52 protein-coding genes, 2 tRNA genes and 1 pseudogene are annotated in these 52,700 nt (G+C 72.2%); 25 read left to right on the top strand and 30 right to left on the bottom strand.

The annotated features are described in order from the left end of the window. Positions 1-226 precede the first annotated feature (226 nt). Positions 227-865 carry a hypothetical protein gene (locus C1J01_RS09565; RefSeq protein WP_220039808.1) on the top strand — a complete coding sequence of 213 codons (639 nt, stop codon included), beginning with the start codon at positions 227-229 and terminating at the stop codon, positions 863-865. Positions 866-951: 86 nt separating this feature from the next. Here the strand turns inward: C1J01_RS09565 and C1J01_RS09560 are convergent, their stop codons facing one another. Further along, entirely contained in the window at positions 952-1,515 is a 564-nt protein-coding gene (locus tag C1J01_RS09560; RefSeq protein ID WP_235854344.1) for a threonine synthase, read from the bottom strand. A 98-nt stretch (positions 1,516-1,613) separates the two neighbouring features. Here C1J01_RS09560 and C1J01_RS09555 point away from each other — a divergent pair, with 98 nt between their 5' ends. Beyond that, positions 1,614-3,053 (top strand): amidase, encoded by a 1,440-nt coding sequence (locus C1J01_RS09555; RefSeq protein WP_111178207.1) that lies wholly within the window; start codon positions 1,614-1,616, stop codon positions 3,051-3,053. A 51-nt stretch (positions 3,054-3,104) separates the two neighbouring features. Here the strand turns inward: C1J01_RS09555 and C1J01_RS51980 are convergent, their stop codons facing one another. From C1J01_RS51980 to deoC, 4 genes are all read right to left on the bottom strand, one after another. Further along, positions 3,105-7,913 (bottom strand): ThuA domain-containing protein, encoded by a 4,809-nt coding sequence (locus C1J01_RS51980; protein WP_235854343.1) that lies wholly within the window; start codon positions 7,911-7,913, stop codon positions 3,105-3,107. Between the two features lie 360 nt (positions 7,914-8,273). Then, positions 8,274-9,119 carry an aldehyde dehydrogenase family protein gene (locus C1J01_RS09545; RefSeq protein ID WP_111178205.1) on the bottom strand — a complete coding sequence of 282 codons (846 nt, stop codon included), beginning with the start codon at positions 9,117-9,119 and terminating at the stop codon, positions 8,274-8,276. A 179-nt stretch (positions 9,120-9,298) separates the two neighbouring features. Continuing rightward, positions 9,299-10,726, bottom strand: coding sequence for an aldehyde dehydrogenase family protein (locus C1J01_RS09540; RefSeq protein ID WP_181448664.1), 1,428 nt, complete (start codon positions 10,724-10,726; stop codon positions 9,299-9,301). Continuing rightward, a complete protein-coding gene (gene deoC / locus C1J01_RS09535) occupies positions 10,726-11,655 on the bottom strand; it encodes a deoxyribose-phosphate aldolase (RefSeq protein ID WP_111178201.1) in 930 nt (309 codons plus the stop codon). The genes C1J01_RS09540 and deoC overlap by 1 nt, the downstream gene beginning before the upstream one ends. A 199-nt stretch (positions 11,656-11,854) precedes the next feature. Here deoC and C1J01_RS49690 point away from each other — a divergent pair, with 199 nt between their 5' ends. Further along, complete coding sequence (locus C1J01_RS49690) at positions 11,855-12,001, top strand: hypothetical protein (RefSeq protein ID WP_181448663.1); 147 nt, start codon at positions 11,855-11,857, stop codon at positions 11,999-12,001. Between the two features lie 122 nt (positions 12,002-12,123). After that, entirely contained in the window at positions 12,124-14,973 is a 2,850-nt protein-coding gene (locus C1J01_RS53450) for an ATP-binding protein (protein WP_328589608.1), read from the top strand. On the opposite strand, the gene C1J01_RS09525 is transcribed toward C1J01_RS53450, so the two are convergent. From C1J01_RS09525 to C1J01_RS09500, 6 genes are all read right to left on the bottom strand, one after another. Then, the gene (locus tag C1J01_RS09525; RefSeq protein ID WP_111178197.1) at positions 14,970-15,536 is read right to left on the bottom strand and encodes a TMEM165/GDT1 family protein; all 567 of its coding nucleotides are present in this window, start codon (positions 15,534-15,536) and stop codon (positions 14,970-14,972) included. The genes C1J01_RS53450 and C1J01_RS09525 overlap by 4 nt on opposite strands. Positions 15,537-15,760: 224 nt before the next feature. Then, on the bottom strand, positions 15,761-16,798 hold the full coding sequence (locus tag C1J01_RS09520) for a UDP-N-acetylmuramate dehydrogenase (protein ID WP_111178221.1): 1,038 nt from the start codon (positions 16,796-16,798) through the stop codon (positions 15,761-15,763). Between the two features lie 11 nt (positions 16,799-16,809). Next, entirely contained in the window at positions 16,810-17,871 is a 1,062-nt protein-coding gene (locus tag C1J01_RS09515) for a hypothetical protein (RefSeq protein ID WP_146615526.1), read from the bottom strand. A gap of 34 nt (positions 17,872-17,905) precedes the next feature. Beyond that, positions 17,906-18,334, bottom strand: coding sequence for a MaoC family dehydratase (locus tag C1J01_RS09510; protein WP_111178193.1), 429 nt, complete (start codon positions 18,332-18,334; stop codon positions 17,906-17,908). A 1-nt stretch (position 18,335) separates the two neighbouring features. After that, on the bottom strand, positions 18,336-18,785 hold the full coding sequence (locus C1J01_RS09505) for a MaoC family dehydratase N-terminal domain-containing protein (protein WP_111178191.1): 450 nt from the start codon (positions 18,783-18,785) through the stop codon (positions 18,336-18,338). Between the two features lie 117 nt (positions 18,786-18,902). Then, the gene (locus C1J01_RS09500) at positions 18,903-20,120 is read right to left on the bottom strand and encodes an MFS transporter (RefSeq protein ID WP_220039807.1); all 1,218 of its coding nucleotides are present in this window, start codon (positions 20,118-20,120) and stop codon (positions 18,903-18,905) included. Between the two features lie 112 nt (positions 20,121-20,232). On the opposite strand from C1J01_RS09500, the gene C1J01_RS09495 reads away from it, so the two are divergent. Next, positions 20,233-21,135, top strand: coding sequence for a LysR family transcriptional regulator (locus C1J01_RS09495; RefSeq protein ID WP_181448662.1), 903 nt, complete (start codon positions 20,233-20,235; stop codon positions 21,133-21,135). A 93-nt stretch (positions 21,136-21,228) separates the two neighbouring features. Here C1J01_RS09495 and rpmG read toward each other — a convergent pair whose 3' ends face one another. From rpmG to C1J01_RS09455, 8 genes are all read right to left on the bottom strand, one after another. Further along, positions 21,229-21,393, bottom strand: a complete 165-nt coding sequence (gene rpmG / locus C1J01_RS09490) for a 50S ribosomal protein L33 (RefSeq protein WP_019632658.1) — start codon at positions 21,391-21,393, stop codon at positions 21,229-21,231. Between the two features lie 71 nt (positions 21,394-21,464). Next, positions 21,465-21,538 (bottom strand) — tRNA-Met (locus C1J01_RS09485). 268 nt (positions 21,539-21,806) lie between these two features. Continuing rightward, the gene (locus tag C1J01_RS53000) at positions 21,807-21,932 is read right to left on the bottom strand and encodes a tautomerase family protein (RefSeq protein ID WP_268958631.1); all 126 of its coding nucleotides are present in this window, start codon (positions 21,930-21,932) and stop codon (positions 21,807-21,809) included. 5 nt (positions 21,933-21,937) lie between these two features. Further along, entirely contained in the window at positions 21,938-23,608 is a 1,671-nt protein-coding gene (locus tag C1J01_RS09475; RefSeq protein WP_111178185.1) for a SpoIIE family protein phosphatase, read from the bottom strand. Between the two features lie 297 nt (positions 23,609-23,905). Continuing rightward, positions 23,906-23,978: transfer RNA gene (locus C1J01_RS09470), tRNA-Thr, on the bottom strand. Between the two features lie 39 nt (positions 23,979-24,017). Next, positions 24,018-24,248, bottom strand: a complete 231-nt coding sequence (locus C1J01_RS09465; RefSeq protein WP_111178183.1) for a transposase — start codon at positions 24,246-24,248, stop codon at positions 24,018-24,020. A 67-nt stretch (positions 24,249-24,315) separates the two neighbouring features. After that, positions 24,316-24,837, bottom strand: coding sequence for a C40 family peptidase (locus tag C1J01_RS09460; RefSeq protein ID WP_111178181.1), 522 nt, complete (start codon positions 24,835-24,837; stop codon positions 24,316-24,318). A gap of 43 nt (positions 24,838-24,880) precedes the next feature. Then, entirely contained in the window at positions 24,881-25,843 is a 963-nt protein-coding gene (locus C1J01_RS09455) for a GH25 family lysozyme (protein WP_181448661.1), read from the bottom strand. Positions 25,844-26,310: 467 nt separating this feature from the next. On the opposite strand from C1J01_RS09455, the gene C1J01_RS09450 reads away from it, so the two are divergent. From C1J01_RS09450 to C1J01_RS09440, 3 genes are read left to right on the top strand one after another with little or no spacing between them, the layout of a single operon-like run. Then, positions 26,311-27,255 carry an ATP-binding cassette domain-containing protein gene (locus C1J01_RS09450; protein ID WP_111178177.1) on the top strand — a complete coding sequence of 315 codons (945 nt, stop codon included), beginning with the start codon at positions 26,311-26,313 and terminating at the stop codon, positions 27,253-27,255. After that, the gene (locus C1J01_RS09445; RefSeq protein ID WP_111178175.1) at positions 27,236-27,979 is read left to right on the top strand and encodes an ABC transporter permease; all 744 of its coding nucleotides are present in this window, start codon (positions 27,236-27,238) and stop codon (positions 27,977-27,979) included. Before C1J01_RS09450 ends, C1J01_RS09445 begins: the two co-directional genes overlap by 20 nt. Positions 27,980-27,995: 16 nt before the next feature. Then, positions 27,996-28,529: an NUDIX hydrolase gene (locus C1J01_RS09440; protein ID WP_220039806.1), complete on the top strand. Its 534-nt coding sequence runs from the start codon at positions 27,996-27,998 to the stop codon at positions 28,527-28,529. Here the strand turns inward: C1J01_RS09440 and C1J01_RS09435 are convergent. The 3 genes from C1J01_RS09435 to C1J01_RS09425 all read right to left on the bottom strand — a co-directional run bounded on the left by C1J01_RS09435 (position 28,466) and on the right by C1J01_RS09425 (position 30,271). Then, entirely contained in the window at positions 28,466-29,167 is a 702-nt protein-coding gene (locus tag C1J01_RS09435; RefSeq protein ID WP_111178173.1) for a flavin reductase family protein, read from the bottom strand. The genes C1J01_RS09440 and C1J01_RS09435 overlap by 64 nt on opposite strands. Before the next feature lie 62 nt (positions 29,168-29,229). After that, on the bottom strand, positions 29,230-29,607 hold the full coding sequence (locus C1J01_RS09430) for a DUF2255 family protein (protein ID WP_111178171.1): 378 nt from the start codon (positions 29,605-29,607) through the stop codon (positions 29,230-29,232). Between the two features lie 61 nt (positions 29,608-29,668). Further along, complete coding sequence (locus C1J01_RS09425) at positions 29,669-30,271, bottom strand: NUDIX domain-containing protein (protein ID WP_181448660.1); 603 nt, start codon at positions 30,269-30,271, stop codon at positions 29,669-29,671. On the opposite strand from C1J01_RS09425, the gene C1J01_RS09420 reads away from it, so the two are divergent. Next, positions 30,270-30,731 carry a GNAT family N-acetyltransferase gene (locus tag C1J01_RS09420; protein WP_111178169.1) on the top strand — a complete coding sequence of 154 codons (462 nt, stop codon included), beginning with the start codon at positions 30,270-30,272 and terminating at the stop codon, positions 30,729-30,731. The two genes, C1J01_RS09425 and C1J01_RS09420, sit on opposite strands and share 2 nt — an antisense overlap. A 162-nt stretch (positions 30,732-30,893) precedes the next feature. Next, a complete protein-coding gene (locus tag C1J01_RS09415; protein WP_111178167.1) occupies positions 30,894-31,619 on the top strand; it encodes an SDR family NAD(P)-dependent oxidoreductase in 726 nt (241 codons plus the stop codon). A gap of 39 nt (positions 31,620-31,658) precedes the next feature. Here C1J01_RS09415 and C1J01_RS09410 read toward each other — a convergent pair whose 3' ends face one another. Genes C1J01_RS09410 through C1J01_RS49685 form a run of 3 tightly spaced genes read right to left on the bottom strand, consistent with a single transcriptional unit; the run spans position 31,659 to position 33,974 of the window. Further along, positions 31,659-32,306, bottom strand: coding sequence for a response regulator (locus C1J01_RS09410; RefSeq protein ID WP_111178165.1), 648 nt, complete (start codon positions 32,304-32,306; stop codon positions 31,659-31,661). Continuing rightward, entirely contained in the window at positions 32,303-32,914 is a 612-nt protein-coding gene (locus C1J01_RS09405) for a sensor histidine kinase (protein WP_181448659.1), read from the bottom strand. Before C1J01_RS09405 ends, C1J01_RS09410 begins: the two co-directional genes overlap by 4 nt. Beyond that, positions 32,901-33,974, bottom strand: a complete 1,074-nt coding sequence (locus tag C1J01_RS49685) for a hypothetical protein (protein ID WP_181448658.1) — start codon at positions 33,972-33,974, stop codon at positions 32,901-32,903. The genes C1J01_RS09405 and C1J01_RS49685 overlap by 14 nt, the downstream gene beginning before the upstream one ends. On the opposite strand from C1J01_RS49685, the gene C1J01_RS49680 reads away from it, so the two are divergent. After that, entirely contained in the window at positions 33,973-34,530 is a 558-nt protein-coding gene (locus C1J01_RS49680; protein WP_181448657.1) for a hypothetical protein, read from the top strand. The genes C1J01_RS49685 and C1J01_RS49680 overlap by 2 nt on opposite strands. 80 nt (positions 34,531-34,610) lie before the next feature. Then, complete coding sequence (locus C1J01_RS09390; RefSeq protein WP_111178157.1) at positions 34,611-35,252, top strand: class I SAM-dependent methyltransferase; 642 nt, start codon at positions 34,611-34,613, stop codon at positions 35,250-35,252. Between the two features lie 95 nt (positions 35,253-35,347). On the opposite strand, the gene C1J01_RS49675 is transcribed toward C1J01_RS09390, so the two are convergent. Continuing rightward, a complete protein-coding gene (locus tag C1J01_RS49675; RefSeq protein ID WP_181448656.1) occupies positions 35,348-35,824 on the bottom strand; it encodes a hypothetical protein in 477 nt (158 codons plus the stop codon). 140 nt (positions 35,825-35,964) lie between these two features. Further along, positions 35,965-36,327, bottom strand: coding sequence for an ArsR/SmtB family transcription factor (locus C1J01_RS09380; RefSeq protein ID WP_111178153.1), 363 nt, complete (start codon positions 36,325-36,327; stop codon positions 35,965-35,967). A gap of 346 nt (positions 36,328-36,673) precedes the next feature. On the opposite strand from C1J01_RS09380, the gene C1J01_RS09375 reads away from it, so the two are divergent. Genes C1J01_RS09375 through C1J01_RS09340 form a run of 8 tightly spaced genes read left to right on the top strand, consistent with a single transcriptional unit; the run spans position 36,674 to position 45,582 of the window. After that, positions 36,674-38,014: a sugar transferase gene (locus C1J01_RS09375; protein ID WP_146615524.1), complete on the top strand. Its 1,341-nt coding sequence runs from the start codon at positions 36,674-36,676 to the stop codon at positions 38,012-38,014. Between the two features lie 2 nt (positions 38,015-38,016). Beyond that, positions 38,017-39,333, top strand: coding sequence for an O-antigen ligase family protein (locus C1J01_RS09370; protein ID WP_111178149.1), 1,317 nt, complete (start codon positions 38,017-38,019; stop codon positions 39,331-39,333). Continuing rightward, positions 39,330-40,844 carry a lipid II flippase MurJ gene (locus tag C1J01_RS09365; protein WP_111178147.1) on the top strand — a complete coding sequence of 505 codons (1,515 nt, stop codon included), beginning with the start codon at positions 39,330-39,332 and terminating at the stop codon, positions 40,842-40,844. Before C1J01_RS09370 ends, C1J01_RS09365 begins: the two co-directional genes overlap by 4 nt. Beyond that, on the top strand, positions 40,841-41,569 hold the full coding sequence (locus C1J01_RS09360) for a polysaccharide deacetylase family protein (RefSeq protein WP_111178145.1): 729 nt from the start codon (positions 40,841-40,843) through the stop codon (positions 41,567-41,569). The genes C1J01_RS09365 and C1J01_RS09360 overlap by 4 nt, the downstream gene beginning before the upstream one ends. Next, positions 41,548-42,666, top strand: a complete 1,119-nt coding sequence (locus C1J01_RS09355) for a glycosyltransferase (protein WP_220039805.1) — start codon at positions 41,548-41,550, stop codon at positions 42,664-42,666. Before C1J01_RS09360 ends, C1J01_RS09355 begins: the two co-directional genes overlap by 22 nt. Continuing rightward, positions 42,663-43,217 (top strand): YveK family protein, encoded by a 555-nt coding sequence (locus tag C1J01_RS09350; RefSeq protein WP_111178143.1) that lies wholly within the window; start codon positions 42,663-42,665, stop codon positions 43,215-43,217. Before C1J01_RS09355 ends, C1J01_RS09350 begins: the two co-directional genes overlap by 4 nt. Beyond that, complete coding sequence (locus C1J01_RS09345) at positions 43,214-44,344, top strand: GNAT family N-acetyltransferase (protein ID WP_111178141.1); 1,131 nt, start codon at positions 43,214-43,216, stop codon at positions 44,342-44,344. Before C1J01_RS09350 ends, C1J01_RS09345 begins: the two co-directional genes overlap by 4 nt. Further along, positions 44,335-45,582: a glycosyltransferase gene (locus C1J01_RS09340; protein ID WP_111178139.1), complete on the top strand. Its 1,248-nt coding sequence runs from the start codon at positions 44,335-44,337 to the stop codon at positions 45,580-45,582. The genes C1J01_RS09345 and C1J01_RS09340 overlap by 10 nt, the downstream gene beginning before the upstream one ends. A 251-nt stretch (positions 45,583-45,833) precedes the next feature. Here C1J01_RS09340 and C1J01_RS53680 read toward each other — a convergent pair. Further along, positions 45,834-45,911, bottom strand: a pseudogene (locus C1J01_RS53680) (hypothetical protein); the annotation flags it as partial. A gap of 807 nt (positions 45,912-46,718) precedes the next feature. Between C1J01_RS53680 and C1J01_RS09330 the strand changes: the two are divergent. From C1J01_RS09330 to C1J01_RS09310, 5 genes are all read left to right on the top strand, one after another. Beyond that, positions 46,719-47,774 carry an ATP-grasp domain-containing protein gene (locus C1J01_RS09330; protein WP_111178137.1) on the top strand — a complete coding sequence of 352 codons (1,056 nt, stop codon included), beginning with the start codon at positions 46,719-46,721 and terminating at the stop codon, positions 47,772-47,774. Positions 47,775-47,810: 36 nt separating this feature from the next. After that, the gene (locus tag C1J01_RS09325) at positions 47,811-48,986 is read left to right on the top strand and encodes an NAD(P)-binding domain-containing protein (protein WP_328589609.1); all 1,176 of its coding nucleotides are present in this window, start codon (positions 47,811-47,813) and stop codon (positions 48,984-48,986) included. 86 nt (positions 48,987-49,072) lie between these two features. Next, positions 49,073-50,212, top strand: coding sequence for a GEVED domain-containing protein (locus C1J01_RS09320; RefSeq protein ID WP_146615522.1), 1,140 nt, complete (start codon positions 49,073-49,075; stop codon positions 50,210-50,212). A gap of 111 nt (positions 50,213-50,323) precedes the next feature. After that, positions 50,324-50,785, top strand: a complete 462-nt coding sequence (locus C1J01_RS09315; protein ID WP_220039809.1) for a helix-turn-helix transcriptional regulator — start codon at positions 50,324-50,326, stop codon at positions 50,783-50,785. Beyond that, positions 50,782-51,192, top strand: coding sequence for a VOC family protein (locus C1J01_RS09310; RefSeq protein WP_111178131.1), 411 nt, complete (start codon positions 50,782-50,784; stop codon positions 51,190-51,192). The genes C1J01_RS09315 and C1J01_RS09310 overlap by 4 nt, the downstream gene beginning before the upstream one ends. Here C1J01_RS09310 and C1J01_RS09305 read toward each other — a convergent pair. Continuing rightward, complete coding sequence (locus C1J01_RS09305; protein WP_111178129.1) at positions 51,176-51,658, bottom strand: hypothetical protein; 483 nt, start codon at positions 51,656-51,658, stop codon at positions 51,176-51,178. The genes C1J01_RS09310 and C1J01_RS09305 overlap by 17 nt on opposite strands. A gap of 5 nt (positions 51,659-51,663) precedes the next feature. Continuing rightward, complete coding sequence (locus C1J01_RS09300) at positions 51,664-52,566, bottom strand: TIGR03619 family F420-dependent LLM class oxidoreductase (protein WP_111178127.1); 903 nt, start codon at positions 52,564-52,566, stop codon at positions 51,664-51,666. Between the last annotated feature and the right edge of the window lie 134 nt (positions 52,567-52,700).

Raw genomic sequence — 52,700 nt, 5'->3', positions numbered from 1 at the left:
ATCACTCTCCAACCCTTCGCCGACCTTCATGCGTGGCCGGCCGGTCAGGCCACGTCCGCCCGGCGATCCCTCAACTCCGAAATCGTCTACCGCTTGGCGACCGAGCGCGAGTCCGCCGAGACAGACGGCGCATCGCCCTGACGGCGATTCGTCTCTCCCTGCCCTGCTTCGCAGCAGTTCGAATTCCTCACCGGCCTGAAGGCCGGAGCATCCTTTGGAGACACAGGTGAACGTGCCGGCGGAGGCCGCCCGCGACAACGCCGCGTGGTGCGACCTGATGTGCCGCGCCCACGGCAGGCCGGGCACGTTCACCGGCCGGGCGTGGACCAACCCGGTCAGGACGCCGCCCTTCTATCCCGACGCCGTCACGCTCTCCCCCGAGGCGACGGCCGCCGACGTGCTCGGCCGCATCGACGCCGGCGCGGGGGCGACGGTCAAGGACAGCTTCGCCGTACTCGACCTTCCGGGCTTCGACGTGCTGTTCGAGGCCCAGTGGATCCACCGCGCGGCTCCGGAGCCGGCGGGCGCCCCGTGGGAGGTCGTCCGCGACCCCGCCACGCTGGCGGAATGGGAGCAGGCGTGCTTCGGCGGCGAGACGACGGGCCTCTTCCCGCCCGCTCTCCTCACGGAGGCGACGATCGTGTACGGCCGGTCCGGCGGCGCGGTCCTCACGGCGACCGGCCCGGCCGTCGGGGTGTCCAACGTGTTCGGCGCCGACCTCGACGCGACATGGGCGGACGCGCTCGCGACGGCCGCCGCTCTCTTCCCCGGCCGCCCCCTGGTCGGCTACGAGACCGACCCGGAGCCCGCCCTCCACCACGGCTTCACCCCCATCGGCCCCCTCCGCGTCTGGCTCCACCCATGAAGCCGGGCACGTCCAGGGGTGAAGGGGGTGGGTCCCGGCCGCCCGCGCCCAGCGCTTAAGGACAGAGGGTTCCGTGCGCGGGCCGGTCAGGGCAGTAGGTCGTCCAGGGTCGGGTTCCGCACGATGGGGTAGTGCCGCTCGCCGACCCCGGCGTCCTTGAAGCCGGTGGACGTCGCCACGCAGACCACGGGCCCGTCGAAGTCGCGCCGCAGCTTCCGGTACGCCGCCAGCCCCTCCGTCCCCGACAGCTCCTGCCACAACCCCTCGCCGCCGCTGTCGCGCACGGCCACCACGCCCCGGTGCCCGCCGACGGGCCCGGCGATGCCGTACGCGTCGCTGTGCCCGAGCTCGACGATCGCGGCGGGCGCGCCGGTGGCCACCGCCCGCGCGTGCGGCCCGCCGGCCGCCGTCTCGCAGGAGAACATCCGCAGCGTACGCCCGGCGACCCCGAGCAGCCGCAGCTCCACGAACCCCTTCCAGACCCCGTACAGCAGCTCGGCATAGCCGGTCGGCGCGAACACCGCCGCCGGCACCTCCCCGAGCTGCAGGAACAGCTCGTACGCGATCGTCTTGTAGCCCTCCGGGCCGAACGGATGCCCGGTGTGCGTCACGGTCTGGTTGCTGACCGGGTGGTAGCCGAGCCGGTCCACGACCTCCCGCAGCAGCGGCCACCGCTGCTCGACCGGCGGAGGGCGAGCGAGGGTCCGGTCACATGGACGGACCCTACCTGAGGCTGCACACTCAAGGCATGGTGTGGACAGGCAGGCCCGCCGTCGAGATCGCGACGGCCGTCCGGCGTGGGGAGGTCACCGCCACGACCGTCGTCGAGGAGCACCTCCATGCCATAGCCGAGCGCGATCCCCGGATCGGGGCGTTCCGGCGGGTGCGGGAGCAGGCCGTGGACGAGGCGCGCGCGCTGCGGAAGAGGCGTGACCTGGCCGAGCTGCCGCTGGCCGGGGTGCCGGTGGCGGTCAAGGACAACCTGGAGGTCGCCGGCGAGGCCACCCGGGCCGGCTCCGCCGCGACGTCCGACGCGCCCGCTGCGGAGGACCACCCGGCCGTGGCCCGGCTGCGCGCCGCGGGCGCCGTGATCGTCGGGCTGACGAACCTGCCCGAGCTGGCCCTCGTCGCGTTCGGCGACAGCCCGTACGGCGTCGTCCGCAACCCGTGGGATCTGTCGCGCACGGCCGGCGGCTCGTCGTCCGGCAGCGCCGCGGCCGTCGCGGCGGGCATGGTGCCGCTCGCGCTCGGCAACGACGGCATGGGCTCGTTGCGGATCCCGGCGGCCTGCTGCGGCGTGCTGGCCGTCAAGCCGGGCCCCGGGCTGGTGCCGCCCCCGGTCGACGACTGGGACCGGCTGGCCGAGAACGGCCCCTTCGCCACCACCGTGCCCGACCTGGCGCTCGCGCTGTCGGTGCTGGCCGGCGACCCTTCGCTGGCGGAGGCGTGGCGCGGCGGCCGGCGGGTGGAGCCGCCGAAGCCGATGTTGCGCTCGGTCTGGGCGGACGAGGACCACGTGTGGGAGCCGCAGCCGCCACCGGACGCGCCGGAGCCGTTCGACCTGCGGCTGGCCTACGCCCCGCAACCGCTGCCCGTGGGGCTGCCGATGGACCGGGAGTTCCAGGCCGCGGTGCGCGCGGCGGCGGAGACGTTGCGGGTGGCCGGGCACACGATCGTCGAGCACGACCGCCGCCTGCCCTTCTGGCTCGGACCGGCCACGGTCGCGACCTGGCTGGGCCGCGCCGCCGCCTCCGTCGGCGACGACCGGGCCGGCCTCGAACGCCGTACCCGGGCGCTCGCCCGCGCCGGACGGGTGCTCGGCGCGCTGCGGTTCGACGGCGTACGCGGCCGGCAGCGGTGGAGCGGCTACGGCGCCGACCAGTGGTTCGGCAGGGCCGACGTGCTGATCACGCCGGCCCTGGCCGCCGTGCCGCCGAGGGCCGACCGCTGGGGCGAGCGCGGTTTCCTGCGCAACGCCCTGACCAACGTCGGGTACGCCTCCGCGACCGGCGCGTGGAACATGTGCGGCTGGCCCGCGATGACCGTCCCGCTGGCCACCCACTCGACCGGGATGCCGATCGGCGTGCAGCTCGTCGCCCCGCCGGGCGGCGAGCCCCAGCTGCTCGGCCTGGCCGCCCAGCTCCAGGCCGTGCATCCGCCGACCAGACCGCCGGGGTTCTCCTTCTGACGACCGTCGGGGCCCGCGGCCTGATCGGCGATCAGGCCGCGGGCCCTTCGGTCACTCCTCGGTCAGCCTCGCGGTGTCCGTGAAGGGTCGTCCGCCGTTGGCGGCGAGCCCTTCGGCGGACGCCTCGCCGCCCAGGAGGACGATCAAGGCATCGGCGTCGCGGACCAGCACGGCGCGCTGGGCCTCGTCGGTCACCCGAGCGGCCGCCTCCCGGAACTTGCCCAGGTGGTGGAGCGCCTGCTCGGGATGGTCCTTCAGGTCGCTCGTGCGGGCCGACTTCAGGAAGTTGCCCAGCTGGGCTCCCAGCGGCCCGCCGACCTCGAACCTGTCGAGCAGCGTGGTGAGGTCGCCGAACGACGTGGTCACCGTCAGCGTCACCGCCTGCTCCGTCACGTTGCCGGCCTTGTCGGTGGCGGTCACGGTGATCTGGTGGGCGCCGAGCGCGAGAGCGGACAGGTCGAGCGGCTCACCGAGCTTCAGCTCCTCGCCGTCCAGCGTGGCCGCCACCGTGTCGATGCCGGAGCCGTCGTCGGCGCCTTCGGCGGTCACCGTGATCTGGGCGCTGTCGCCGTACTTCGCGTCGTCGGTCAGCCCGCCGACGGTCAGCTCGGGCTCGGTGGCGTCCAGCTTCAGCGTGACGTCCTCGGCCTCCTCCTGGTTGCCCGCCTTGTCGGTGGACCGGAAGGACACCTGGTGCGTCCCGTCGTTGTCGACCGTGAACGGCTCGGTGTAGGCGGCCCAGTCACCGTCGTCCACCTTGTACTCGGTCTTCGCGACTCCGGAGCCCTCGTCGGCGGCCGTCAGGGTGACGGTCACCGGCGCGGTGTACCAGCCGGTCGGCTGCTCGCCGGGGTCGAGCGCGGCCGTCGTCACCGGGGCCTTGTCGTCCTCCGGGGTGAGCTCCTTGATACGGATGTTGCGGAACGCCACCTCGTCACCGGCGCCGTGGTTCTGGATGCCCACGTACCCCTGCTGGAGAGAGCGCGCCGGGTCGGTGTTGGTGAAATCGTTGATCTTCACACCGTTGAGGAAGATCTGCAGACGCTCGCCCTCCACCCGGATCTCGTAGGTGTTCCACTGGCCCGGCGGGTTGAGCGCGGCGTCGCGGGCCGCCAGATCGGCGGACTTGAAGCCGTAGACCGAACCGGTGGTCCTGTCCGGGGCGTCGGTCGCGTCGATCTGGATCTCATAGCCGTTGTTCACCGCGGACCACGGGTCGTCCGAGGCGGGGAAGCCGACGAAGACGCCGGAGTTGTCGTCGCCGGCCATCTTCCAGTCCAGCTTGAGGGAGTAGGAGCCGTACTCCTTCGCCTTGTACCAGAACAGGCCCATGCCGCCCTGCGAGGTGAGGGTGCCGTCGGCGTTGCTGAAGCTGCCCGGCCCGGCCTGCTCCCAGCCCTCCGTGTCGCCGTTGTAGATCGGGGTGTAGCCGACCTCGGGACGACAGTCGGCATCGACCGCGCCCATGGCGTAGTTGATGCCGCCGAGCAGGTGCTGACGGAAGTCCGGCTCGGAGAAGGACTGCTGCGTGTGCCCGCCGCCGGTGTAGAACGACCGGCCGCCCTCGTACTCCTTGCACCAGGCGATCGGGTGGTCGTCGCCCATGCGGCCGCCGGAGTAGGAGGACTCGTCCAGCGTGGCCAGCACGTGGGCGGTGGAACGGGCGTTGGTCCGGTAGTCGTACCACTCGTCCGTACGGTTCCACAGCGGGCCGAGGTGGGCGGTGGACGAGTGCGCCCGGTCCTCCACATGGATCGTCGCCGGCTGGATCGCCGGGTGGGAGGCGAACCACGCCCCGACCAGCTCGCCGTAGAACGGCCAGTCGTACTCGGTGTCCGCCGCCGCGTGCACGCCGACGAAGCCGCCGCCCGCCTTGATGTAGCTCTCGAAGGCGGCCTGCTGGGCGTCGTTGAGCACGTCACCCGTCGTGCTGAGGAAGACCACCGCCTTGTACTTCGCGAGGTTGTCGCTGGTGAACGCGGCGGGGTCCTCGGTCGCGGTGACGTCGAAGCCGAGGTCCTTGATCGCCTGGATGCCGGCCGGGATCGAGTCGTGCCGGAAGCCGGCCGTACGCGAGAAGACCAGGACGTCGCCTTCGCCCGTGCCGGGCTGGGTCGGCATCTTCCACTTCTGGGCCGCGCCGCCGTCACAGGTCCTGATGACCAGCTGGGCGGCGTCGGAGCCGTCGAGGCACTTGCCCGACTGCGGGTTCTTCAGGGTGCCGTCCGCCTCGATGGTCCAGTTCTGGGCGCCCACGCCGGCGCAGTCCCAGATCTGCACCCGGGTGCCGTCGGCGGTGCCGCCGTCGGAGACGTCGAGGCACTTGCCGAGCGCCCGGATCGTGGAGCCGCTGACGGTCCACACCTGCGCCCCGGTGCCGTTACAGGTGTAGAGCTGCACCTTGGTGCCGTTGGCCGAGTTGGCGCCGGCCACGTCCAGGCACAGGCCGCCGGGGCCGGTGATCGGGCCGATGATCGGCCCGTCGCCGCCCGGAGGCTCGGCCAGGAGGGTGAAGTCGTCCACGTCGAACAGCGCGCCGGAGCCGCCGGTGAAGACCAGGAAGAGCTCCGTCGTGCCCGCCGGCGCCTGCGACAGCGGCGCGGAGACGTCGACGAAGGTCTCCCAGCCGCCGGTCACCGGGACGCTCACCCTGCCGAGCAGGGTGCCGGTCGCCGAGCCCGCGCGCACCTCGAGGGTGCCGCCGACGCCTCCGGAGGAGACCCGGGCGGTGAACCCCTTGGCGCCGCTCAGCTCGTACGGCTTGAACGAGATCCACTCGCCGTTGTGGATGTCGCCGACCGTCCTGCCGCCGTGGGCGGGGGCCTTGTCGATCCTGGACACGCCCGACATCGCGGTGTAGTGCTCGGCCTGCCGGTGCCGCGGCTGCAGGACGTGCTGGGTACGGCTGGTCAGCCCGCCCTTGTCGGTGTACTCGGCGTCGAAGATCGCGAAGATGTTCGCGGCGTCGTCGTGCTCACCGTCGACGGGGATGGTCAGCTCGCCCGAGCAGCCGTTCTCCGAGCTGATCTGGTGACCGTGGCCGTCGTGGCCGAGCACGTAGGTCACCGTGACCTTCGAGCAGTCGATCTCCGTCTCCTCGGGGTCCGTCACCTTGACGGTGAAGGGCACGGTGTCGCCCCACTGGAACAACGCGCCTTCGACCGGCGTCTCCAGGGTCACCGTGGGCGCGGTGTTGCCCACCGTGATCTGCACGCTCGCGCTGCCGGTGTTGCCCGCCGGGTCGCTCACCGTGAGCGTGGCGGTGTACGTGCCGTCCTCGGTGTAGGTCTTGACCGGGTCGGCGTCGGTGGAGGTGGTGTCGTCGCCGAAGTCCCAGGCGTACGTGAGCGCCGCGCCCTCCGGGTCGGCCGAGCCCTCCGAGGAGAAGGTGACGGTCAGCGGGGTCTTGCCCGAGGTCTTGTCGGCCTTGGCCACCGCGACCGGCGAGCGGTCACGGCCCTTGATGTACTCGATCCGGTAGACCGCGGAGTTCTCGTCGCCGCCGAAGTAGCCGGAGCCGTAGTCGAGCACGTACAGCGCGCCGTCGGGGCCGATCGCCATGTCCATCACCTGGGTGCCGGTCCAGGGGAAGTCGGCGATGGCGCCGGGCGTGCCATCGGCGTTCACGTCGATCGCCTTGATCCACTGGCGGCCGAACTCGCCGGCGAAGAAGTGGCCGTCCAGGTCCTCGGGCAGCTTGACGGCCGAGTCGAGGTCGGCGTCGTAGTGGTAGACGGGCCCGCCCATCGGGGATTCGGAGCCGCCGCCGAACTCCGGCGGGGAGCCGGCGTCACCCCCGTACTTGATCCACGCCGGCTGCGCGGGGGGCAGCTTGGGCAGGCCGGTGTTGCGGAAGGAGTTGTTGGCCGGGCCGCCCGCGGCGCAGTCGTACTTCTGACCGGCGGGCCCCGAGGGGAACGTGTACTCGTTGTAGGTCTCGGCGAGCGTGTTGGTGCCCGTGCAGTACGGCCAGCCGTAGTTGCCGGGACCGGTCACGCGGTTGAACTCCACCTGGCCGCTCGGCCCCCGGTTGGGATTCGAGCTGCCCGCGTCGGGGCCGTAGTCGCCGACGTACACGATGCCGGTCACCTTGTCGACGCTCATGCGGTAGGGGTTGCGGAAGCCCATCGCGTAGATCTCGGGCCGGGTGTTCTCGGTCCCCGGCGGGAACAGGTTGCCTTCTGGGACGTCGTACGTCCCGTCGGGATTGACCTTGATCCGCAAGATCTTGCCGCGCAGGTCGTTGGTGTTGCCGGAGCTGCGCTGGGCGTCGTAGGCCGGGTTCCGGTCGGTCCGCTCGTCGATCGGCGAGTAGCCCGAGGAGTCGAACGGGTTGGTGTCGTCGCCGGTCGACAGGTAGAGGTTGCCGTCGGCGTCGAAGTCGATGTCGCCGCCGACGTGGCAGCACATGCCGCGGTCGGCCGGCACGTCGAGCACCTTCACTTCGCTGGACATGTCCAGCGTCCAGTCCGGCTTGACGGTGAACCGGGACAGCCGGTTCACCCCCTGCCAGGCGGAGAAGTCCGTGCCCGTGGCGGGGGCGTCGCCCGCCGGGGTGTTCAGCCGGGGCGCGTAGTAGAGGTAGATGAACCGGTTGGTGGCGAAGCCGGGGTCGGCCGCCACGCCCTGGAGCCCCTCCTCGTCGTGCGTGTAGACGTTCAGGGCGCCGACCACGCTGGTGTCGCCGGTCGCGTCCGTGCGCCGCAGGGTTCCGTCACGCGAGGTGTGCAGCACCGACAGGTCGGGCAGCACGGCCATCGTCAGGGGCTCGCCCATCTCGTCGACGCCCTTGGCCAGTTCGACGCGCTGGTAGTCCGCGGGGTCGATGGCCGCCGGGTGCGCCTGGGCGGGAGCGGCCATGGGGAGCACGGTCAGCCCCGCGAGGGGCAGCAGTAAGGCGCAGATCCGCGCCGTCCATCGTGAGGCGCGAGCGGTTCGCCGCCTGGGGGGCATGGGCGGGCATCCTTTCACTGGCGAGGGTACGGCCCGGGATCAGCGGAGCTGAAGCGAACCGGCAGGAAGGTCCAGTCGCCTCACAGTTCCTCCACATATGCCGTTATTGCCCCGAAGGTAAGCCGCTTTCAGTGATCTGTGAAGACCTTCTTCTAGGATTCGTGATGACTTTCGCCAATAATCGGCGAAAGGGAGCCGGTCAGGGCCCAAGCGCGTGTGGCCGTCCAGCCTCGGGGGCTGGACGGCCACACGTCACTCGAGCAGGGCTCAGACGCCGATCGGGTGCCAGACGGTCTTGGTCTCCAGGAACCGGGTCATCCGGCCGATGCCGGGATCGGCACTCCAGTCCTCCTCGACCGGCCGCGCCACCCGCTTGAGGTTCTCGGCCGCCGCCTGCTCGCACGAGAGCGCCAGGTCAGGGTCGGCCACCCCGGTGAGGTCGAGCCCGTTGACGTCCATGTGCGCGGACAACCACGGGGCCAGCTCGGCCTGCCGTCCGGTGAGGATGTTGACCACGCCGCCGGGCAGGTCGGACGTGGCCAGGACCTCGGCCAGCGTGATCGCCGGCAGCGGCGCCGGCTCGGAGGCCACCACGACGCACGTGTTGCCGGTGACGATCACCGGCGCGACCACCGACACCAGGCCGAGCAGCGGATCGGCGGGCGCGACGATCGCCACCACGCCGGTCGGCTCGGGCGTCGACAGGTTGAAGTACGGCCCGGCGACGGGGTTGGCCGCCCCGTGCAGCGCGGCGATCTTGTCGGACCACCCGGCGTACCAGACCAGCCGGTCGATGGCGGCGTCCACCCGCTCCAGCGCGGCCCGCTTGCCGCCGCCGAGCTCGTCGGCGAACTGCGCGCGCCGCCCCTCCAGCATCTCGGCGACGCGGTAGAGGATCTGCCCCCGGTTGTACGGGGTCGCGCCCGACCAGCCGGCGAACGCCTTGCGCGCGGCCACCACCGCGTCGCGGGCGTCCTTGCGCGAGGCCAGCGAGGCGTTGGCGAGGAAGTCTCCCTTGGCCGAGGTCACGGGGTAGGACCTCCCACTCTCCGAGCGCGGGAACGCCCCTCCGATGTACAGCTTGTAGGTCTTTCTGACGGACAACCTACTCATCGCCCCGCCCCCTCCATGTGGACTCCTGCGACGTCTCGACGGGCACGAAGACCTGACCGCACCGGCTCACGCCGCAGCGGTGGGCGTACCAGCCGACCCTGACGGGACGGCCGGCCCTGGCGAAGGCGTGCCCCCTGGTGGCCTGGGCGCGCCGCCCGGCGCGCCGGCTCCGGCGATGATCACACATCAAGGTACGCCTCCAGCCCGTGCAGCCCGCCCTCGCGGCCGAAGCCGGACTCCTTGTAACCGCCGAACGGCGAGGCGGGGTCGAACTTGTTGAACGTGTTGGCCCACACGACGCCGGCCCGCAGCCGCTCGGCCATCCACAGGATGCGCGAGCCCTTCTCGGTCCACACGCCGGCCGACAGCCCGTACGGCGTGTTGTTGGCCTTCTCCACGGCCTCGGCCGGGGTGCGGAAGGTCAGCACCGACAACACCGGCCCGAAGACCTCCTCGCGGGCGATGGTGTGGGACTGCGCGACCCCGGTGAACAACGTCGGCGGGAACCAGAAGCCCCTCTCGGGCAGCTCGCACGCGGGCGACCACCGCTCGGCGCCCTCCGACTCGCCCAGCTCGCTGAGCCGGCGGATCTTGGCCAGCTGCTCGGCCGAGTTGACCGCGCCGACGTCGGTGTTCTTGTCGAGCGGGTCGCCGACCCGCAGCGTGGCGACGCGCCGCTTGAGCGCGGCGAGCAGCTCGTCCTGGATCGACTCCTGCACCAGCAGCCGCGATCCCGCGCAGCAGACGTGGCCCTGGTTGAAGAAGATGCCGTTGACGATGCCCTCGACGGCCTGGTCGATCGCCGCGTCCTCGAACACGATGTTGGCGGCCTTGCCGCCCAGCTCCAGGGTGAGCTTCTTGCCGGTGCCGGCGACCGTTCGGGCGATGATCCGGCCGACCTCGGTCGAGCCGGTGAAGGCCACCTTGTCGACGTCGGGGTGGGCCACCACGGCCGCGCCCGTCTCGCCGGCGCCGGTGACGATGTTGACCACGCCGGGCGGCAGCTCGGCCTGGCGGCAGATGTCGGCGAAGAGCAGCGCGGTCAGCGGCGTCGTCTCGGCCGGCTTGAGGACCACGGTGTTGCCGCAGGCCAGCGCCGGGGCGACCTTCCAGGCCAGCATGAGCAGCGGGAAGTTCCACGGGATCACCTGCCCGGCGACCCCCAGCGGCTTCATGCCGAACCCGGCGTACTCCAGCTTGTCGGCCCAGCCCGCGTAGTAGAAGAAGTGGGCCGCCACCTGCGGCAGGTCGAAGTCGCGCGACTCGCGGATCGGCTTGCCGTTGTCGAGCGACTCCAGCACGGCGAGCTCCCGCGCCCGCTCCTGGATGATGCGGGCGATGCGGAACAGGTATTTCGCGCGCTCGCTGCCGGGCAGCGCGCTCCAGACGCCGAACGCCTTGCGCGCCGCCTGGACGGCCCGGTCGACGTCGTCGGAGGTGGCCGTGGCCACCTCCGCCAGCGTCTCCTCGGTGGCCGGATTGACCGTCTTGAACGGCTTGCCCGACCCCTCGACGAACTCGCCGTTGACGAACAGCCCGTACGACGACCGCAGGTCGACGACGTCACGTGATTCCGGCGCGGGGGCGTACTCGAAGATCGCCATCATCAGTCCAGGGTGAAGTAGTCGGGGCCGGCGTAGCGTCCGGTGGCCAGCTTCTCGCGCTGCATCAGCAGGTCGTTGAGCAGCGAGGACGCGCCCAGCCTGAACCACTCGGGGGTGAGCCAGTCGTCGCCGGCCGTCTCGTTGACCAGCACGAGGTTCTTGATCGCGTCTTTGGTCGTGCGGATGCCGCCCGCGGGCTTGACGCCGACCTGCCGCCCGGTCGTCGAGCGGAAGTCGCGCACCGCCTCCAGCATGATCAGCGTCACCGGCGGCGTGGCGGCGGGGGACACCTTGCCGGTGGAGGTCTTGATGAAGTCGGCCCCGGCCAGCATCGCCAGCCAGGACGCGCGACGCACGTTGTCGTAGGTGGCGAGCTCGCCGGTCTCGAGGATCACCTTCAGGTGGGCGTCGCCGCAGGCAGCCTTCACCGCGGTGATCTCGTCGTACACCTTCTTGTAGCGGCCGGACAGGAACGCGCCGCGGTCGATCACCATGTCGATCTCGTGGGCGCCGTCGGCGACGGCCCGCTCGGTCTCGGCGACCTTGACGTCGAGCGTGGAGCGGCCGCTGGGAAACGCGGTCGCCACCGAGGCGATCTTGATGGGGGTGCCGGCGAGCGCCTCGGCCGCGACCGCGACGAGGTCGGGGTAGACGCAGACGGCGGCCACCGAGGGCGCGCCGCCGCCGGGGCGGACGGCCTTGGCGCATATCGCGCGCACCTTGCCGGCCGTGTCGGCCCCTTCGAGGGTGGTCAGGTCGACCATGGAGATGGCCAGGTCGATGGCCTGGGCCTTGGCCGTGGTCTTGATCGAACGGGTGCCGAGCATCGCCGCCCGCTGGTCGGCGCCGACCCGGTCAACCCCGGGAAGGCCGTGCAGGAAGGCCCGCAACGCCGCGTCGGACGAAGCGACGTCGGCGAGCGAGGTAGTCACAGTTGACACCTAGACAGCATCGCCGACCAGGGCCGCCACCTCCAAACCGGATCTCCCTAGGGCACCGGCCCCCGTGGTCCTAGGTATGCGGTACGCCCGTGAGCACCGGAGATAAGGCATCCACCCGATGCGGGAGAGGGGGTCTTAGCCCGAACCTTAAAGATGTCAGGAAATAGTGCGAATCGGCAGGAGAACCTCCGTGAATCCCGAGATCGAGTACGAACTCATGAAGTCCACCGCGAGCGAGCTGCGCCGCGCGGCCGCCGAGCACCGGCGGGTACGCGACGCGGAACGGCGCAACAAGGCAGAGCGCCGTTCGCTGTTCGGCAAGCGCCGTACCTCATGACCGCCCCACGAGAGCCCGGCCATCTCCTCGCCCATGGCCGGGCCTCCGCGCCCCCTTGACCGGATGACAGATGCCGCAAAAGGTGTCGAAAGTTGTTGATGGGACGTGAAATGCTGAATGACATGCGAGGACGTTCTGTCAGTCCCGTCTTCGTGGGGCGGGAAGAGGAGCTCGCCACTCTGGCCGAGTGCTTCGAGGAGGCCAGGAAAGGGGCGATGACGGCCGTCCTGCTGGGGGGCGAGGCCGGGGTGGGCAAGACCAGGCTCGTCCAGCGCTTCGCCGAGCAGTGCACGGCACTCGGCGCCCACGTGCTGTTCGGCGGCTGCGTGGAGCTGTCCACCGAGGGCCTGGCGTACGCCCCCTTCACCGCCGCGCTGCGCCAGCTCGTCCGCGAGCAGGGCCCGGCCGGGGTCACGAAGCTGCTGCCCGACGGCGCCGAGCGCGACCTCGCCCGGCTGCTGCCCGAGTTCGGCGAGCCGGGCGGCAACGGCGAGACCGACCGCGCCCGGCTGTTCGAGCAGTTCCTCACCCTCCTCGAACGCCTCTCCGAGAGCCGTCCCGTGATCCTCGTCATCGAGGACATCCACTGGGCCGACCGCTCCAGCCGCGACCTCATCGCGTTCCTCAGCCGCAACCTGTACATCCCGCAGGCCCTGATCGTCATGACGTACCGCTCCGACGACCTGCACCGCCAGCACCCGCTGCGGCCGGTGCTGGCCGAGCTGGGCCGGGTCCCGGGCGTGCACCGCCTCGACCTGCCGCGCCTGTCGCGCGACGAGGTCGGCCAGCAGATGACCGCGATCCTCGGCAGCACCCCCGAGTACGCCAAGGTCCAGAAGGTCTACGAGCGCAGCGAGGGCATCCCGCTGTTCGTGGAGGCGATGCTGGAGAGCGGCGACGTGTGCACGTTCCCCGACTCCATGAACGACCTCATCCTCGGCTCCGTCGAGCGCCTGCCCGAGGAGACCCAGCGAGTGCTGCGCGTCGCCGCCGCGGGCGGCATCCGGGTAGGCCACGCGCTGCTGGCCGCCGTGAGCGGCCTGTCCGACGTCGAGCTGGAGACCGCGCTGCGCCCGGCCATCGCCGGCAACGTGCTGCAGATCGCCGACAGCCGCGCGTACGTCTTCCGCCACTCCCTCATCCGCGAGGCCGTCCACGACGAGCTGCTGCCCGGCGAGCACCAGCGCCTGCATCGCAGGTTCGCCGAGGAGATCTCGAAGGACCGCGCGCTCGTCCCGCCCGGCCGAGCCGCGGTCGAGCTGGCCCACCACTGGTTCGGCGCCCGCGACGACCGCTGGGCGCTGATCTCGGCCTGGGAGGCGGCGCGGGAGTCGTTCAGGTCGTTCGCCTACACCGAGGCCATCCCGCTGCTCGAACGCGTCCTCATGCTGTGGGACCGGGTCGAGGGCGCCGCCGAGCTCATCGGGGCCGACCACACCGCCGTCCTGGAACGCGCCGCCGAGGCCGCCAACGCCGGCGGCGACGTGGACAAGGGCACGAAGTTCGTCAAAGCGGCCCTGGCGGAGCTGGACGAGACCCGCGAGCCGGAGCGGGTGGCCCAGCTCATCGTGCGCCGCACGCCGTTCACCGACTCCAAGGGCAAGCCGGGCGTCATCGAGGACCTCCGCCACGCGCTGCGCCTCGTCTCCGGCTCCAGCCGCGACCGCGCCGAGGTCCTCACGCCGCTGAGCCGCCACCTGATGCTGCGCGGCGAGATCGACGAGGCGAACGAGCTCATCGCCGAGGGCCTGAGCCTGGTCAGGAAGTACGGCGACCGCTGCCTCGAGGCCGACCTGCTGCTGAACATGGGTCTCGGCCACTCGCTCAACGGCGACATGGAGTCGACCATCCGGGTCAACGAGCAGGCCCTGCGCATCGGCCGGGAGGCCGACTCCGGCCGCGTGATCCTGCGCGCCATCGGCAACAACATCGACGCCCTGCTCGACATGGGCCGCAACGACGAGGCCCTGCGCATGTCGGAGGACGGCTGGCGGGTCGCCAAGAAGTACGGCCGCAAGCGCGCCAGCGGCCTGTTCATCAAGAACAACTGGGCCGAGTCACTGGAGGCGCTCGGCCGCTGGGACGAGGCGATCGAGATCGTCGAGGGCGCGCTCAGTCACGGTCCCGTGCTGCGCACCCGGCACTCGCTGCTGCGCGTGCGCGCCGACATCGCCATGGCCAGGGGCGAGCACACGCTCGTCGAGGGCATCCTGTCGGAGATCGGCGTCTTCAAGGGCCGCCGCGAGGAGTACATCCAGGACGTCATCAGCAACGCCCGGATGCGCATCAGCTGGTTCCTGAGCCGGGGGGAGCGCGGCGCCGCGCTGGAGGAGGCCGAGCGGGTGCTCGCGCATCCCCGTCAGTCGAGCAAGGCGGTGCTGAGCTGGCGGCTGCTCGCTCTGCTGCGCACCGTCTGCGACGCCGCCGAGGAGATCGAGCCGCAGCGTACGGCGGCCCTGCGCGAACACGCCGCGGGGGTGGCCACCGAGCTGTCGGTCATCGGGCCGGTCGTGGAGGCGTACCGGCTGTCGTACAGCGGCGACTTCGACGCCGCGGCGGCGGCCTGGGAGCGGCTCCAGCGCCCGCACAACGCCGCCATGTCCCTGCACCGGGCCGCCGTGGCCGCCGCGCACGGCGGCGACCGGGAGGGGGCGGCTGCCCGGCTGAAGAAGGCGCTGCCGCTGGCGCAGGCGCTGCGCGCGACCCCGCTGATCGAGCGGATCGAGACGCTCCTGCGGCGGGTGGGCGCCGGCCCGGCGGCGCCGGACCAGTCCGAGCTGCTGACGCCGCGCGAGCGCGAGGTGCTGCGCCTGGTGGCCCAGGGCCGCACCAATCGGGACATCGCCGCCGAGCTGTTCATCTCCGCGAAGACGGTGAGCGTGCACGTGTCCAACATCCTGGCCAAGCTCGGCGTCACCACCCGCGGCGAAGCCGCCGCGGCCGGTCACCGCCTGTCGCTGCTGTCCCGCTAGACGAGCGCCTGCGCCAGCAGGACGACGCCGAAGACCGCGAACGCGGCGGCGGCGCCGTACCGGACGGCCTTCTCCGGCAGGTGGCGGCCCATCAGCCGGCCGACCAGGATGGCGAGCGCGTCGGCCGCCACCATGCCGACCGTGGAGCCGATCCAGGTGCCCACCCAGCCGTACTGCGTGGCCAGCGTGACCGTGGCCAGCATGGTCTTGTCGCCGAGCTCGCTGAGGAAGAACGCCACGGTGACCGCGATGAGCACGTTCCTGGTGGCCCGCTGGGCCTTGCGTGACTCCTCCTCGGTCAGCTCGTCGCCGCGCAACGTCCACAGCGCGAACCCGAGGAAGGCGAGCCCCGCCACCACCTCGATGGCGGTCGTCGGCAGCGCGTCCCCGATCAGGCCGCCCACGGCGACGCTCAGCAGGTGCACGACGGTCGTGGCGATCGTGATGCCCAGGAGCACCGGGCCGATCTTGAAACGGGTGGCGAACGTCATCGCCATCAACTGGCTCTTGTCGCCGAGCTCGGCCAGGAAAATGGCGCCGAGGCTGATCCAGAACGCTTCCAAGGGTCCCCTTCCGCGCGACCGAGCCGGAAGCGAGACCCGGGGAGTTTTCGGGCACGGCTTCGGCCCGGCAGCATCGTGACTTCATGACTGCCAGGCCGAAGGTCTCGTCCGCCCGGATGAGGCCCGCGTGACCGGGCGCGCGAACGCGCCAGTGTGTCGATCACACGATTGGGACTACTCCCCTTCGGAAATTCTCAGACACCCTAACAGGAGCGGCGGCGCGCTTATTCCCCGAGGGAGCAGCAGACCAGCACCGGCTCGTTGACCAGCGTCACCCCGAACTTCTCGCGCACCCCGTCGCGCACCTCCCTGGCCAGCGCCAGCAGGTCGCCGGTGGTGCCGCTCCCGTCGGGGTTGGTGAGCGCGAGCGTGTGCTTGGTGGAGATGCGGACGGGCCCGCGTTCGTAGCCCTTCGGGTAGCCGGCCTGCTCGATCAGCCACGCGGCGGGCACCTTGACCATGTCGCCGGGCATCTCCCAGCGCGGATGCCCCGGAGCGCGCCCCGCCAGCTCCGCCGCCTCCCCCTCCGACAGGATCGGGTTGGTGAAGAACGAGCCCGCGCTGCGGCTGTCGGGGTCGGCCGGGTCGAGCACCATGCCCTTGCCGCGGCGCAGCTCCAGCACCGTCTCACGCGCCGCCGCGAGCGGCACCCGGCCGCCGACCTCGGTCTCCAGCCGCCCGGCCAGCTCGGCGTAGGCCACCGGCCCGGACAGCTCGCCGACCTCCAGCGCGTACGTGACCGCCAGCACGACGTAACGCGCCGGGTCGCGCTTGAAGACGCTGTCGCGGTAGGAGAAGCCGCACTGCCGGGCCTCCAGGTCGACGACCTGCCGCGTGAGCCGGTCGTAGGCGCGTACGCACCGGATGGTCTGGGAGACCTCCTGGCCGTACGCCCCGACGTTCTGGATGGGGGTCGAGCCCACCAGGCCGGGCACGCCGGACAGGCATTCGAGGCCCGACCAGCCCTCGCCGACCGCGCGGACCACGAGCGCGTCCCAGTCCTCGCCCGCCTCGGCGGTGACGACCACCTGCTCGCCGTCGCGCGAGACCGACACCCCGTGCGTGACCACCCTGATGACCAGACCGTCGAAGCCCTCGTCGGCCACCACGACGTTGCTGCCGCCGCCGAGCACCAGCGTCGGCACGCCGTTCCTGTCGGCCTCGGCGACCAGCGACACGAGCTCCTCCGCCGTCGCTGCCTCGGCGAACTCGCGGGCGGGCCCTCCCAGGCGCAGCGTGGTGTACGGCGCGATCATCTCCATGAGCATCTAGCTTAGGAGGCGCGCAGCATGCGCAACACCTCGCCGTAGTTACGCCGGGCCTCCCGGTCACGGTAGTCGGGCGCGACGGCGTGCGGCTCCAGCGCGACCACCGGCAGCGGCTCCTCGGGCACCACCAGCTCACCCGGCAGCGCCAGCGACAGCTCCAGGTCGGCGTTGTCCGCATAGCGGGCCTCCGCCGGCAGCGCGCCGAACGCCTGCGCCCTGCGCACCGCCATGAGCTCCCCGGTCAGCGCCCGCACCCGGCCCGGCCCGGCCGGCCGCGGCTCGCCCTCCCCCGGGTCCACGCCCTTCCAGCCGGCCGCCACCGCGCCGTGCGCGACCGCCGCGATCAGCGGGGTCAGCGCGTCGCCGCGCAGCAGGACGTACGTCTCCATCAGCACGTGCACCTCGGACTCGTCCAGCTGCAGCAGCTTCATCCGGCTCTCGCCCCACGTCGCGGTGCCCCCGCGCCAGTGCGGCGTCTCGGCGACGTGCCAGGCGGTGACGCGGTCCGGGTACCGCTCGGCCAGCTCGCGCAGCACGTCGCCGGCGCCGTCCACGTTGCCGAGGTCGAGCGCGAGCACGCGGGCGCGCGTGTGGTCCATCACGGACAACACGCTCTTCATGACGTCGTCGGGCCAGCCGTCGACCAGCAGGCCCACCGTGGCGGTGACGTCCTGGGTCTCCATGCGCTGCCGCTCGACGTTGACGCCGAGGGTGTCGAGGCGGTTGGTGGCCAGCGTGCCGTCCCAGGTGCGCTGGGCGTGCAGCATGCCCTCGCCGTACTGCTCGGGGTCGCCGTGCTGCTCGGGGTCGCCGGAGAAGCCGAGCTCGGCGGCCGGGTTGAGCCGGGCGTGCTCCCCCGCCGCCTTGGCGCCGGCCGTGCCGACGCCGGTCGCCGCGCCGGGCCGCCGCGGCCGGGCGGGGGCCGTCGCGCCGCCCGCCGTGTCACGCCCGGTGCCGACCGCACCGGCGATCTGCTCGGCCCGCGCCGGGCGCAGGTGTCCCGGACCCCGGGCGTCGGTCACGGCGGAGACGGGGATCGATCGAACCGTGGGCCAGACATCACTCATAGTTGAACCCGCTACCCGGCGAACGCCCGCCCTATCAGGTGAGCTGCACCACCGCGCGCGCCTTCGACAACACCCGTACGTCGCCCGACTTCGCGGTGAGCGCGATCACCACCCGCTTGTCCTCGAGCTTCTCCTCCACCACGCCGCTGACCGTGATCACGGCCCCCGTGTCGTCGTCGGGCACCACCACCATCGACGAGAACCGCACCCCGAAGTCGACCACCGCGCCCGGATCGCCCACCCAGTCGGTGACGAACCGCCCGGCCTGCGCCATCGTGTACATCCCGTGCGCGATCACGTCCGGCAACCCGACCATCCTGGCGAAACGCTCGTTCCAGTGGATCTGGTTGAAGTCGCCGGACGCGCCCGCGTACATCACGAGATCCAGCCGGCGCACGTTGTAGTCGGCGGCCGGCAGCTCCTGACCGACCTCGACCTCGTCGTACCTCACCGCGGCGGTCATCTCAGGCGGCCCCTCCGCGCTCGACGATCGTGTTGTACGTCACACAGACCGGCTCGCCCTCGACCGTCGTCACGTCGCTCCTGATCGTCAGCAGCTCGTTCTGCCCGGCCGTGCGGATGTCGGTGATCGTGGAGGTCATGACCAGCTCGTCGCCGGCGCGGATGGGGCGGACGTACTCGAAGCGCTGCTCGCCGTGGACGACCATGGCGAAGTTCACCCCGAGGCCGGGGTCCACCAGCGCCTCGCCGCCGCTCTGCAGGCTGAACACGATGGGGAACGTGGGCGGCGCGATCACGTCGGGGTGACCGGCGGCGCGGGCGGCCTCCTTGTCGCGGTAGACCGGGTTGTTGTCGCCGATCGCCGCCGCGAACTCCCTGATCTTCACCCGGCTGACCTCGTAGGGGGCGGTGGGCCCGTACGATTTGCCGACGAAGTCACGGTTCAAGGCCATCTGCTCCCTCGCATCTCTCCCGAGCACTACCGTCGGCGAACGCTAACGGAACAACGTTCGGCCGGCCGGGTTGATGGCCTTGATTTTGCCCACAGCCAGGGCTTTCACGCCCGGGAGTCAGGCGGTGGCGGGATTGCGGCGGAGCATCGCGGCGGTCGCCGCCACGACCACCAGGACGAACGCCGCCAGGCCGATCAGCGAGGCGTCCAGGGACGCGCCGAGCCCGGTCGCGACGCCCATGCCGAGGACGGGCAGCGCGAGGCCGACGTACCCGGCCAAAAAGATCCCCGCGATGGCCTCGCCGCGGGCGTCGGCGGGAGCGAGCACCGCGGCGGTGCCCAGGGCGCCCTTGAGCAGGATCCCGGAGCCGCTGCCGGCGACCAGGCCGCCGACGAGGAAACCGGGCTGGGAGGCCGCCAGCACGCCGGCCGCCAGCACGACGACGCCCACCGCGGTCGTCCCGAAGCCGACGGCGAGCTGACGCTGCAACGTCAACCGCCCGAGCCCCATCTGCGCGACGGCGGCGCCGCCGAACACCAGGAACGCGGCCAGCCCGGCCACGACGGGCGACGGCTGGCCGATGGCGGCCAGGAAGCTCGGCGCCAGCGAGGTGAACAGGCCGAGGATGGCGAACAGCCCGAAACTCGCGCCCGCGACCGCGAAATAGGGCAGCCGGGCATGGGACGGCACGACCACCCGCTGCGGACGGTACGCCCGCTCCCCGCGCGCCCGGACCGTCTCCGGCACCAGCCACAACCCCACGAGCGCGAGGAGGAGCAGCACCAGGAACACCACGAACGGCACGGTCAGCTTGGCGTCGGCGTACTGCACCAGCACGCCCGCGAGCAGCGGGCCGAGACCGATGCCGCCCAGGTTGGCAGCGGTGGCGACCAGCGTCGGGCGGTTGTGCGAGCTGCCCGGCCGGGTGACGGCGTTCAGCTCGGCGAGGTACGCCGTCGCCGTCGCGGTGGCCATGCCGACGCTCAGCCCGCTCACCACCCGGGCCACGATGAGACCGGGCAGGTCCGGCCAGGCCAGGAAGAGCACGGCCGAAACGGTCTGCAACAGGATGGCGGGCAGCAGGATGCGCCGCCGCCCTCGCCAGTCCGACACATGCCCGGCCAGGAAAATGCTGATCACGACGCCGACGGAGTAGGCCGCGAAGGCGACCGTCACCATCATCGTGGAGAAATGATCACGTTCCCGATAGAGGCTCCACATCGGCGTCGGCGCCGCGGAGAAGGCCATCTCGACGGCGAAGACGTAGGCGACGATCCAGAACCCGATGCCGTGGCGCGAGCTCGACGCCCGCACCCCAGCGTTGCGCGTGGCCACGCTAACTCCTTGAAATCATCAACTATGTACTACGCAACTATGCAGGATCGCATACCATCGCCGCCAACACTTGATTATGTTGACAACCATCTCCAACAGAGATGGAGTGGTGATGGAGCTGCGTCATCTGGAGGTCTTCCTGGCGATCGCCGAGGAGGGCACTCTCACGGCCGCCGGCGAGCGGCTGCACCTGGTGCAGTCAGGGGTGTCCAGCACGCTGCGCGCCCTGGAGAGCGAGCTCGGCGCGCCGCTGTTCACCCGAACGGCGCGCCGGGCCGTGCTCACCGACGCGGGGCTCGCGCTGCTGCCGGAGGCCAGGGCCACTCTCGCCGCGGCCGACCGTGCCCGGCAGGCGGTGGCCGAGACGCTGGCCGAGATCCGCGGGCCGCTCGTGGTCGGCACCATGACGCCGCTGCGGGTGATCGACCTGCCCCGGCTGCTCGCCCGCTTCCAGGCCGCCTATCCGCAGGTCACCGTGAGCATACGGGCGTTCCCCAACGGATCTGCCGGCCTGATCCGGGCGCTGACGGACGGCATGCTCGACGTGGCGTTCGTCTCGGTCACCACGCCGCCGCCGGCCGGGGTGGAGCTGCGCGACCTCGCCCGCCTCCCGATGCGGCTGATCCTGCCGCCGGGTCACCCGTACGCCTACGCGCCGGACGTCTCGCTGGCCGAGCTGAGTGAGGACCGGTGGATCGAGTCGCCGCCCGGCTTCGGCAACCGGGCGATCACGGACGAGGCGTTCGCGCGGGCGTCGCTCCAGCGCTCGATCACGCTGGAGACCGCCGACGTGACGATGATGCCCGCGTACGTGCGGGCCGGGCTCGGGGTGGCGCTGGTGCCGGGGTTCGTGCCCCTCGACGGGGTCCGCGTGCAGCGTCTGCGCGACGAGGAGTTGTGCTGGACGATGTCACTGGCCACGGCCACGGCCCGCTCGGGAAGACGCGTCGTCCGCGCGTTCTGCGAGGCCGTCGCGAACGAGATGCGCCTCGTCACCCAGCAGGACCACCCCTGACACTCGGGGGCAGACACGACGAACCGGCGCCCTGTCACAGGACGCCGGTTGGTGCGCTATGGAGGATAAGGGGAAGAGGCCCTGCCCGGAGACCTAGCGGGTCTCGCGGTGCGCGCGGTGGCAGCGGCAGTTGGGGCAGTACTTCTTCAGCTCAAGCCGATCCGGGTCGTTACGCCGGTTCTTCCGCGTGATGTAGTTGCGGTGCTTGCACTCCTGGCAGGCCAGCGTGATCTTCGGCCTAACGTCGGTGGCAGCCACTTGGGAGTGCCTTTCTACGTTCGGGACATGGACACGCCCGTACCCAGGTCGGTGGACCTGGGCTGGGGCAGTAGCGGAGGCCGGACTTGAACCGGCGACACAACGATTATGAGCCGTTTGCTCTGCCAGACTGAGCTACTCCGCCTTTGGGCCGGTAACGACCCGGCCTCGTAGAGGATACCCGAAGCGGTGAGCACATTAGTAACTCGCCCGATCGGGTGGGGTGCTCCCAGTATGCCTCAGGAACCCCCGTCACTCGAAATCAATAAGCGGCGAACCCCCGCCCACCGCATCGAGGGTGATCAGCGTAGCAGCGCCCGCCACCCCCCGCGAACCCGCCCACAGCGGACCAGGAACCGCACCGCCGCTCCCGCGAGCGTCCCTGACGGAAGGGCGGAACCATGGAACCCGTACTAGTGCTCTCCCGCCGCGAGGGCCTTGGCCCGCTCCGTGGTGACGGGTGTGCCCGCGATCCCCCAGTCGCCGCTGCGCACTTCTTCGACGACGACCCAGGTGATCGAGCGCGGAAACGCGCGCACTCTGCTCAGTCACCGGACATGCGTACGGCGATCATGGCGATGTCGTCCTTGTGCGGCCTGAGAACCTGAGCCAACAGCTGATCGCAGAACTCGTTCAGCGGCGCGTGCGCCAGCGCCGCGGCGTGCCGGCGAAGTCGCATCAGCCCTTCGTCCAGGTGCTCGCCAGGGACCTCGATCAGGCCGTCGGTGTAAAGGAGCAGGGTGCTGTACGGCGGCAGCGCCGCCACGGCACTGGTGCGCCGCTCGTCCACGGGCAAGCCCAGGACGGGTCCGACGGCGGCCTCCAGGTAGCGGCCGCGACCCCCGGTGCTGATCAGCAGCGGGGGTGGATGTCCGGCTACCGAGTAGCGGAGCCGCCAGCGGTCGCCGACGTTCTCCAACCTGGCCAGAATGCAGGTCGTGAACGTGTCATCGCGGAAGGCTTCCAGGACCCTGTCGAGACGGCGCAGCAGGTGACCAGGAGGCTCACGGCGATCCATGGCCAGCCCTCTCAGAATGTTGCGCGTCTGGCTCATGGTGACCGCGGCCGCCAGGTCGTGCCCGGCGACGTCGCCGATGGTCAGTATGGTCGCACCACCGGGCAGCCGGAACGAGTCGTACCAGTCGCCGCCGATCTCGGCGTCCGTGACGCTCGGCCAGTAGCGTGCGCAGATCTCGACGCCGGGCAGGTCGGGCAGATCCGGGAGGAGACTGTGCTGGAGGGCGACGGCGATCCGCTGCGTTCGCTGGAACCGCACGGCGTTGCTGAGGTGTGGGTGAGCGTGGTCGAGTATCCGGCCCAGCAGGTCGATCTCGGCCACGTCGATCGGCCGATGTGAGCCGCTGGCTCCGGCGGCCACAACCGCCGCCACGGTGCCGTCGACGAGCACCGGCACCAGGGCGATGCTGTTGCACCTGGCATGTTCGAACCAGCCCTCCGTACCCGGCGGCATCATCTCGGGAGGCGGTGCTCCCGAAGGGAACGTGCGGTGGACCGGGCGGCGGCTTCGGACCGCCTCGACGAGGCCGCTGTGCTCACCGAAGCGTTCGGTACGCAACGGCGCGGGCGGAAGCCCGTCGCGACTGACGCAGGCGACCCGTTCAGCGAGGAACGAGCCGGGCTGCTGATCCGCGTCCTCGGTGATCAGATATATGCCGCATCCGTCTGACACGTTGGCCACGATCACCTGCGACAGCAGGCCCAGCACCTCTCTCAGATCCCCGATGTCCGCCGTCGCCGCGGCGACCTTGTCCAGCAGCCGCCTGTTCTGCTCCTGTTGCCACTCCTGCTCGATGTCGACGCAGGTGCCGACCCACTCGACCAGCCTGCCCTCCTCGAACACGGGGACGGCACGCCCTCGGACATGCCGGTAGGTGCCATCCGCCCGCCTCAGCCGGAACACCTGGTTCCATCGGGTCCGGCGGTGCACGGTCGACGACCATCGCCGTCGGACGGCTGCCCGGTCGTGCGGGTGCACCGCTCGCAGCCATCCCTCGCCGCGCGTCTCCTCCCAGGTCAACCCCGTCATCCGTTGCCAGCCGGGCATCTCCTCGATGATCGCGCCGTCGGGTTCGGCGGCCCAGACCGCCTGCAGCTCGATCTCCGCCAGGCTCTGGTAGCGCCGGCGGAACTTACGAGCCGCGTAGATCTCGACGCCCGTCTGTCCACGCATCGTCTGGTCGTCGTTGTCGCTCACCTGGCGCCCCTCCTGACCGAGCCGTTACATGGAGTGCCAGCACCTCTGGCAGAGGCATGGCCCGTGCGCATGTTCGTTCACGAATACCCACTAACGGATCGCACCAGGGAAACCCACGCAAAAGAGTCCTGAATGATTCGGTCACGGAAGACGGTGTCAGCGATCCAGGTCAAACCGGACGCGCGATGGGTGCCGGAACGGCCATGCAGGATGCCTGTCATCGCACTGGCGTACCGAAACGAGAAACGCCCGGCTCCGAGATTTCTCGGACCGGGCGTTTTTCCTGTTCGGACTGGGAGCCCCCAAACGGAATCGAACCGTTGACCTTCTCCTTACCATGGAGACGCTCTGCCGACTGAGCTATAGGGGCCTGTCCGGCGCTGCGGACAGGTGTAACCATACACGGCACTCAGCGATGATGCGAACTCGTTCGGGCCTGCGCCGGCTCGCCGATCGCGCGCCGGGCGGGGAAGTCGATGACTTCGCAGAGATCGGCCAGGTCGACGTGCCTGGCCACCTCGGCCACGGATGTGCAGTCGGCGACCACCCGGCCGTTTCTGCGCACCCGCAGCACCTGCCGACCCGCCCGCACGGCGCCCACCACCTCGTAACCGTCGAGGCCGACCCATCGTCTTTCCACAGCGGCACAGATTAGCCGCCGGGTCTCTCATTTTTCGCCACGCCACAGGCGTTACCGCCATACCGACTCAGTACCGGTAGAACCCGGCGAAGTCCTTCTTGTGCGCGATGTCGTCCACGCGCACGACGGCGCCGGTCTCGGGGGCGTTCATCATCTTGCCGTCGCCGAGGTAGAGGCCCACGTGGTGGGTCCTGATCTTCCGCTTGGTGATCTTTCCGAAGAACACCAGGTCACCGGGGCGGGCGGCGGAGACCTTACGTAGCCTGCGCACCTGGTCGTCGGTGTTGCCGGGGCCGAGGACGTCCTCGCCGCGGGCCAGGGCGTAGACCCAGCGCACGAACCCCGAGCAGTCGAGCCCGGTCGTCCTCGCGGCCGGGCAGGGCTTGATGCTGCCCTGGTAGCCGACGCAGGTGCCCTTGGAGGGGCCCGGGGACGCCGCGTGGCCGCCGCCCCACGAGTAGACGATGCCGCGCTGCTCCAGCTCGTACGCGATCCGGACCGTGGGCGGCGGCAGGGGCAGGCCCAGCGGGGCGGAGGCCGTGGCGGCCAGCACGAGGAGAGCCACCGCCACGGCTGGCGGCCGTTTCATCCCACACCCCCCGAAAAAACATGGGCTTGGGATTTATCCTGCCTTATCGGGACTTGAGAGTGAGTTTCACCGAACCGACTGTGACATTCATCCCGACCGTGCCCTTGCTCTTGCTCGGCTTGGTGGTGAACTCGAACGTCACCTGCTTCCCGCGCGGCAGCTCCGCGACCCGGCACAACACCGCCGTGCCGCTGAACTTGCAGGCGGGCGCCTTGACCACGCGCTGGCCGCCGAACGCCCGCCCCGAGACCTTGATGTCCTTGACGGGGTGCGGGCCGGTGTTGGCGACCGTGACCCGGTAGCGCGTACGGCTCTTCGCCGCGCCGGACACCCGCACCTCGGCCGGCGGGTTGACCAGCGACTTGAGCTTGGACTCCGTGCCGTTGAAAACGTTCTGCCCGCCGGCGAGCGTGCCCTTCTCGGCCGACTGCCAGAACGTGTGGCGCTTCCAGCTCTTCGGCAGGTCCCCCGGCTCGCTGCCCCAGCGGGCCAGCCAGAGCGGGTTGGCGGCGAACGCCTTGGAGTTGCCCGTGCAGGTCTGCCACCAGCTCGTGGTGGTGTAGATGATCGCGTGCCGGCCGGTCGCCTCGCGGTACCTCGTGGTGAAGTCCTTCAGCCAGGTGACCATGTCCTTGACGGAGAGCCCGTAGCAGCTGTTCTTGCCGTTCTGGCTCTGGTACGGGTTGTCCTCGACGTCGAGCACGCCCGGCAGGGTCTGGCCGTCGCTGACCCAGGTGCCGCCGTTCTGGAGGAAGAAGTCGGCCTGGGCGGTGCCGTCGGATTCGTGCGGCTGCGCGAAGTGGTACGCCCCCCGGACGAGCCCGGCCGCCGCGGCGCCGCCGAACTGGGCCTCGAAACGCGGATTGCGGTAGTCGGTCCCCTCGGTGGCGTGCACGAACGCGAACTTGCCGCCCCCGGCGGCGACAGTGGCCCAGTCGATGTCACCGGTCCAGTTGCTCACGTCCACACCGGGGACTCCGTCGGCCGCCTGGGCGACACCCGTCATCCCCACCGTGGCGATTACCGCAATCGATAACAGACGTTTCACGCCGAGGATCATTGCGGAGCCGCACACAATTCCGCAAGTCGCGAAATATCAACCGCTTTTGTCGTATCGACCCGATAGACCGCCCCCAACCCAGCGGCCGGGCCGCCGCGACGACCATGGGCCGCAGCGGCGCCAGCCACCGCGCCCTTCAGCACGCCGGCCGGCGCCAGCTTGAGGTCGTCCTTGCCGACGACGGGGTGGCAGGCGTTGCGCAGAAATCTTGCGGAAATGCAAGAACCCGCACCTCAGAGGCCGGAAAAAACCTCCCGGAGGCCCACGTCGCCGACGGCGTTTCCGCAGGTCAGAGCGGTTCGTAAACGTGACATTCACGTTTGCCAAACGGGTTTTCCCTGCTCAAACTGGTGCTGATCCTCGATTGCGCCCCCGACCAGGGGTTTCTTCGCCATGCCCGGAGGAGTTCGACCATGATCCACACCCGGGGCCTCACCCGAGTCTTCGCGATGAAAAGAAAGGAGAAAGTGGAAGCCGTACGCGGAATCGACCTCGACGTCGAGGCCGGTCAGCTCGTCGCCTTCCTCGGCCCGAACGGCGCGGGCAAGTCCACCACGCTCCGCATGCTCACCACCCTCCTGCCCCCCACCTCCGGCACCGCCACCGTGGCCGGCCACGACGTCGCCAAGGACCCCGCGAGGGTGCGCTCCCGCATCGGGTACGTCGGCCAGCGCAACAGCGCCGGCGAGGAGTACCGCATCCGCGACGAGCTCGTCACCCAGGGCCGCTGCTACGGCCTGCGCCCCCGCGAGGCCGCCACCCGCGCCGACGAGCTGCTCGACCTGCTCGACCTGACGCCGCTGGCCAAGCGGCTGCCCGGCACCCTGTCGGGCGGGCAGCGCCGCCGCGTCGACATCGCGCTCGGCCTCATCCACCGCCCCGACCTGCTCTTCCTGGACGAGCCCTCCACCGGCCTCGACCCGACGAGCCGCGCGGAGATCTGGCAGCACATCCTGCGGCTGCGGGAGACGTACGGGACCACGTTGTTCCTCACCACCCACTACCTGGAGGAGGCCGACCACATGGCCGAACGGGTGGTGATCATCGACGGCGGGCGCATCATCGCCGACGGCACGGCCGAGCAGCTCAAGAACGACCTGGCCGGTGACCGCATCGTCATCACCGCCGGCACCGAGCAGGACGCCGAGAAGGCCGCCCGCATCGGCGGCGGGACGGCCGAGGGCACCACCGTGACGCTCCGGGTCGACCGGGCGACCGCCGCGCTGCCCGACCACCTGCGCGCCCTCGACGCGGCCGGCGTCAAGGTCGCCACCGCCGAGACCATCCGGCCCACCCTCGACGACGTGTTCCTCAGCCTGACCGGGAGAAGCCTCACCGATGACGACATTCCTGCGTGACACCACCATCGTCTTCTCCCGCGAGGTCAGGCCCAGCCTGCGCAACCCCGTCGGGCTGCTGTTCGAGATGGGGCAGCCGCTGCTGTTCCTGTTCCTGTTCGGGGCGCTGCTCGGCGGGGCGGTCGGGTCGTCGTGGCAGTGGTTCGTGCCCGGGATCCTCGTGATGATGTGCCTGACCGGGCCCATGGGCGCGGGGTACACGCTGCTGGTCGAGCTGCTCGGCGGCACGCTGGAGCGCATGCTGGTGACGCCGCTGAACCGTACGGCGATGCTGGTGGGCAAGAGCATGAAGGCGACGGTCATGCTGCTCGTCGAAGCGGTGCTGATCATCGCCCTGGCGCTGCCGCTCGGCTTCGAGCTGCACGCGGCCGGGGTGCTGGCCGGGCTGGCCCAGCTCGCGGTGTTCGCGGTGGGCCTGGGCTCGTTGTCGTTCGTGCTGGCCATCAAGTCGGCGCCGAACGGCACCCTGTTCTACATGGTGAGCCAGTCGCTGCTCTTCCCGCTGCTCCTGCTGTCGGGGGTGCTGCTGCCGCTGGAGACGGCCCCCGGGTGGCTGCGCGCCCTGGGGCAGCTCAACCCGGTGACGTACATCGTGGACGCCCAGCGGGCGCTGTTCGCCGGCGACCTCGCCGACCCCTCGGTCCTGTACGGCACCATCTCGGTCTGCGCCATCGCCGCGGTCGGCCTCCACCTCGGCAACCGCGCGATGCGGAAGGGCGTCTGACCGGCAGGATGAGTCCATGACTCAGCTCGTCGCGACCCACACCGTGCCGTGGATCCCGGTGGCCCACCGCCTGGACCTGATCCTCTCCGAGACCCTCCCGCCCGTGGACCGGACGACGTCGGCGTTCGCGTTCGTGGCCGACGAACAGGGCCGGACGCTCATGACCTGCGTGGACCGCGAGGGCCGCGGCTGGGACGTCCCCGGCGGCCACCTGGAGCCCGGCGAGAGCGCCGCCGACGCCGCGGCCCGGGAGCTGTACGAGGAGACGGGTCTGCGCGTGCCCGTCTCCTCGTTGTCGGCCTTCGCCTGGCAGCGGATCGAGCTGCTGGAGCCGGCGCCCGACGGATACCGGTATCCGGAGCTGGCGTACATGGTGATGTTCCGCGGGAGCGTGGCGGGGCCGGGGGCGCCGACGCGGCCGCCGGCCGGATCGGAGAGCACCCGGGCCGGCTGGCTGACCACGGCGGAGATCGGGCGCCTGTGCGCTCAGAGCACCTGGCTGCCCCTGGTGGAGATCTCGCGGGCGCGGTCCACGTCGTCGCTGCGGTAGAGGTGCTCGGGGATCGTGGCCAGGGTCGACGGGCGCACCCGGGGGCCGAGACCGTACAACTGCTGGAAGCTCATGATCAGCGGGCGCCAGGCGTCGGGGTCGATGTGGTCGTCCGTGCCGGTCATGCGGATCTCCTCGTGCACCCAGACGCGCTGCACCCGCACCTCGAACGCCACCACCCCGCCCTCGTCCACGGGGTGGTGGCGTTCGAGCACGGCCTCCATGGCCACCGGGCACTCGGCCACCCGCGGCGGCGCCACCGTCTCCGACTCGACCGCGGTCAGCCCCGCGCGTCCGAACTTGTCCCGGACGAACCGGTAGCCGCGCTCGTGCTTGCGCTCGGGAACGGGGTCCGCCCCCGTGGTGAGCGCCAGCCGGTCCACGGCGTCGGCCAGGGCGTCGGACGGCAGGTTCAGGACGCACTCACCGGTCCTGAGCAGGTTCTGGGCCGTCTTCGACCGGACCCCCAGCCCCAGCACGGCCCGCCACCCCAGCCAGAAGGCCGACGACATGGGGGCCAGGTTGGGCGTCCCGTCCTCGTTGCGGGAGGAGATCAGGACGACGGGGGTGCCGAAATAGAGGATGTTCGGCTCGAGAGAGGTGTGCGCGCGGGCAAGCGGAGGTGTGTCAATGCTCATGGCCGTCCACTCTCGCCGCAGGCAGGGCCGCGTGCTGGCGGCCTTCGGACCTCTCATCGACCTCAGCGCGGCAGGAGCTTGAGCGTCGTCGCGCGCACGCCGGGCGACACGATGGTCTCGACGTAGTTCTGGCCGTAGCGGTGATACTTGCTGCGGTAGGCGGCGTCGATCTGCTCGTTGAGGCCGGGGTCGTCCTCCGCCACGAAGGTGACGTCCCGGTCGACGCCGCCCGCCTGGATGCTGCCCTGGCCGCTGGCCTTGGCGGCGCGGTACCACCGGCCGTCGTCGCCCTTGTAGGAGCGCACGTAGAGGTCGTCGTCGTGGCGGACGACCCAGATCGGGACCGGCCGCAGCCGCGTGCCGTCGCCGCCCAGCGGCGCGACCTCCAGCTCGTCCGCCGTCGCGATCCTGTTGATCTCGTCGCTCGTCCAGGTGGTCATCGGTCCGTCCCCCTCGTGGTCAATGGCCTGGTCCCTTGATCTTGACCGTTGGGGGACGCGCTCAGGCGGCAGGCTCGCCGCTCAGCGCGGCCATCACTTTCCGCGCGAACCTGTGCATATGCCGATCGAGGCCCTCGATCGGCTCGTCGAGGACGTCGGGCAACGACACCCACCTGACCGAGGAGAACTCGTCCCGGTCGTAGGAGGTGAGCGTCTCGACGTCCAGGACGTACCAGAGGGACACGTCCGTGTGCGAGCGCGGGCCGCGGGTCGGCGTCACGGTGACGAAGAACGGGCGGTCCCCCGCCACGGCGGACGGCACGGCGGGGACGTGCAGCTCCTCCCGGCATTCGCGGACGACCGTCTCCCACGGGGACTCCCCCGGCTCGACGTGGCCGCCGCTCGGCAGCCAGAGCCCGGCCTTGCGGTGCGCGACGAGCAGCACCTCCTGGCGCGGGCTGAGCGCGACGAAGTAGCTCACCAGGTGCGGGTCGGGGACGTCGGGCTCGTGCGTGCGGTGGAGGGGCGCGCCGCCGGCCGCCCACGCCGCCGCCCGGACGGCGTGCGCGGATTCCTGCTCGTCCCAGGGGACGATCTCGTTGATCAGCCGTACGAGGTGGTCCCGCTCGGCGTCCGGGACGCCGGCCCCTATGGTGTGCTCCATGACCGCAAGTCTGACGCTCGCCCCCGTCACCCGGGCCAACATCGACCGCGCCATCGCCGTACGGGTCCGGCCCGACCAGGAGCGGTTCGTCTCGCCTGTGGTGAAGTCGCTGGCCGAGGCGTACGTGCACCCCGAGGCGTGGCCGCGCCTCATCCTCGACGGCGACACCCCCGTGGGTTTCCTCATGGCGTTCGTCGACATCGACTGGGACGGCAAGGGCGCCGACTTCCGTTCCGGCCTGTGGCGGCTGAACGTGACGCCCGAGGCCCAGGGGCGCGGCGTCGGCCGGTTCGCCGTCGAGTCCGTGGCCGCCGAGCTGCGCAGGCGGGGGGCGGCGCGGATGTACGTCACCTGGGAGCCCGGCGACGACGGCCCCGAGGGCTTCTACCGCAAGCTCGGCTTCCATCTCACGGGCGAGATCAGCGGAGGCCAGACGGTCGGGGTGCTCGACCTGACGTGAGGCGGGTCTCAGGCGGCGGTCTCGATCAGGAGCATCTCGCCCTGTCGTCATCCGCCGACGCCGGGTGGAACGCCGTAGGCCGCTCGTGTGTTGCAAGGGTTCATGACGGCCGGTGCGTGACCTGCGCGCCCACCCCCTGACCGCGAAGTGAGAGGAACACCAGTGAGCAGTGTGATCATCATCGGGGGCACTTCGGGAATCGGCTTGGAGCTGGCGAAGGAGTACGCCGCCAGAGGCCGGTCCGTGGTGGTGACCGGTCGCGAGCAATCCAGAGCCGAGAAGGCCGCGGCCGAGGTGGACGCCGTCGCGCGCGGGGGCGCCGACGGGAACGTTCCGCGGGCCCGTGGTCTCGCCGTCGACCTGAGCCGCCCGCAGGAGGTCGCCGCCGCCCTGGACGGCGTCGGCACGGTCGACCGGCTCGCGCTCGTCGCCATCGAGCGCGACCTCAACTCCATCAAGGACTACGACGTGGAGCGGGCGATCCGGCTCACCACGCTCAAGCTGGTGGGCTACCACGCGGTGGTGAGCGCGCTGCTGCCGCGGTTCACGGCGGAGAGCTCGGTTCTGGTGTTCGGCGGGGTGGCCAAGGACCTGCCGTACGCGGGGTCCACGACGGTGTCGACGATCAACGCGGGCGTCGTGGGCATGACGCGGACGCTCTCCGTCGAGCTGGCCCCCGTCCGGGTCAACTCCCTGCACCCGGGGATCGTCGGCGACTCGCCGTTCTGGCGGGACAAGACCGAGCAGTTGGCGCAGGTCCGCAGCCGCTCGCTGACCGACCGGCTGCCCACCACGGCCGAGGTCGTGGACGCCTCCGTCTTCCTGCTGGAGAACCGCGCGGTCAACGGCGTCGACCTCCGGCTCGACGGCGGCACGCGCGAGAAGTGAGCCACGGGCCCGTCACCACACCCCGGTGACGGGCCCCCTTCAGGGCCGGTCCTGCGGCGGGCGGCCGAAGCCGTGGGCGCGGGCCCGGGCGACGGCCTCGCCGCGGTCGGCGGCGTGCAGCTTGCCGAGGATCGTCGAGACGCTGTTGCGCACGGTCTTCGGGGCGATCGACAACCTGCGGGCGATGGCCTGGTTGCCGAGACCGGCGCCCACCAGGTCGAGGATCTCCAGCTCCCGCGGGCTCAGCTCCGGGAACGGCCGCGCCGAGACCGCCCGCGGCCCCGCCGCGAACGACCGCAGCACCCGCTGGGCGATCTCCGGCCCGAAGACGGCCTCGCCCAGCACGGCGCGTACGACGTCGGCCCGGCCCGCGCCCTTGAGCAGGTAGCCGGTCGCGCCGGCGCGGATGGCGGCGAAGACGGAGTCGTCGTCGGCGTGCATGGTCAGCACGAGCACGGCCGGCCCGCCCCGCTCGGTGATCCGCCGGGTCGCCTCGACGCCGCTCGTGCCGGGCATCGTCAGGTCCATCAGCACCACGTCGGGCCGCAGCTCGGCGGCGGCCCTGATCGCGGACTCGCCGTCGGCGGCGGTGCCGGCGACCTCGATCCCGACCACCCCGCTCAACGCCGTGAGCAGGCCGTCGAGGAAGATCGGATGGTCGTCCACGAGGAGCACCCGCACGGTCATCGGCTCGCCTCCGGCAACGGCAGCACGGCGACGACCCGGGTGCCGCCGCCTTCGAGGTCCGCCACGGTGACGTGTCCGCCCAGCTCGTCGGCGCGTTCCCGCATGGAGGCCAGGCCCACGCCGTCGCGGTGGGGCGAGGCGAGGCCGGTGCCGTCGTCGGCGACCTCGACCCGTAATCGGCCCGCGTCCAGGGCCAGGGTCACGGTGCAGGAGCCGGCGCGGGCGTGCCGGGCGACGTTGGTCATCGCCTCGGTGACGATCCGGTAGGCGGCCACCTCGACGGCCGCGCTGTCGACGGCGAGGTCGCCCGGGCAGTCGACCCGTACGCGCAGCCCGGCCGCGCGCAGCGCAGCGGCGTGCTCCTCGACCACGCCCGCCAGCCCGAGGTCGTCCAGCGACGGCGGGCGCAGCCCGTGCACGACCTGACGCACGTCGGCGACGGACTGGCCGATCAGCGACTTGACCTTCGCCACGAGCCCGGACGACTCGGCGCCGGGCATGCGGTCGGCCAGCACGTCCACCTGGAGGCTGGCGGCGGCCAGCAGCGGCCCGAGGCCGTCGTGCAGGTCGCGCCGGATCCGCAGCCGCTCCTCCTCACGCGCCCGCACGATGCGCTCGCGGGATTCGCGCAGGTCCTCGGCGAGCCGGGCGGCGCGTACCGCGACGGCGATCTGGCCGGCCAGGTCGGCGAGCAGCTCCTGCTCCCCGGGGTCGAAGCGAGCCTGTCCGGAGCGCCGGCCGACCAGCAGCGTCCCCTCCTGCCGCCCATGGCTGACCAGCGGGAACGCCGCCATGCCGGCCGGCGCCCGGACGTCCGCGCCGAGCACGACCCGCGCCTGCGGCAGGCGCCGAGTAGACGATCGCGCGGTCCAGCACCGCGGCGATGTCGAACAGGTCGGCCCGCAGCACCGCCACCCCGGTCGCGACCGGCAGCGCGGCCACCCCCACGGCCTCCAGCGCCGCCCCGGCCCAGTCGGGCGTCCAGGCGTCCGTCGCCAGCCCCGCCACGGTGGTGACCAGGAAGACCACGGCGGCCAGCGCCAGCCAGGCCAGGCGCTCGCGATCGGGCCCCGCGGCGCGGCGCCACCGCACGACGATGGACGCCATGCCGACCATGGTGAGCCCGAGCAGGAGGAAGAGCGTCCCCGAGGTGACGGCCGGCGCGATCGTCTCCAGCCCCGGGACGCCCAGCGGGTTGCCGGCGCGATCGTCCTCGCTGTTCCGGCCCGGGGTGACGACGACGGAGGCGATCAGCACCGCCACCGCCGCCGTGGTGGCGTGCGCCGCCCACCGCCAGCGCGGCGTCGGCAGCCGCCCGTCCGGATAGAGCAGCAGCGGGTACGTCGTGGCGCACACCCAGGCGAGGGCGAACAGCGCGTTCTGCGCCAGTACGAGCAGCGGCCCGGCGGGGGAGCCCGTGGCCACGGAGTGCTGGGCGAGGCCGTCCGTGACGGCGGCGCCGTACTGCAGGACGCCCACGGCGAGAAAGAGCCGGCCGACCCGGTTGTCCGGGCGATGCCACACGATCAGCGCGCCGACCAGCGGAAAGGCGAGGAAGCCGGCGAACCACACGCGCCCCGCGGCCGAGCAGGACCGCTCCGCCCTCGGGGTCGCGTCCGGGGCGGCGCTCGCCCTGTTCGTCGTGATGTTCGGCACCTGGGCGCCCATGTCCCCGGACGTCGGCGCCGCCGACGCCGCCGCCGTGCGCGCCTGGGTGTCCGAGTCGGCGGCGACGCTGCGGCTGAACGCCTTCGCCGGCGTGCTCGCCCTGGTCGCGCTGATCGTGCTGACCGGCGCGCTGAGCCGGCTGGCCGGTGCGTCCGCGCTGCGCGAGGCGGTCCTGCTCGGCGGCGGGCTGCTCGTCGCGATCAACGCCGTCGTCACCAGGCACACGCTGCTCTGGGTGCTCTCCGACGTGACGGCGCTGGACGACGCGGTGGTGAGCACCTGGTACTCCCTGTCCTGGCTCGGCCAGATGCTCGGCGAGTTGTCGGTGGCCGCCCAGTCGGTGCTGATGGGGGCGTTCTCGATCGCGGCGCTGCGCGCGAAGGTGATCGGCCGCTGGCTCGGCTGGCTCGGCATCGTGCTCGCCGCGACGGGCCTGGTCAGCGTGGGCGGGCTGCTCGCGCCGTCGCCGTTCTTCGACACTGCCTGGCCCGCCGGCCTGTACGGGTGGACGCTCTGGCTGCCGGTCGCGGGCGTCGCCCTCGGCCTGCGCCGCTGACCACCGTTCGGCCTCGCCGGTCGCGGGTACGGTGATGGAATACGCACTCCGTGGTTCCGACCAGTGATCTGGTGATAGCGATGCCCACGACCACCACCCGCGTCAACCACCCGATCTTCGCCGGCGTGTGGCCCTGGCTCAGCCGCGCCCTGGGACGCGGCGGCATGGACGAGCACCGCAAGGCGCTCCTCAGCGGCCTGACCGGGAACGTCGTCGAGATCGGAGCCGGCCACGGCGTCATGTTCGCCTTCTATCCGCCCACGGTCACCCGGGTGCTGGCGGTCGAGCCGGAGCCGCACCTGCGCCGGCGCGCCGCCGAGGCCGCGGCGCGGGCGCCGGTGCCGATCGAGGTCGTCGACGCCGTGGCGGACCACCTGCCGGCCACCGACGAGAGCATGGACGCGGCGGTGTTCGCACTGGTGCTGTGCTCGGTGCCCGACCCGGCCGCGGCGCTGGCCGAGGCGCGGCGCGTGCTCAAGCCGGGCGGCGAACTGCGCTTCCTGGAGCACGGCCGCGCCGACTCCCCGGGGATGGTCCGCGTCCAGCAGGTGATGGACGCCACCTTCTGGCCGCGCCTGGCGGGCGGCTGCCACACCGGCCGCGACACGGTGGCCGCGGTGGAGAGGGCGGGCTTCAGCATGCGTTCGCTGGAGCGCTACCTGTTCCCGTTCGGCCGTACCCCGTTCTCCTTCCACATGCGCGGCATCGCCACCCGCCCCTGACCCGCGCGCACAAGCGGAGCGGGCGCCCCCGTCAAGAGGCGCCCGCCCGGTTCTCCCCCGCTTCCGGTCTCCCTCACTGAGGCCGGAAGGTGTGATCAGTTGTAGTAGTGGTAGCCGCCCCAGCCGTAGTGGTTGCTCCAGCCGTAGCCGCCCTTGAAGCGGATGTCCTCGACGCTCTGCGGGAAGATGATCGGGCTGCCCTTGTCGAAGAAGCCCTTCGTGGAGTAGCGGTCGTAGTGGTACCACTTGCCGTGCCGCTTGTAGTACACGTCGAAGTAGGTGAACCCGCGGTCACGGCGGTCACGGTCCCACAGCTTGAAGTCGAGCCAGTAGTGGCCGCCCTTACGGCCCCACTGGTAGGCGATGCGGCCGTCGCGGCCGCCGACGTTGAAGTACCTCCAGCCGCCCGAGAAGGACTGGGCGGAGGCGGCGACAGGGGCGCTCGCCGTGGTGGCCGCCGTGGTGGCCGCCGTGGTGGCCGTCGTGGCGGAGGCGGCCGGAGCCGCGAATATCCCCGTGGCCAGAGCACCGGCGAGGGCGGTGCCGACGAGCAGCTTGCGAACGTTTCGCACAGTTTCCTCCATTGAGAGGGCGCTCTCGGGACGAGAACGCCGGGTTCCCCGTACCGGACTCGTGTTCCGGACACCGCTCACGTTAGGGAGGACAGGCGATCAGTTCTGTGGCCAAATACGCAGAACCCGCCGAACGTGCATTACTCCACAGAAGAGACAGTGGACGGGCAGAGCGCGACGGCGTGGCCCGTGGCCCTGAGCAGGTGTTCCGCGGAGGAGAGCAGATCCATGAGCTCGGGCCGGGTGAGCGAGTAGAACGACTGCCGGCCCTCGGCGCGGTAGTCGACCAGGCCGCAGTCACGCAGGCAGGCCAGGTGCTTGGAGACCGTCGACTGGGCGAGCCCGAGCTCCCCGGTCAGGTCCACCACCCGCGCCTCGCCCCTGGCCAGTCGTTGCACGATGCGCAGCCGCGTCTCGTCGGCCAGCGAGTGGAAGAGCGCCGCCGCCGGCGACAGACCGGCCGCGATGCCGGCGGTGACGCAACGCCCTGAATCAATCGCCATGTGGCGATGGTATCCCGTCGCGGGCGCAGGAGCTTTGGGGGCAGCGCGGACTCTCCGTGCCAATTCGTCGGCCAAACCTCATGATGGCATTCACATCGCCAACGGCCATTCAATGAAATCTTGCGTGACCATCCGGGCAACCGGGCCTTCATGTTCTCGATTTCCCCCGGGAGCGCTACTACGATCAAGGTTTCGCTAGGCCATTGTTCGCGTATTACCTAGGAAAACCCTGCTCCACGCCTATATAACGGCAAGTTGCCCAAAAGGCGACTATCGGCTTTTTCGGTGGATTAGGCCAGCCGATCATCCGCTGATCTGGTCAAGACTAGATATTTCCGGAGAAGTAGTGGCTGTTCGTGTTGGGGGCGACCGCCAGGTCAGGCGGCAGGTGGTGCACCGCAGACCCCGGGTGGCTGTCCAGTCGCTCGGCGCGGTCGGCATCGACCTGATCTGCATGGCGTTCACCGCGGCCGTCGCCGGGCAGCAGGCGGCGCGCATCGGGCTCGCGGCCGTCCTCGTCGTGGCCTTCGGCTGCGCCGGCCACGTCTACACTCCGCGGCTCCTGCCCTCGTGCCTCGATCGCGGTCTCTGGCTCACCGGAGCCGCGGCGGCCGCCGCGTTCGCGGCGTTCTGGCCGGCGACGCCCACCGTGGTGGGGCTGAGCGCGGCGCTCTTCACCGTCTGCGCCCTGTGCCTGCGCAGCGTCCTGTACTTCCTGGTACGCCGGGCCCGCATGAACGGCAGGTCGGTCCCCGCCGTGGTGATCGGCGCCGGCCCGCACGCGCACCGCCTGGCCGCCACCCTGCTCGCCCACCCCGAGTACGGCCTGCTCCCCCTGGGCTTCCTGGACGAGGCCGCCGGGGACCGGCCCCTGCTGCCCGTCCTCGGCGGGCCCGCCGACACCGGCGCCGTCATCCAGGCCCACGGCGTGCAGGCGGTGGTCGTCACCGGGCAGGGGCACCCGTCGGCCGCGCGGACGGCGCGGGCCCTCGGCTGCCAGGTGTTCCTCGCCCCCGAGCCGGGCGAGCCGGTCGCCGACTTCGTCAGCCTGCGCGAGCACGTGCGCGGCTTCCCGCTGGTCCGCATGCGCGCCGCGGCCCAGCACCGCCTGGCCTGGCCGCTGAAGCGGGCGATCGACGTCGCGATGGCCCTGACCGGGCTGATCATCAGCGCGCCGATCCTCGCCGTCTGCGCGGTGCTGGTCCGCTGGGAGACCGGCCCCGGCCTGCTGTTCAAGCAGCGGCGGGTGGGATACCTCGGCGAGCCGATCGAGCTGATCAAGCTCCGGACGCTGAAGCCCGTGGACGCGCACGAGTCGGAGACCCTGTGGAGCATCGCCCACGACGCCCGCCTGGGGCCGGTCGGCCGGATGCTGCGCCGCACGTCGTTCGACGAGCTTCCCCAGCTGTGGAACGTTCTCAAGGGCGACATGAGCATCGTCGGCCCCCGGCCGGAGCGCCCGTACTTCGTGGAGGAGTTCTCCCGGACGGTCCCCGGCTACGAGCTGCGGCACCGGATGCCGGTGGGGATCACCGGGTGGGCCCAGATCCACGGACTGCGCGGGGACACCTCGATCGAGGACCGCGCCCGCTTCGACAACCACTACATCGACGGGTGGAGCCTCCGTACCGACATCAAGATCATCTTGCTGACGGTGTGGACGATGCTCCGGCCGGGCGGGAGCTAGTCATGGGGGCTCTACGTGGGCGGCCCAGTCTGGCGGCCGCCGTCACGGTGCTGCTCGCCTGCCTCCCGGCGGGCGGGACGGACGCGCCCGCGGGCGTGGACGTCACGGCGTCCGACGTGGCCTCGGTCCTGCTGGTCGCGATCGCGGCCGGCGTGCTGTTCGCGACCGGCCGGGTGACCTCGCCCCGCCTCGGGACGGGCTTCCTGGCGGGCCGGGGGCCGCTGCCGGCGCGGGCCCTCGTGCTCGCGCCCGTCGCGGCGGCGGCCGCGCTCGCGCTGCTGGCCTCGCCCGACACGCTGGTCAGCCTGCCGGGGTTCGTGCGCTTCCTCCAGGTGTTCGTGCTGGTCCCGCTGGCCGTCCTGGTGACCGTACGGGACCGGGCCGACGTCGTGATCGTCGGCGGAGCGCTCGTCGGGGCGGCGGCGCTGCAGGGAGTGATCGGCTGCGTCCAGGTGCTCACCGGCACCGGCGCGGCCTACGGAGGCGAGCGGATACGCGCCGTCGGCACCTTCGGCGCCCCCGACGTCATGGCCATGGCGACCGTGGTCAGCTACGGGCTCGTCATCCTGCTGGGCGCCGGCCTGACCGTGCGCGGCAGGGGCCGGGTCCTCGCGCTGGCGGGCGCGGCCCTCCTCTGCGTCCCGCTCGCGCTCTCGCTCAGCCGCGGCTGCTGGATCGCCGTGCTGGGCGCGGCCCTGGTGGTGGTCTTCCTGCGCAGCGGGGTGCTCGCCGCCCGGGTCATGCTCGTCGGGGCGGCGGCCGCGGTGCTCGCCTTCGCGACCGGCACCGGGTCCGACCTGCTGGACCGGCGGCTGGCCTCGATCGCCACCGCCGTCACCGACCCCGACCAGTCCGTGAGCGACCGCTACAGTCTCTGGCACGCCGCCACCGGCATGTGGGCCGAGCACCCGGTGACCGGGGTCGGCCCGCGCAGGTTCGGCGAGCTGCGCGACACCTACGCCCCGATCGAGCTGTCGTCCGGCAGCGACACCGACGACCCCGTGCACGGCTACCAGCGCCGGCCGCTGCTGTCGCCGCACAACATGTACCTGCTGACCCTCAGCGAGCAGGGGCTGGCCGGGCTGGCCGCGTTCGTGGCGTTCCTGGGGTGCCTGACCTGGTGGGCCCTGCGCGGCGGCGCGCTCGTCGCGGCCGGGCTGCTGACCTGGCAGACCATCAGCTTCGCCTACGGCGACATCGGCGGCCCCTCCACGACGGTCACGTCCGTCGCGCTCGGGCTGGCCCTGGCGCTCGTCGCCGGCCGCCGCGAGCCGGCCGCGCCGGTCGAGGCGGCCACACCGGTGGGGGCGGCGCGATGACGACCGCCACGTCGGCCACCACGTCGGCCACGGTGAAGGCGGTCAGCGTCACCGCCGTGCTGACCGGGCTCGGCTCGCTGCTCGGGTTCGTCCGCGACCTGCTGCTCGGCATGCTGTTCGGGGCGGACGCCGGCACCGACGCCTTCCTCGTCGCCTGGACGATCCCGGAGACGGCCGCGCCCCTCCTCATCGAGGGCGCGATGGCGTTCGTGCTGGTGCCGCTGTTCAGCCGGTGGATCGAGCTGGGGCACGACGTCCGCGAGCTGGTCTCCGCGACGCTGCCGTACCTGTGCCTGGGGCTCGTGGCGCTGAGCCTGCTGACCGCCGCCGCGGCGCCGTGGCTGGTGGGCGTGCTGGCGCCGGGCATCCCGCGGCCGGAGATGGCCGTCGACTGCATGCGGGTGGCCTCGGTGACGATCCTGACGTTCGGGCTGGCCGGGTACCTCAGCGCGGCGCTGCGCTCCCACCAGTCGTTCACCGCGCCGGCCGCGATCTACGTCGCGTACAACGTGGGGATCGTCGCCTGCGTGGTCGCCCTGCGGGAGCAGGGCGCGTACGCCGCCGCGGTCGGGGTGGCCGCGGGCGGCCTCGGCATGGTCCTCGTCCAGGCGCCGGCCTTCCTGCGGCGCTTCGGGAGGCCGCGCCGGACCGCGCGGCGCGTGCCGCTGCCGGTGCTGGCGTTCCTGCCGGTCGCGGTCTTCACGCTGGCCCGCCAGTGTCAGGTCTTCGTCGAACGCTTCGTCGGCTCGTCGCTACCCGAAGGCTCGATCTCGCACCTCAACTACGCCCAGAAGATCGCCCAGGTGCCGATGGTGTTGTCGCTGATCGTGGCCACGGTGAGCTTCCCGCAGCTGGCCCGGGCCATCAGCGCCGGTGACGACCGGCGGGCGCGCCGCCGGATGGCGCGGGACCTGGTGGCCGCCTCGGCGATCGTGCTCCCGGCCGCCGCGGCCCTGATCGTCTGCGCTCCCGACCTCGTCGCCGTCCTGCTGCAGTACGGCGCCTTCACCGCGGCCGACACCGAGGCCACCGCGCACATCATGCGCGTGTACGCGCTGGGCCTGCTCGGCCAGGCCGTCGTCGGCGCCGTGAGCCGGGCGTACTTCTGCCGGACCGGCTCGTACTGGTACCCGACGGCCGCGATGGCCGCCGGCCTGGCCGTGACGGTCCTGCTGGCCCGCCCCTCGTGGGGCACCACGGGGATCGCCGCCGCCAACGCGGCCGGGATCACGCTCACCGCCGTCCTGCTGGTCGCCGGGCTGCGGCGGCGGGTCATCACGCTGCCGCCGCGCGCGGTGGCCGGGCCGATCGGCGGCCTGCTGCCGGCCGCCACCGCCGCCGCCGGGGCCGGCTGGGCGGTGCGGGCACTGACCGCGGACCTGCCCGAGCTGGTCCGCCTCGCCGTGACCGGCGCCGCCATCGCCGCCGTCTTCTGCGCCGTCGCGGTCGCGACGCGGGCCGTGACGGCGCTCACCGACGACACCCCGACCAGGATGCGAGGCCGCGCATGACCGCCATGCCGTACGTGCTCATGTACCACTCCGTGGAGAAATGCGACAGCGACCCGCTGCAGATCACCGTCTCCCCCGCCCGCTTCGCCGAGCAGCTGCGCCGGCTGGCCGAGCGCGGGCTGACCGGCGTGTCGATGCGCGAGCTGCTGCGCGCCCGGGCGGCGGGGAACGCGCGCGGCCTGGTCGGGCTCACCTTCGACGACGGGTACGCCGACTTCGCCGGCGAGGTCGTGCCCGTCCTGCTCCGGCACCGGTTCACCGCGACGGTCTTCGTGGTCTCCGGCCTGCTCGGCGAGCACAACGCCTGGGACGCCGGCGCCCCGCGCAAGCCGCTCATGGACGCCGAGGGCCTGCGCTGGGCCGCCATGCAGGGCATGGAGGTCGGCTCCCACTCGGCCGGCCACCGCTCGCTGACCACGCTGAGCGACGCCGACCTGGAGCACGAGGTGGCCGGCAGCAAGACGGCGCTGGAGGAGGTCCTCGGCCAGGAGGTCGGCGGGTTCTGCTACCCGTACGGGCACGTCGCCGAGCGCGAGGTGCGGGCCGTGCGCCGGGCGGGCTACTCCTACGCCTGCGCGATCTGGAAGTCGCCGGTCACCGGCACGCACGCGCTGCCGCGCACGTACGTCGGCGAGCGCGACGGCGCGCTGCGGCTGTGGGCCAAGCAGGCGCGGCACCGGCTGCGGTGGGCACGGTGGGCCCGGTGGGCGCGGTGGGCCCGGTGAAGGTCCTGCACGTCATCACCGGGCTGGCGGCGGGCGGCGCGGAGCAGCAGTTGCGCTCGCTGCTGCCGCACCTGCGGGCCAGCTGCGAGGTCGCGGTGCTCACCGGCCGCGGCGCGGTGGCGGAGGCCATCGAACGCGCCGGCGTGCCCGTCCACCACGTCGGCATGCGCGGCAACCGGGACCTGCGCGCCGTCGGCCGGCTGGCCCGGCTCATGCGCGGCCGCCGCTACGACGTCGTGCACACCCATCTCTACCGCGCCTGCGTGTACGGCAGGCTGGCCGCGCGGCTGGCGGACGTCCCGGCGATCGTGGCCACCGAGCACTCCATCGGCCACCGGCACATCGAGGGCCGCCGCCTCACCCACCCGATCAGGGCGCTCTACCTGGCCAGCGAGCGGCTCGGGCACCGCACGGTCGCCGTCTCGCCCTCGGTGATGGAGCGGCTGGCGGCGTGGGGGGTCCCGCGCCGGCGCGTGGTCGTCATCCCGAACGGACTCGACGGCGCGGCGTACCGCTTCGACGCCGGGCTGCGCCGCCGTACCCGGGAGCGGCTGGGCCTGGCGGACGACGCATTCGTGGTCGGCGGGGTCGGCCGCCTGGAGCCGGTCAAGCGCTTCGACCGGCTGATCGCGGCGATGCCGTCGCCCGGCCGCGCCACCCTGCTCCTGGTCGGCTCCGGCTCGTGCGAGGCACGACTGCGGGAGCAGGCCCGCGCGCTGGGGGTGGAGCAGCGGGTGATCTTCGCGGGCGAGTCGCTCGACGTGCGGGCCATGTTGTCGGCGATGGACGTGCTGGTCGCGCCCTCGGCGGAGGAGACGTTCGGGCTCGCCGTGGTGGAGGCGCTCGCCAGCGGCCTGCCGGTCCTGTACGACGCCTGCCCGGCCATCGACGACCTGCCGCCCGGCTCGGCCCCGGGGGCGCGGCGCGTCCCGCCGCACCGGCTGGCCGCGGAGCTGTCCGCGCTGGCCGCGAGCCCGCCCGCCCGGCTGGCCCCGCCCGACGCCGTCCGCTTCTACGACGTCCGCCGCCAGGCGGAGCAACTGGAGTCGCTCTATCTGCGCCTGCTGGGCGCCTCACCCACGGAGAAGGAACGATGACGTTGACCCGGATCACCGGCCTGCTCTCGCGATGGTGGCTCGTGCTGTCCCTGACGGCGGGGGCGCTGGGCGGCCTGGCGTACGCACTGGCCAGGGACGCCGTGTACGCCGCGGACGCCTACGTCGTGGTGTCGGGGGTCGACCCGGTGCAGGCGGCCCACTTCGCCACCGCGTACGCCAGGATCGCCGGCCACCCCGGCCTGCTCACCACCGACCGGGCCGAGCAGGACGCCCTCAGTGTGGCGGCCTCGCCCGACGCCCCGCTGGTGCGGCTCACGTCCGAGGCGCCCACGGGCGCGGAGGCGGCCGAGCGCGCCAACCGCGCCGCCGCCGCGCTGATCAGGTACGCCGGCACCCACGCCACCGACACCCGCGTCCGGCTCGTGTCCTTCGCCGAGGCGCTGGCCCCCACTCGTCCCTCCGCGCCGGTGCCGGTGGTCAGCATGGCCGCCGGAGGTTGCGCGGCCGCGCTGGTGGTCGGTCTGGTCCGGCTGGCCGGGCCGTTCGCCCGGCGTGAGCCCGCGGCGGTGCTGAGGGGAGCGCACGCGTGACCGGCACCACCTCTCGGACCTCGGCGGCACGGCTGGCGGTGCAGGTCATCACCAAGGGCGAGGACCTGGCCGCGTTGTCGGCGGAATGGGCCGACCTGTACGCCCGCAGCTCGGCCGCCACACCGTTCCAGTCGTACGGCTGGTTGTGCTCCTGGTGGCGGGTCTACGGCGTCTCCGGCCGGCTGCGCGTGTTCCTGGCCCGCCGGGACGGCCGCTTGGTCGCGGCGGCGCCGTTCCGGCTGGAGCACCGGATGGGCTGCCGGGTGCTCACCCCCGTCGGCGGGGAGCAGTCCGACTTCACCGACATCGTGGTGGACGACGCCGAGGACGACGCGAGCCTGCTGGAGCTGCGCGCCGGCCTGCTGGCCCAGCCCGGCTGGGACGTCATCGACGTGCCCGAGGCGCGGCCCGGCGCGGCGATCCGCCGCCTGGCCGGTCTCTGGGACGGCCGGTCCTGGACGCTGCCCGCCTCCACCTGCCTCCAGCTGCCCGGCCGCCCGGTCGACCAGGTGCTCGCCGGGCTGAAGGCGAGCCGGGCCCGCCGGCTGCGCTCGGCGCTGCGCAAGCTCGACACCCTCGACCTGTCGGTGACGCCCGTCGGGGCCGACCGGGCCGAGCACACGATGGCCGAGCTGCTGCGCCTGCACACCCTGCAGTGGGAGAGCCGGCCCATCAACGCCCACCACACGCACCCGCGCTTCCGCGAGCACCTCACCCGGGCCGCCCAGTCGATGGTGGCGGACGGCCACGCGGCCCTGGCCGAGTTCCGGGTCGGCGGGCGGCTGCTGGCCTGCGACTTCACGGTGATCGGCAAGGACTTCGTGGGCGGCTACCTGTACGGCGTCCACCCCGACCTGCGGGCCGAGGCCGACGTCCTGATGATGCTGCTGCGGCAGAACCTGGCGATGGCCCACCGGCTCGGCAGGCCGGTGCTCAGCCTGCTGCGCGGCGACGAGCCGTACAAGGCGAAGTGGGAGTGCGAAGCCGTCGCCAACCAGCGGGTGCTGCTGGGCCGCGGTGTGCGCGCCGCCGCCTACGCGGCCACCGCCGGGATGCGCGTGGCCGGTCGTGACCTGGTGAAGCGGCGCTGCCCGCGCCTGGCGCAGCAGGTCGCGTCATGGCGATGACACCGAGGGTCCTGCACGTCACGCAGCCGGTGGACGGCGGGGTCGGCGCGTACGTCGCCACGGCCGTCGCCGACCAGGCCCGGCGCGGCTGGCGGGTGGCGGTCGCCTGCCCGCGCACCGGCCCGCTGGCCCGCGAGCTGGCCGCGCTCGGCGTGCCCCGGCTGGACTGGACGGCCCGGCGCGCGCCCGGGATCGGCGACGCCGCGCAGGCCGCGCGGTTGTGGCAGATCGTCCGCCTCTTCCGCCCGGACGTCGTGCACCTGCACTCGTCCAAGGCCGGGCTGGCCGGCCGGCTGGCGATCAGGGGCCGGGTGCCGACGCTGTTCCAGCCGCACGGCTGGTCATGGCTGGCGGTGCGCGGCGCCGCCGCCCGCGCGGCCCTCGGCTGGGAACGGCTGGCCGCCCGCTGGACCGACACGATCATCTGCGTCGGCGCGGACGAGGCCGGCCTGGCCCGGCGCCACGGCGTGCGCGGCGACCTCGTCGTGGTCCGCAACGGCGTGGACCTGCGCCGCTTCCGTCCCGCCGGCGAGCGGGAGCGGGCGGCGGCCCGCGCCCGCCACGGCATCGCCGGGGAGACGCCGCTGGCCGTCTGCGTCGGCCGGGTCACCCGCCAGAAGGGCCAGGACCTGCTGCTGTCGGCGTGGGAGCGGGTCGCCGCCCGCAACGGGCTCGCCCGGCTGGCGGTGGTCGGCGACGGCCCGCTGCTCGGCGCGCTGCGCTCACGCGCCGTACCCCGGGTTCACTTCGCCGGCCCCTCCTCCGACGTCGCCTCCTGGTACGCCGCCGCCGACGTGGTGGTGCTGCCGTCGCGCTGGGAGGGGCTGCCGCTCACCGCGCTGGAGGCGCTGGCGTCGGGCAGGTCGCTGGTCGCCTCCGCGGTGCCCGGGTTGTCCGAGCTGGTGACCGGCGGCGTCGGCGCGGCCGTCTCCCCGGGGGACGGCGCGGCGCTGGCCGAGGCGCTGTTGTTGCGGCTGGAGCAGCCCGAGCTGGCCGCCGCCGAAGGCGTGGCCGCCGCGTCGCTGGCCGCCGGGTTCGACGTGTCGGAGGCGCTGGACTCGCTCTCGGGGCACACGCTGGACGTGGCCACCGGATCGGTCGCGGGCGTGGGCGCCACGGTCGGCTCGGGCGACGGCTCCGGTGACGGCTCGGGCGACGGCTCGACCCACAGCCGCCGGCGGAACTCCTCCGCCGAGCGCGGGTTCGACCGGCACTGCCAGACGCCATGGGGACAGTAGTCGGTGATCGAGTGATAAGCCACGTTGTGACGCTCGATCCAGTCGAGCATGTCGCGGACGAACTCGGGACGGTCGCCGTAGCGGAACAGGCCCCACTCCGGGAAGGAGATGGGCTTGCCCCGCTCGGCGGCGAACTCGGCCTGCGCCCGCAGCCCGTACGGCTGGTTGACGTAGTCGGCGAAGTCGTCGCCCGGGCCCTGGTCGTAGGTGTCCATGCCGATGATGTCGACCACGTCGTCGCCCGGGTAGCACTGCGTCCACGGGATGGCGTCGTGCCCGCGGCTGGGCGCGAAGTCGAACCGGAACTGCTGGCCGGGCGTGGCGCGCATGGCCGCCACGATGCGCCGCCAGTACTCCCGCCACGCCGGCGGGTTCGGCGCGCACCTGCTGGAGTACGTGGTGCCGTTCATCTCCCAGCCGAGCACGATGATCGTGTCGGCCCCGCCGCCGGCGACGAGCCTGCGGCCCAGCTCGGCGAAGAGATGGTCGCGGACGCCGCTCGCCCCCCACGCGAGCTCCCGCGACACCGCGTAGTCGGGCATCCCCACCTCGTTGGGGGCGACCATCGGCACGTTCAGCGCCAGGACGCGGCCCGGCGCGGCGCTCTTCCAGCGCAGCCAGGGCTCGAGGACGAACGCGGGGCCCTGGATGGACTCCCAGCGCTCGCCGGGCAGGTACGTGCGCCCCACCGTCACCTCGCGGCTCAGCCACGACTCGAACCCGGGCAGGTCGCGCGTCCCGCGCTCGTCGGAGGCGAGGAAGACACCCACCGCCGGCCCGGATCCGGCGTCCCGCGCACGGCCCTCCTCCTCGTCGAAGCCGAGCCATTCACCGAAACCGAGCCATGCCGCCGCCACCGCCGCCGTGACGGCGGCAATGGCAATGTGCAGGACAATCCTCGCCCTCGCCACCGCACACCCCCTATCGCTGCGTTTTCCTCATTGCCTACACCGGGTGCGACGGCTGCCGGGATATCCGACTCGCGAATTGCCCGATCCATAGAATTCCGCGAAGGAGCAGAACGTAAAACCATGCTCGATTGCACCGTCCCGGCGCTCGTAGTGCGGCTGGACTCCAATATGTTTCACCACGGGACGCTCGGCGCCATTCGCTCGCTCGGCAGGGCGGGAGTGGAAGTGCACGGGCTGCTCCCCCGGGGCGACGAACCGGCCGCCCGTTCGCGACATCTGGCCCGCGTGCACACCTGGCCGCACGGCCTGGACGTCGTCGGCGCGCTGCGGGAGGTGGCCGTCCGCATCGGGCGGCGGGCGGTGCTGCTGGCGCTGGACGACGCGTGCGCCATCGCCGTCGCCGAGCACGCCGCCGAGCTGCGGCCGTACTACCTGCTGCCCGAACAGGAGCCGGGGCTGCCGCGGACGCTGGCGGACAAGCGGCTGCTGGCCGAGCTCTGCGCCGGGCTGGGGATAGCCCAGCCGGAGACCCGGCTCATCACCGGCGAGCACGACGCCATGGCCGCCGTCTCCGCCTTCGGGCTGCCCCTGGTCGCCAAGTGGGCGCAGCCGTGGCTGCTGCCGCCCGGCCTCGGGCTGCGCAACACCACGCTCGTCGGGCACCCGCGCCAGGTGGTGCGCCTGCTGCGCCACGTGCGCGGTCGCGACCTGCTCTTCCAGCGGTACGTGCCGGGCGGGCCCGACTGCGACTGGTTCTTCCACGGCTACTTCGACGAGCACGCGCAGAGCCTGTACGACGGCGCCGGGCGCAAGGAACGCGCCTATCCGAAGGGCGCGGGGCTCACGACGTACGGGCGCTGGCTCGCCAACCCGGACGTCGAGCGCGCGGCCCACGAGCTGGCCGCCAAGGTCGGCTACCGCGGCGTGCTCGACATCGACTTCCGCCACGACGCCGCCGCGGACGTCTACTACCTGCTCGACTGCAACCCGCGGCTCGGCGCCCAGTTCCGGCTGTTCGCCGACGCCGGCGGCCTCGACCTGGTGCGGGTCGCGCACCTGCACCTGACCGGCCGCTGGACGGCGCGCGGGCCGGCGGCGCACGGCCGGACGTACGCGGTGGAGAACTACGACCTGTTCACCGCGGGCCCGAAGGCCCTGCGGGCGCTGGTCACGGCCGACGAACTGGCCTGGCTGGCGGCCGACGATCCCCGCCCGTTCGCGGCCATGGCCGGGCAGACGACAAAGCGCGTCGTGGCCCGGCTCATCCGATCCCGGAAATAGCACTGTGGAGGAGAATTGCGTACCCCGATCATCGACGTGGCGATTGTGGGCGCGGGCCCGTACGGGCTCTCCGTGGCCGCACACGCATTGCACGCCCAGCTGGACACACGCGTATTCGGCACGCCCATGCGGGCGTGGGAAAAACACATGCCCAGGGGAATGCTGCTGAAATCCGAGCCGGACGCGTCACATCTCGCCGACCCGGAACGCCGGCACGGGCTCGACGCCTTCCAGCCCTGCTCCTACGGCGAGCCGGTGCCGGTGGAGAGGTTCGTCGACTACGGCCGGTGGTTCCAGGAGCGGGCGGTCGGAGCGGCCCTGGAGACCTCGGACGTGACGGCCGTCGGCGTCGAGGGCGGGTCGTTCGCGCTCACCCTGGCGCAGGGCCGGCAGGTGCTCGCCAGGACGGTCGTCATGGCCGTGGGCTTCCTGCCGTTCGCGCACCGCCCCGATCCCCTGGTGGGGCTGCCGCCGGAGGCGGTCTCGCACAGCTCCGACCACCACGACCTCGGCAGGTTCGCGGGGCGGGACGTGACCGTGCTGGGCTCGGGACAGTCCGCGCTGGAGACCGCGACGCTCCTGGCGGAGGCGGGGGCGAGCGTCCGGGTCGTCGCCCGGTCGAGGGCGCTGGCGTGGAACGACGTGCCGGTCGCACAGCCGTCCACGGTGTCCCGCCTGCTCGCGCCCCGCTCCGGGCTCGGGCGCGGGTGGCGTTCGCTGGCCTGGGCTCGGGTGCCGGGCGCGTTCCGGTATCTGCCGGAGCGGGCGCGGGGGCACGTCGTGCGCACCGCGCTCGGGCCGGCGGGGTCGTGGTGGCTGCGCGGGCGGTTCGACGGCGCCGTGCCTGTGATCCTGGGGGCGCGCCTGGCGGCCGCCGAGCACGGCGACGGGGTCCGGCTGCACCTTCACGACCGGTCGGGGACGACCACCACGCTGGACACCGAGCACGTGATCGCGGCGACCGGCTACCGGGTGGACGTGGCCAGGCTCCGCGTGCTCGACGACGGCCTGCGGCGCGCGGTGGCGGCGACGAGCCCGACGCCGCGGCTCAGCCCCGTCTTCGAGACGCCCGTCGCCGGGCTCCATCTGGTCGGGCTGGCGGCGGCGGCCACGTTCGGGCCGGCCATGCGGTTCGTCTACGGCTGCGACTTCGCCGCCCGCCGGGTGACGAGGGGTCTCGTGAGCCGCCTGCGCGGATCGCGGTCACCGTGACCCATCCCATGCAGCTTCGTATCGCAACACATCATCAATCGGGGGCATCACGCATGATTTTTCGTGGAATGTTCGCCTGTACGGCGGTGGCGGTCGCTCTGGGGGGTGTGGCCGTCGCGGACACGTCGCCCACCGGCACGTCGTCCACCTTCACCAACTCGGCGAAGACCGCCTCCGGCCTGACCCCGTCCGGGGTCGAGGTGACCGTGAGCAAGACGATGATCGGGCAGACGCGGGTGGCCTCGGCCGAGGCGACCGCCGCCAATGCCGCCGCGCCCGACGACGAATACCTCGTCCCCGCCAACGCCAAGGCGACGGCCGGGTTCGTCGACCTCTACGAGGGCTTCACGGTCAATCCGGGCGGCTGGAGCGACGTCGCCACGCTCACGTTCACCTTCTCCAGGCCGGTACGCGACCCGCACCTGCACGTGTTCGGCACCGGCGGCTCGTCGGGCACCTCCGCGCGCAACCGCGACGACTACTGGCCCGCCGTGGATCTCGTCAGCGGCGCGCCGGCCGAGCCGACCTTCAGCAAGGCGGCGGGCTTCCCCGGGTTCCGGGTCACGTCCGCCTCGATCACGCCCGAGCGGGTGTACACGGTGTCGTCCACGACGTGCGGAGTCGTCTACACCTGCGGCACCGTCAAGCTGAACGGCACGCTCACGTCGTTCACGATCAAGCTGCGGGCGCGGGACGTGCGCTACGGCGATGGCGGGACGACGCCGCAGCTGTGGGCGGCGTTCAAGCTGTCGCTGGCCGAGGACGCCTCCGACGCGCCCACCTCGTACGGCGCCGCCACCCACGCGATCGGCGACTCCTTCCTGGGACGTACGGTGACCGCCGACCACCCCGGCACGGTCAGCCTGACGCCGCGCGGCATGACCGCCGACACGGACGCCGACGACGCGGTGACCGGCTCACCCGCCCGGATCGGCGGCCACGGGGGCAGCTACACGCTGGCGATCCCCGTGACGTCGGGGTCGCTGTCGAACGTCACCGGCTGGATCGACTTCGACCGCGACGGCCGTTTCGACCCCAACGAGCGCGCCACGGCACAGGTCGCCGCGGGGGCGACGACCGCCACGCTGCGGTGGGTCACGCCGCGGCCGATCGGCAGCGGCCCCACCTGGATGCGCCTGCGCATGTCGGCCGCGTCGACCGGCTCGGCGACCGGCTGGGCGGACAGCGGCGAGGTCGAGGACCACCGCATCAGCCTCGACCACTGATCCGTCCTCTCGTACGCCCGGGCCTTCCTTGAGGGCCCGGGCGTTCGTCGATCACCGTCGGTCACCGCCAGGCCGCCCCCGCGTGGACATCGAGGCGCTCCACAGGGCAGGCTGTCATTCGTGACCAGCAGCCATGACGCCCGCCTGCGCGAGCTCGTCCTGCTGCGCCGCGTCCGCGACCGGATCGACCGTGAGTACGCGCAGCCGCTGGACGTGCAGGCGCTGGCGCGCGGCGTGCATCTCTCGGCCGGACACCTGAGCCGGCAGTTCCGCGCCGTCTACGGCGAGTCGCCCTACAGCTACCTCATGACCCGGCGCATCGAGCGGGCCATGACCCTGCTGCGGCGCGGCGACATGTCGGTCACCGAGGTCTGCTTCGCGGTGGGGTGCTCGTCGCTCGGCACCTTCAGCACGCGCTTCTCCGAGCTGGTCGGCATGTCGCCGAGCACCTACCGCCGCCTGGCCGCCGGAGACGGCGAGGGCATCCCGAGCTGCGTCGCCAAGCAGGTCATGCGACCGATCAGGAATCGAGAAGCGGCCGCCTCGCGCACCGACCTAACCTCGTCAGCATGAACCTCATCATCCACCAGACGTTCCTGCCCGCCGACGACCATGACAAGTCGCTCGCCTTCTACCGTGACGCGCTGGGGTTCGAGGTGCGTAACGACGTGGGCTACGAGAACATGCGCTGGATCACCGTCGGGCCGGTGGGCCAGCCGGAGACGTCGATCGTCCTCGAGCCCCCGGGCATCGACCCGGGTCTGTCCGACGACGAGCGCCGCACGATCGCCGAGCTGATGGCCAAGGGCAGCTACGCGACCATCGTGCTCGCCACCCCCGACCTCGACGCCACCTTCGAGCGGGTGCGGGCCAGCGGCGCCGACGTCGTCCAGGAGCCGACCGACCAGCCCTACGGCGTCCGCGACTGCGCGTTCCGCGACCCGGCGGGCAACATGGTCCGCATCAACCAGGCCACTTGAGGTCCGCGTCGCCGGGCAGCGGCAGCATCGCATGGGGGCGGCGCACCTGCAACTCCCTGTCCAGCCTGACCCCGCTCTCCAGCTCCACCACGGCGAGGCAGGCCGCGAGCACGCCCACCGTCGCGTCCGCCTGGTCGGTGTCGTAGACGCCGGCGAGGAAGTCGGCGTAGCTCCGCAGCGGGCCGAGGTGGTCGCTCCAGTGCGTGAAGGGCACGTGGATCGGCTCGGGGTGCAGGAGGTCGCCCTCCGCCTCTCCGTACCGGACGTACATGCTGGTGGCGGCGTTGAGATCGGTCGCCACGTACCAGTGCCTGAAGCCCGCGCCGCCGAGGCGGTCGGTCAGCTCCTTGCGCTCGGGCCGCGGGAAGTCCCAGTCGAGGGTGACGACGCCGGCGGCGACCTGGTAGAGGTCGAGCCCGCTGCCGTACCCGGGACCGCGCAGGTCGCCGGGGCCGGCCGGGGGCACGGGGTCTAGCCGCGGTCGATGCGGGGGAGCAGGTCGTGGACCACGTCGAGGGCGGCGTCGGCGGTGTCGGCCAGGTAGGTGAGCTCGATCAGGAAGTGGTCGAAGCCGGTCTGCTCGCCGATGGACTTGACCGCGTCCGCGATCTCGCCCGCAGGGACGCCCCGGTCGACGTTGACGCGCAGGATCGTGTCGATCGCCGCCGGGTCGCGGCCCGCCTCGCGGGCGGCCTCGTCGATGATCGCGCGCTGCGCCCGCATCATCTCGACGCTCACGAACGTGGGGACGATGCACAGGGGCAGCCAGCCGTCACCGCGGCGGCCGATGCGCCGCAGCGCGGTCTCCGCCGAGCCGCCGAGGTAGATCGGCGGGCGGGGACGCTGGGCGGGCTTCAGCGGCGAGTGGTGCAGCGGCAGGTCGATCAGCCGGCCGTGGTACTCCGCGGGGTCCTGCGTCCACAGGATCTCCAGGGCGTCCAGGAGCTCGTTCATGCGGGCGCCGCGCGTGGTGAAGTCCAGCCCCGTCGCCTCGTACTCCTCGGGCGACCAGCCGATGCCGAAACCGGGGATCAGGCGTCCGCCGCTGACCAGGTCGATCGAGGTCAGCGACCGGGCCAGCTGGACGGGCGGGTACAGGGGCGCGATGAGCACGTGGGTGCCGAGCTGGACCCGCTCCGTCACGGCCGCCGCCACGCCGAGCACCACGAACGGGTCCGCCGGGGTGTTGTACTCGACCGGGATCGTGTTGCCGAACCCACCGGCCCCCACCTTCGGATCGACCGCGGCGAAGTTGCGGTCGCCCACCCACAGACTGTCGGCGCCCGCCTTCTCCGCTTCCCGGGCGAAGTAGGCGGCCTTGTCGACCTGGTGCGCCTGCGTGTGCAGGTGCGGAAGCGTGAAACCGATCTTCATCAGAGACTCCTAGCCCAAAGGAAACGCGACAGAACCTACGCCATCTCCCCGCGCCCGCCCCCGCCGGGCCGGGCATCCGTGACGGCCAGCCCCGCGACCAGGCCGGACAGGCCGCGGTGGGGGCGGGGCAGGGC

It is taken from the genome of Nonomuraea aridisoli (assembly GCF_003236395.1).
Lineage (GTDB): Bacteria > Actinomycetota > Actinomycetes > Streptosporangiales > Streptosporangiaceae > Nonomuraea > Nonomuraea aridisoli.
The sequence above is the reverse complement of the archived record's forward strand: the minus strand, read 5'-3'. Positions and strand labels throughout refer to the sequence as shown.

Excerpts from the sequence above, each read along its gene's own strand:
- C1J01_RS09455 (WP_181448661.1), bottom strand. The coding sequence starts at position 25,843 with ATGACGGGTGTCGCCCAGGCGGCCGACGGAGTCCCCGGTGTGGACGTG.
- C1J01_RS09450 (WP_111178177.1), top strand. The coding sequence starts at position 26,311 with ATGATCCACACCCGGGGCCTCACCCGAGTCTTCGCGATGAAAAGAAAG.
- C1J01_RS51980 (WP_235854343.1), bottom strand. The coding sequence starts at position 7,913 with ATGGCCGCTCCCGCCCAGGCGCACCCGGCGGCCATCGACCCCGCGGAC.
- C1J01_RS09445 (WP_111178175.1), top strand. The coding sequence starts at position 27,236 with ATGACGACATTCCTGCGTGACACCACCATCGTCTTCTCCCGCGAGGTC.
- C1J01_RS09430 (WP_111178171.1), bottom strand. The coding sequence starts at position 29,607 with ATGACCACCTGGACGAGCGACGAGATCAACAGGATCGCGACGGCGGAC.
- C1J01_RS09460 (WP_111178181.1), bottom strand. The coding sequence starts at position 24,837 with ATGAAACGGCCGCCAGCCGTGGCGGTGGCTCTCCTCGTGCTGGCCGCC.
- C1J01_RS09435 (WP_111178173.1), bottom strand. The coding sequence starts at position 29,167 with ATGAGCATTGACACACCTCCGCTTGCCCGCGCGCACACCTCTCTCGAG.
- C1J01_RS09505 (WP_111178191.1), bottom strand. The coding sequence starts at position 18,785 with ATGGCCTTGAACCGTGACTTCGTCGGCAAATCGTACGGGCCCACCGCC.
- C1J01_RS09300 (WP_111178127.1), bottom strand. The coding sequence starts at position 52,566 with ATGAAGATCGGTTTCACGCTTCCGCACCTGCACACGCAGGCGCACCAG.
- C1J01_RS53450 (WP_328589608.1), top strand. The coding sequence starts at position 12,124 with ATGCGAGGACGTTCTGTCAGTCCCGTCTTCGTGGGGCGGGAAGAGGAG.
- C1J01_RS09340 (WP_111178139.1), top strand. The coding sequence starts at position 44,335 with ATGGCGATGACACCGAGGGTCCTGCACGTCACGCAGCCGGTGGACGGC.
- C1J01_RS09520 (WP_111178221.1), bottom strand. The coding sequence starts at position 16,798 with ATGGAGATGATCGCGCCGTACACCACGCTGCGCCTGGGAGGGCCCGCC.
- C1J01_RS09380 (WP_111178153.1), bottom strand. The coding sequence starts at position 36,327 with ATGGCGATTGATTCAGGGCGTTGCGTCACCGCCGGCATCGCGGCCGGT.
- C1J01_RS09540 (WP_181448664.1), bottom strand. The coding sequence starts at position 10,726 with ATGATGGCGATCTTCGAGTACGCCCCCGCGCCGGAATCACGTGACGTC.
- C1J01_RS09365 (WP_111178147.1), top strand. The coding sequence starts at position 39,330 with ATGACGACCGCCACGTCGGCCACCACGTCGGCCACGGTGAAGGCGGTC.
- C1J01_RS09310 (WP_111178131.1), top strand. The coding sequence starts at position 50,782 with ATGAACCTCATCATCCACCAGACGTTCCTGCCCGCCGACGACCATGAC.
- C1J01_RS09410 (WP_111178165.1), bottom strand. The coding sequence starts at position 32,306 with ATGACCGTGCGGGTGCTCCTCGTGGACGACCATCCGATCTTCCTCGAC.
- C1J01_RS09545 (WP_111178205.1), bottom strand. The coding sequence starts at position 9,119 with ATGAGTAGGTTGTCCGTCAGAAAGACCTACAAGCTGTACATCGGAGGG.
- C1J01_RS09515 (WP_146615526.1), bottom strand. The coding sequence starts at position 17,871 with ATGAGTGATGTCTGGCCCACGGTTCGATCGATCCCCGTCTCCGCCGTG.
- C1J01_RS09440 (WP_220039806.1), top strand. The coding sequence starts at position 27,996 with ATGACTCAGCTCGTCGCGACCCACACCGTGCCGTGGATCCCGGTGGCC.
- C1J01_RS09390 (WP_111178157.1), top strand. The coding sequence starts at position 34,611 with ATGCCCACGACCACCACCCGCGTCAACCACCCGATCTTCGCCGGCGTG.
- C1J01_RS49680 (WP_181448657.1), top strand. The coding sequence starts at position 33,973 with ATGTCCCCGGACGTCGGCGCCGCCGACGCCGCCGCCGTGCGCGCCTGG.
- C1J01_RS09360 (WP_111178145.1), top strand. The coding sequence starts at position 40,841 with ATGACCGCCATGCCGTACGTGCTCATGTACCACTCCGTGGAGAAATGC.
- C1J01_RS09495 (WP_181448662.1), top strand. The coding sequence starts at position 20,233 with ATGGAGCTGCGTCATCTGGAGGTCTTCCTGGCGATCGCCGAGGAGGGC.
- C1J01_RS09510 (WP_111178193.1), bottom strand. The coding sequence starts at position 18,334 with ATGACCGCCGCGGTGAGGTACGACGAGGTCGAGGTCGGTCAGGAGCTG.
- C1J01_RS09420 (WP_111178169.1), top strand. The coding sequence starts at position 30,270 with ATGACCGCAAGTCTGACGCTCGCCCCCGTCACCCGGGCCAACATCGAC.
- C1J01_RS09425 (WP_181448660.1), bottom strand. The coding sequence starts at position 30,271 with ATGGAGCACACCATAGGGGCCGGCGTCCCGGACGCCGAGCGGGACCAC.
- C1J01_RS09350 (WP_111178143.1), top strand. The coding sequence starts at position 42,663 with ATGACGTTGACCCGGATCACCGGCCTGCTCTCGCGATGGTGGCTCGTG.
- C1J01_RS49685 (WP_181448658.1), bottom strand. The coding sequence starts at position 33,974 with ATGGGCGCCCAGGTGCCGAACATCACGACGAACAGGGCGAGCGCCGCC.
- C1J01_RS09555 (WP_111178207.1), top strand. The coding sequence starts at position 1,614 with ATGGTGTGGACAGGCAGGCCCGCCGTCGAGATCGCGACGGCCGTCCGG.
- C1J01_RS09370 (WP_111178149.1), top strand. The coding sequence starts at position 38,017 with ATGGGGGCTCTACGTGGGCGGCCCAGTCTGGCGGCCGCCGTCACGGTG.